Origin of the sequence: Kitasatospora sp. NPDC058032 (assembly GCF_042885845.1) — a bacterium.
Classification (GTDB): domain Bacteria; phylum Actinomycetota; class Actinomycetes; order Streptomycetales; family Streptomycetaceae; genus Kitasatospora.
In genome coordinates this window covers 1-56,713 of record NZ_JBHVRK010000038.1, presented here as the reverse complement: position 1 = coordinate 56,713, position 56,713 = coordinate 1, and the positions used below count along the sequence as shown (strand labels likewise).

General features: G+C 74.1%; 49 protein-coding genes, 1 tRNA gene, 1 other RNA gene, 1 pseudogene and 1 riboswitch (1 of these 53 cut by a window edge). Of the genes and pseudogenes, 41 read left to right on the top strand and 11 right to left on the bottom strand.

Going from position 1 to position 56,713, the window contains the following annotated elements; translation table 11 throughout:
- From ACFVUH_RS34785 to prfB, 4 genes are all read left to right on the top strand, one after another.
- Positions 1-933, top strand: the end of a protein-coding gene (locus ACFVUH_RS34785) for a protein kinase (RefSeq protein ID WP_387917513.1). 1,008 nt of this gene lie to the left of the window's left edge; only the last 933 of its 1,941 coding nucleotides appear in the window; the start codon falls outside the window, past its left edge; it ends in the stop codon at positions 931-933.
- Positions 934-1,011: 78 nt separating this feature from the next.
- Positions 1,012-2,160, top strand: a complete 1,149-nt coding sequence (locus ACFVUH_RS34780; RefSeq protein ID WP_355372895.1) for a ricin-type beta-trefoil lectin domain protein — start codon at positions 1,012-1,014, stop codon at positions 2,158-2,160.
- A gap of 195 nt (positions 2,161-2,355) precedes the next feature.
- Positions 2,356-3,615, top strand: a complete 1,260-nt coding sequence (locus ACFVUH_RS34775; protein WP_387917511.1) for a serine/threonine-protein kinase — start codon at positions 2,356-2,358, stop codon at positions 3,613-3,615.
- A gap of 138 nt (positions 3,616-3,753) precedes the next feature.
- The gene (prfB, locus tag ACFVUH_RS34770) at positions 3,754-4,866 is read left to right on the top strand and encodes a peptide chain release factor 2 (protein ID WP_355372900.1); all 1,113 of its coding nucleotides are present in this window, start codon (positions 3,754-3,756) and stop codon (positions 4,864-4,866) included.
- A gap of 94 nt (positions 4,867-4,960) precedes the next feature.
- Here prfB and ACFVUH_RS34765 read toward each other — a convergent pair whose 3' ends face one another.
- Positions 4,961-5,155, bottom strand: coding sequence for a hypothetical protein (locus ACFVUH_RS34765; RefSeq protein WP_355372902.1), 195 nt, complete (start codon positions 5,153-5,155; stop codon positions 4,961-4,963).
- A gap of 350 nt (positions 5,156-5,505) precedes the next feature.
- Between ACFVUH_RS34765 and ftsE the strand changes: the two genes are divergently transcribed.
- The 8 genes from ftsE to ACFVUH_RS34725 all read left to right on the top strand — a co-directional run bounded on the left by ftsE (position 5,506) and on the right by ACFVUH_RS34725 (position 14,589).
- The gene (gene ftsE / locus ACFVUH_RS34760) at positions 5,506-6,195 is read left to right on the top strand and encodes a cell division ATP-binding protein FtsE (protein ID WP_344325128.1); all 690 of its coding nucleotides are present in this window, start codon (positions 5,506-5,508) and stop codon (positions 6,193-6,195) included.
- Between the two features lie 76 nt (positions 6,196-6,271).
- A complete protein-coding gene (gene ftsX, locus ACFVUH_RS34755) occupies positions 6,272-7,183 on the top strand; it encodes a permease-like cell division protein FtsX (protein ID WP_355372904.1) in 912 nt (303 codons plus the stop codon).
- 133 nt (positions 7,184-7,316) lie between these two features.
- The gene (locus tag ACFVUH_RS34750) at positions 7,317-8,465 is read left to right on the top strand and encodes a S41 family peptidase (protein WP_355372907.1); all 1,149 of its coding nucleotides are present in this window, start codon (positions 7,317-7,319) and stop codon (positions 8,463-8,465) included.
- Between the two features lie 44 nt (positions 8,466-8,509).
- A complete protein-coding gene (gene smpB / locus ACFVUH_RS34745; protein ID WP_350544683.1) occupies positions 8,510-8,986 on the top strand; it encodes an SsrA-binding protein SmpB in 477 nt (158 codons plus the stop codon).
- Between the two features lie 88 nt (positions 8,987-9,074).
- Positions 9,075-9,456, top strand: a transfer-messenger RNA (tmRNA) gene (gene ssrA, locus ACFVUH_RS34740).
- Between the two features lie 128 nt (positions 9,457-9,584).
- Entirely contained in the window at positions 9,585-11,900 is a 2,316-nt protein-coding gene (locus tag ACFVUH_RS34735; RefSeq protein ID WP_355372910.1) for a UvrD-helicase domain-containing protein, read from the top strand.
- A 375-nt stretch (positions 11,901-12,275) separates the two neighbouring features.
- Positions 12,276-13,748 (top strand): NAD-dependent malic enzyme, encoded by a 1,473-nt coding sequence (locus ACFVUH_RS34730; RefSeq protein ID WP_387917509.1) that lies wholly within the window; start codon positions 12,276-12,278, stop codon positions 13,746-13,748.
- Between the two features lie 559 nt (positions 13,749-14,307).
- Complete coding sequence (locus tag ACFVUH_RS34725; protein WP_030308200.1) at positions 14,308-14,589, top strand: HU family DNA-binding protein; 282 nt, start codon at positions 14,308-14,310, stop codon at positions 14,587-14,589.
- A gap of 75 nt (positions 14,590-14,664) precedes the next feature.
- Here the strand turns inward: ACFVUH_RS34725 and murA are convergent, their stop codons facing one another.
- The gene (gene murA, locus ACFVUH_RS34720) at positions 14,665-16,017 is read right to left on the bottom strand and encodes a UDP-N-acetylglucosamine 1-carboxyvinyltransferase (protein WP_355372915.1); all 1,353 of its coding nucleotides are present in this window, start codon (positions 16,015-16,017) and stop codon (positions 14,665-14,667) included.
- A 299-nt stretch (positions 16,018-16,316) separates the two neighbouring features.
- Between murA and ACFVUH_RS34715 the strand changes: the two genes are divergently transcribed.
- From ACFVUH_RS34715 to ACFVUH_RS34690, 6 genes are all read left to right on the top strand, one after another.
- Complete coding sequence (locus tag ACFVUH_RS34715) at positions 16,317-16,901, top strand: YqgE/AlgH family protein (protein ID WP_387917507.1); 585 nt, start codon at positions 16,317-16,319, stop codon at positions 16,899-16,901.
- Between the two features lie 91 nt (positions 16,902-16,992).
- On the top strand, positions 16,993-17,274 hold the full coding sequence (locus ACFVUH_RS34710; RefSeq protein WP_355372920.1) for a DUF3039 domain-containing protein: 282 nt from the start codon (positions 16,993-16,995) through the stop codon (positions 17,272-17,274).
- A 94-nt stretch (positions 17,275-17,368) separates the two neighbouring features.
- The gene (locus ACFVUH_RS34705; protein ID WP_387917505.1) at positions 17,369-18,976 is read left to right on the top strand and encodes a beta-N-acetylhexosaminidase; all 1,608 of its coding nucleotides are present in this window, start codon (positions 17,369-17,371) and stop codon (positions 18,974-18,976) included.
- A gap of 323 nt (positions 18,977-19,299) precedes the next feature.
- Entirely contained in the window at positions 19,300-20,166 is an 867-nt protein-coding gene (locus ACFVUH_RS34700) for an FAD binding domain-containing protein (RefSeq protein ID WP_350545037.1), read from the top strand.
- Complete coding sequence (locus tag ACFVUH_RS34695; protein WP_387917503.1) at positions 20,163-21,443, top strand: 2Fe-2S iron-sulfur cluster-binding protein; 1,281 nt, start codon at positions 20,163-20,165, stop codon at positions 21,441-21,443. The genes ACFVUH_RS34700 and ACFVUH_RS34695 overlap by 4 nt, the downstream gene beginning before the upstream one ends.
- Positions 21,440-23,767, top strand: a complete 2,328-nt coding sequence (locus ACFVUH_RS34690; protein WP_355372926.1) for a xanthine dehydrogenase family protein molybdopterin-binding subunit — start codon at positions 21,440-21,442, stop codon at positions 23,765-23,767. Before ACFVUH_RS34695 ends, ACFVUH_RS34690 begins: the two co-directional genes overlap by 4 nt.
- Before the next feature lie 103 nt (positions 23,768-23,870).
- Here the strand turns inward: ACFVUH_RS34690 and ACFVUH_RS34685 are convergent.
- Positions 23,871-23,942: transfer RNA gene (locus tag ACFVUH_RS34685), tRNA-Cys, on the bottom strand.
- A gap of 244 nt (positions 23,943-24,186) precedes the next feature.
- A riboswitch (guanidine-III (ykkC-III) riboswitch) is annotated at positions 24,187-24,252 on the top strand.
- Between the two features lie 45 nt (positions 24,253-24,297).
- On the opposite strand from ACFVUH_RS34685, the gene ACFVUH_RS34680 reads away from it, so the two are divergent.
- Together ACFVUH_RS34680 and ACFVUH_RS34675 are read left to right on the top strand one after the other, a co-directional pair.
- Positions 24,298-24,612, top strand: coding sequence for an SMR family transporter (locus ACFVUH_RS34680; protein ID WP_355372929.1), 315 nt, complete (start codon positions 24,298-24,300; stop codon positions 24,610-24,612).
- Positions 24,613-24,694: 82 nt separating this feature from the next.
- Complete coding sequence (locus ACFVUH_RS34675; RefSeq protein WP_387917501.1) at positions 24,695-26,134, top strand: MFS transporter; 1,440 nt, start codon at positions 24,695-24,697, stop codon at positions 26,132-26,134.
- A 4-nt stretch (positions 26,135-26,138) separates the two neighbouring features.
- On the opposite strand, the gene ACFVUH_RS34670 is transcribed toward ACFVUH_RS34675, so the two are convergent.
- On the bottom strand, positions 26,139-27,416 hold the full coding sequence (locus ACFVUH_RS34670) for a hypothetical protein (protein ID WP_387917499.1): 1,278 nt from the start codon (positions 27,414-27,416) through the stop codon (positions 26,139-26,141).
- A 480-nt stretch (positions 27,417-27,896) separates the two neighbouring features.
- On the opposite strand from ACFVUH_RS34670, the gene ACFVUH_RS34665 reads away from it, so the two are divergent.
- The 3 genes from ACFVUH_RS34665 to ACFVUH_RS34655 are packed head-to-tail and all read left to right on the top strand — an operon-like array spanning position 27,897 to position 32,433.
- Positions 27,897-28,502, top strand: a complete 606-nt coding sequence (locus tag ACFVUH_RS34665; RefSeq protein ID WP_355370762.1) for a class F sortase — start codon at positions 27,897-27,899, stop codon at positions 28,500-28,502.
- Entirely contained in the window at positions 28,499-29,824 is a 1,326-nt protein-coding gene (locus ACFVUH_RS34660) for an alpha/beta hydrolase-fold protein (protein ID WP_355370737.1), read from the top strand. The genes ACFVUH_RS34665 and ACFVUH_RS34660 overlap by 4 nt, the downstream gene beginning before the upstream one ends.
- Entirely contained in the window at positions 29,821-32,433 is a 2,613-nt protein-coding gene (locus tag ACFVUH_RS34655) for a bifunctional lysylphosphatidylglycerol flippase/synthetase MprF (protein WP_387917497.1), read from the top strand. Before ACFVUH_RS34660 ends, ACFVUH_RS34655 begins: the two co-directional genes overlap by 4 nt.
- An 80-nt stretch (positions 32,434-32,513) precedes the next feature.
- On the opposite strand, the gene ACFVUH_RS34650 is transcribed toward ACFVUH_RS34655, so the two are convergent.
- Entirely contained in the window at positions 32,514-32,945 is a 432-nt protein-coding gene (locus ACFVUH_RS34650; protein WP_387917496.1) for an SsgA family sporulation/cell division regulator, read from the bottom strand.
- Positions 32,946-33,273: 328 nt separating this feature from the next.
- On the opposite strand from ACFVUH_RS34650, the gene ACFVUH_RS34645 reads away from it, so the two are divergent.
- The 5 genes from ACFVUH_RS34645 to ACFVUH_RS34625 all read left to right on the top strand — a co-directional run bounded on the left by ACFVUH_RS34645 (position 33,274) and on the right by ACFVUH_RS34625 (position 37,956).
- Entirely contained in the window at positions 33,274-35,106 is a 1,833-nt protein-coding gene (locus tag ACFVUH_RS34645) for a DEAD/DEAH box helicase (RefSeq protein WP_387917517.1), read from the top strand.
- 266 nt (positions 35,107-35,372) lie between these two features.
- Entirely contained in the window at positions 35,373-35,618 is a 246-nt protein-coding gene (locus ACFVUH_RS34640; RefSeq protein WP_355370729.1) for a TM2 domain-containing protein, read from the top strand.
- 3 nt (positions 35,619-35,621) lie between these two features.
- Complete coding sequence (locus ACFVUH_RS34635; protein ID WP_387917494.1) at positions 35,622-36,065, top strand: DUF2752 domain-containing protein; 444 nt, start codon at positions 35,622-35,624, stop codon at positions 36,063-36,065.
- Positions 36,066-36,419: 354 nt separating this feature from the next.
- Positions 36,420-37,070, top strand: a complete 651-nt coding sequence (locus tag ACFVUH_RS34630) for an IclR family transcriptional regulator (protein WP_270146684.1) — start codon at positions 36,420-36,422, stop codon at positions 37,068-37,070.
- A gap of 79 nt (positions 37,071-37,149) precedes the next feature.
- Positions 37,150-37,956 (top strand): S16 family serine protease, encoded by an 807-nt coding sequence (locus ACFVUH_RS34625; protein WP_387917493.1) that lies wholly within the window; start codon positions 37,150-37,152, stop codon positions 37,954-37,956.
- A 22-nt stretch (positions 37,957-37,978) separates the two neighbouring features.
- Here ACFVUH_RS34625 and ACFVUH_RS34620 read toward each other — a convergent pair whose 3' ends face one another.
- Complete coding sequence (locus tag ACFVUH_RS34620) at positions 37,979-38,554, bottom strand: Lrp/AsnC family transcriptional regulator (RefSeq protein WP_387917491.1); 576 nt, start codon at positions 38,552-38,554, stop codon at positions 37,979-37,981.
- Positions 38,555-38,855: 301 nt separating this feature from the next.
- On the opposite strand from ACFVUH_RS34620, the pseudogene ACFVUH_RS34615 reads away from it, so the two are divergent.
- Positions 38,856-39,302 (top strand): annotated as a pseudogene (locus ACFVUH_RS34615) (VOC family protein); the annotation flags it as partial.
- Positions 39,303-39,329: 27 nt separating this feature from the next.
- Here ACFVUH_RS34615 and ACFVUH_RS34610 read toward each other — a convergent pair.
- Entirely contained in the window at positions 39,330-39,887 is a 558-nt protein-coding gene (locus ACFVUH_RS34610; RefSeq protein WP_387917489.1) for a hypothetical protein, read from the bottom strand.
- A 154-nt stretch (positions 39,888-40,041) separates the two neighbouring features.
- Here ACFVUH_RS34610 and ACFVUH_RS34605 point away from each other — a divergent pair, with 154 nt between their 5' ends.
- From ACFVUH_RS34605 to ACFVUH_RS34590, 4 genes are all read left to right on the top strand, one after another.
- Complete coding sequence (locus ACFVUH_RS34605) at positions 40,042-40,767, top strand: response regulator transcription factor (protein ID WP_387917488.1); 726 nt, start codon at positions 40,042-40,044, stop codon at positions 40,765-40,767.
- Positions 40,764-42,335, top strand: coding sequence for a sensor histidine kinase (locus ACFVUH_RS34600; RefSeq protein WP_387917487.1), 1,572 nt, complete (start codon positions 40,764-40,766; stop codon positions 42,333-42,335). Before ACFVUH_RS34605 ends, ACFVUH_RS34600 begins: the two co-directional genes overlap by 4 nt.
- A 216-nt stretch (positions 42,336-42,551) precedes the next feature.
- Positions 42,552-44,231, top strand: a complete 1,680-nt coding sequence (locus tag ACFVUH_RS34595; protein WP_387917485.1) for a cellulose binding domain-containing protein — start codon at positions 42,552-42,554, stop codon at positions 44,229-44,231.
- Between the two features lie 161 nt (positions 44,232-44,392).
- Complete coding sequence (locus ACFVUH_RS34590) at positions 44,393-45,793, top strand: glycosyltransferase 87 family protein (RefSeq protein ID WP_387917484.1); 1,401 nt, start codon at positions 44,393-44,395, stop codon at positions 45,791-45,793.
- An 83-nt stretch (positions 45,794-45,876) separates the two neighbouring features.
- On the opposite strand, the gene ACFVUH_RS34585 is transcribed toward ACFVUH_RS34590, so the two are convergent.
- Positions 45,877-46,293 (bottom strand): SsgA family sporulation/cell division regulator, encoded by a 417-nt coding sequence (locus tag ACFVUH_RS34585; protein ID WP_380292894.1) that lies wholly within the window; start codon positions 46,291-46,293, stop codon positions 45,877-45,879.
- Positions 46,294-46,696: 403 nt separating this feature from the next.
- Here ACFVUH_RS34585 and ACFVUH_RS34580 point away from each other — a divergent pair, with 403 nt between their 5' ends.
- The 6 genes from ACFVUH_RS34580 (at position 46,697) to mycP (ending at position 53,315) form a co-directional block, all read left to right on the top strand.
- Positions 46,697-48,097, top strand: coding sequence for an RDD family protein (locus ACFVUH_RS34580; RefSeq protein WP_387917483.1), 1,401 nt, complete (start codon positions 46,697-46,699; stop codon positions 48,095-48,097).
- 91 nt (positions 48,098-48,188) lie between these two features.
- The gene (locus ACFVUH_RS34575; RefSeq protein ID WP_387917481.1) at positions 48,189-48,950 is read left to right on the top strand and encodes an RDD family protein; all 762 of its coding nucleotides are present in this window, start codon (positions 48,189-48,191) and stop codon (positions 48,948-48,950) included.
- Positions 48,951-49,160: 210 nt separating this feature from the next.
- On the top strand, positions 49,161-49,871 hold the full coding sequence (locus tag ACFVUH_RS34570) for an endonuclease V (RefSeq protein WP_387917479.1): 711 nt from the start codon (positions 49,161-49,163) through the stop codon (positions 49,869-49,871).
- 93 nt (positions 49,872-49,964) lie between these two features.
- Positions 49,965-50,417 (top strand): hypothetical protein, encoded by a 453-nt coding sequence (locus tag ACFVUH_RS34565; RefSeq protein WP_355370695.1) that lies wholly within the window; start codon positions 49,965-49,967, stop codon positions 50,415-50,417.
- The gene (locus ACFVUH_RS34560; RefSeq protein WP_387917477.1) at positions 50,414-51,949 is read left to right on the top strand and encodes a hypothetical protein; all 1,536 of its coding nucleotides are present in this window, start codon (positions 50,414-50,416) and stop codon (positions 51,947-51,949) included. Before ACFVUH_RS34565 ends, ACFVUH_RS34560 begins: the two co-directional genes overlap by 4 nt.
- 91 nt (positions 51,950-52,040) lie before the next feature.
- A complete protein-coding gene (gene mycP / locus ACFVUH_RS34555; RefSeq protein WP_387917476.1) occupies positions 52,041-53,315 on the top strand; it encodes a type VII secretion-associated serine protease mycosin in 1,275 nt (424 codons plus the stop codon).
- Here mycP and ACFVUH_RS34550 read toward each other — a convergent pair.
- A complete protein-coding gene (locus tag ACFVUH_RS34550; RefSeq protein ID WP_387917474.1) occupies positions 53,306-53,875 on the bottom strand; it encodes a GNAT family N-acetyltransferase in 570 nt (189 codons plus the stop codon). The genes mycP and ACFVUH_RS34550 overlap by 10 nt on opposite strands.
- A gap of 72 nt (positions 53,876-53,947) precedes the next feature.
- Positions 53,948-54,595 carry an NAD(P)-dependent oxidoreductase gene (locus tag ACFVUH_RS34545; protein ID WP_387917473.1) on the bottom strand — a complete coding sequence of 216 codons (648 nt, stop codon included), beginning with the start codon at positions 54,593-54,595 and terminating at the stop codon, positions 53,948-53,950.
- Positions 54,596-54,719: 124 nt separating this feature from the next.
- Here ACFVUH_RS34545 and ACFVUH_RS34540 point away from each other — a divergent pair, with 124 nt between their 5' ends.
- Together ACFVUH_RS34540 and ACFVUH_RS34535 are read left to right on the top strand one after the other, a co-directional pair.
- Positions 54,720-55,193 (top strand): winged helix-turn-helix transcriptional regulator, encoded by a 474-nt coding sequence (locus ACFVUH_RS34540; RefSeq protein ID WP_387917472.1) that lies wholly within the window; start codon positions 54,720-54,722, stop codon positions 55,191-55,193.
- Positions 55,190-55,762, top strand: coding sequence for a DinB family protein (locus ACFVUH_RS34535; protein ID WP_355370679.1), 573 nt, complete (start codon positions 55,190-55,192; stop codon positions 55,760-55,762). The genes ACFVUH_RS34540 and ACFVUH_RS34535 overlap by 4 nt, the downstream gene beginning before the upstream one ends.
- 204 nt (positions 55,763-55,966) lie before the next feature.
- On the opposite strand, the gene ACFVUH_RS34530 is transcribed toward ACFVUH_RS34535, so the two are convergent.
- On the bottom strand, positions 55,967-56,464 hold the full coding sequence (locus ACFVUH_RS34530; protein ID WP_355370677.1) for a hypothetical protein: 498 nt from the start codon (positions 56,462-56,464) through the stop codon (positions 55,967-55,969).
- Between the last annotated feature and the right edge of the window lie 249 nt (positions 56,465-56,713).

Below are 56,713 nucleotides of genomic sequence, written 5' to 3'. Positions count from 1 at the left end.
GCCGGCCAGCAGCCCGGTCAGCCGGGCCAGTACGACCCGGCGGCGGCGACCCGGGTGATGGGCGCCCAGCCGCCCCCGTACGACCCGGCGGCCGCGACCCGGGCGATGCCGCCCGCCGCCGCGCCGCCGCCCCCGCCCGGCCCGCCGCAGGCCGAGGCCCCGCACCCGTGGCAGACCCAGCTGCGGGCGGCCCGGGACCGCAACCAGCAGACCGAGATCGCCTACTACGGGCCCGAGGACTTCGAGGAGCCGCCGGTCGCCCCGCCGCCCTACCAGGCGGGCGGCCGCCCGCCCCAGGGCGCTCCGCAGGGCTACCAGCAGCCGGGGCAGCAGCCCCCGGGCGGCTACCGGCAGGCCCCGCCGCCCGGCTACGCCCAGCGTCCGCCGGTCGCCCCGCCGCCCTACCAGGGCGGCCACGGTGGCCAGGGCGGTCACGGCGGCGGACCCGGCCAGGCCGGTGGACGCCCGCAGCCGCCCGGCGGCTACAACCAGCCCCCGCAGCCGGCCCCGCCGTACGGCCGCCCGCAGCGGGCGCAGCAGCCCCCGGCCGCCCCGCCCGGCGGCCACCGCTCCGCGCCCGCCCCGGCCCCGCAGCACCCGGCCCCCCGGCAGGCGGCCCCGGCCGCCCCGCCGCGCCGGGCCGAGCCGCCCGCGCCGCAGCACCGCGAGCCCCCGCAGCGCCGCGCCGAGCCGCCGCGCGAGGCACCCCGGGAGGCTCCGCGCCGCGAGCCGCGTCCGCGCAGCCGCAACCGGATGTACATCCCGGGCCTGGGCTGCCTCAAGGGCTGCCTGATGGTGCTGCTGGTGCTGGCGGTGGCCGTGCTGGCGCTGTGGAACTTCACCCCGCTGCCGGACTACTGGGCCAACGTCCAGGACTGGTTCTCCAGCGCGAAGGACTGGGTGACGGAGCTGTTCGGCAGTACGAAGAACTGACGGACGCGCAGGACCGGCGGATCGCGGAGGGGGCTTTCGATGAGGGTGCGACACAGGTCCGGACGGCCGGGAGCGGCGTTGCCCGGCCTGCTGCTCGCCGTGCTGGGGGCGCTGCTGCCGGCCGGTCCGGCGGTGGCGGCGCAGACGGCGCAGAGCGTGCACTGCGGCCGGTACGAGACGGTGCCGGTGGCCGGCGGGCGGTACGTGGTGGACAACAACGCCTACGGCCCGGGGACGAACACCTGCCTGGCCACCGACGGCGGCGCCGGGTTCACCGTGCACTCCTCGGACGCCGCCGCGAGCCCGCCGGCCGGCCCGGTCGCCTACCCGGAGATCTTCGACGGCTGCCACTGGAACACCTGCTCCACCGGCAGCGCGCTGCCGCTGCGGGTCTCCGAGCTGGGGCGGGCGACCAGCAGCTGGTCCACCACGCTGCCCGCCTCGGGCGACTTCAACGTGGCCTACGACCTGTGGTTCCACACCTCCCCGGCCACCCCCGAGGCCAACGGCCAGCCGGACGGGGCCGAGCTGATGATCTGGCTGGACCGCCGTCCGGCCGGGTCCGGTCCCACCGGGTCCACCGCGTACGTCGGCGGGACCGGCTGGACCAGCTGGCAGCTCACCATCGCCGCCAACGACCGGCAGTGGCCGATGGTCGCCTACCAGGCGCAGACCCCGGTCGACTCGGTCACCGACCTCGACCTGCGGGCCTTCGTCCGGGACGCGGTGGCCCGCGGCGTGGTCAGGCCGGAGTGGTACCTGGTCTCGATCGAGGCCGGCTTCGAGCTCTGGAGCGGAGGTGCCGGCCTGCGGACCGACTCCTTCGCCACCGACGTCCGGCCGGGGCGTCCCACCGGCCCGGTCGGCGCGCCCGGCGGCCAGTGCCTGGCCGACCTGCCCGGCAGCGTCGCGGGCGGGCCGGAGCCGGTCGCACTGCTGGCCTGCGACGGCTCGCCCGAGCAGCAGTGGACCGTGGAGACCGACGGCACGCTGCGGCACGCGGGCAAGTGCCTGGGCACCGACGGCAACGCCGCGTCGCTCAACCCCTGCAACGGTTCGCCGTACCACGTCTGGCTGGTCGGCCTGGCGGGCGCGCTCTGGAACCAGGGCGCCGCGGGCTGCCTGCGCGACCCCGCGGCCGGGACCGCGCCGGGCGGCGGCGCCGACCTGGCCGGCTGCGACGGGTCGGCGGGCCAGCGCTGGACGCTGCCGGCCGTCGTGGTCTGACGGGGAGTCCGAGCCTCCCGTCGGCAGGATTGACGCTTTGTCGACAATTCGCGGGAATTCCTGCCGCCCGGTACCCGCCGAGCACCCCCGGACGACCCGCGGAGGGTGTTCGGGCGCGTAGGTTGGTCGCTGTTGTCCCGCCCCACCGAGCGCTCCGGAGCTTCCCGGAGCGCTCCCGCCGCCCACGGAGCAGCATTGGCACGCAAGATCGGCAGCCGCTACACCGTCCACCAGGTGATCGGCCGCGGCTCGGCCGGGACGGTCTGGCTCGGCGAGGGTCCGGACGGCCCGGTCGCGGTCAAGCTGCTGCGCGAGGACCTGGCCGCCGACCAGGTGCTGGTCGGGCGCTTCGTCCAGGAGCGCGCCGCGCTGACCGGCCTCGACCACCCCCGGGTGGTCGGCGTGCGCGACATGGTCGTGGACGGCAGCGACCTCGCGCTGGTGATGGAGCTGGTCCAGGGCACCGACCTGCGCTCCCGGCTGGAGCGCGACGGCGCGCTGCCCCCGCAGATCGCCGCCTCGGTGATCGCGGACGTCGCCGACGGCCTGGCCGCCGCGCACGCGGCCGGCATCGTGCACCGGGACGTCAAGCCGGAGAACGTGCTGCTCGACCTCACCGCCGCCCCCGGCCCGGGCGGCGCCCCGCGCGCCAAGCTGACCGACTTCGGCGTGGCCCGGCTGGTCGACGCCCCGCGCCGCACCCGCGCCACCCGGATCATCGGCACCCCCGACTACCTCGCCCCCGAGATCATCGAGGGCCTGGAGCCGCGCGCCGCCGTCGACATCTACGCCCTCGCCACCGTGCTGTACGAGCTGCTGGCCGGCTTCACCCCGTTCGGCGGCGGCCACACCGGTGCGGTGCTGCGCCGGCACGTCACCGAGCAGGTGCCGCCGATCCCCGGTCTGCCCGACGGCCTGTGGCGGATCATCGCCGAGTGCCTGGCCAAGGCCCCGGCCTCCCGGCTGCGCGCCGCCGAGCTGGCCGCCCGGCTGCGCGAGCAGCTGCCGGCCCTGGCGGGGCTGCCGGTGCTGGCCGTCCCGCAGCAGGGCCGGGCGCCCGTCGAGGAGCAGCTGACCCCGGGCGAGGCCGTGTACGCGGAGGTGGACGCCGCCCCCGGCACCCACAAGCGCCGCCGCGGCCCGGCCGTCCCGCTGGTGCCCGGCGTCGCCCCGGACTCCACCCGGGACACCCACACCAGCCTGCGCCGCCCCTCCGCGAACGAGCTGGCCTCCTACGCGGCCGAGTCGCGGGCCCAGCGGACCGCCCCGGGGGCGGCCCACCGCCGGGACCGCCAGGCGCTGCTGCGCCGCCGCCGGGTGCTGGCGGTGCTGGTGGCGGTGGTGCTGCTGCTGGCCGGCGCGGCCGCGGCCTGGACCGCCTTCGCCGCCACCGCCCCGGACCCCGGCCCCGGGCCGCGTCCGGCCACCGCCTCCGCGGCGCCGCGGGCCCCGTAGCCGGACCCCCGGCGGGCAGCCCGGGGCGCGCTCCGGGGCCCGGCCGAGCCGGTCGTGGACGGGTCGTCGGCCGGTCACGGGCGGGCCGGACGCACCCGCGGTCGTCAGAAGCCTCCCGGGAACCATTACCCTGGGGGCGTGGCAGCCGTCGATCCTTCCGAAGAGCTCAAGAACCTCGAAACGACCATGGGGTCGATCGAGGCCGTCCTCGACCTGGACAAGATCCGGGCCGACATCGCGCGTCTGGAGGAGGAGGCAGCCGCCCCCGACCTGTGGGACGACCTGGCGAACGCGCAGAAGGTGACCAGCAGGCTCTCCTTCCTCCAGGGCGAACTGCGCAGGGTCGAGGGCCTCCGCGGCCGCATCGACGACCTGGGCGTCCTGTTCGAGCTGGCCGAGGCCGAGGACGACGCGGACACCCGCGCCGAGGCCGAGACCGAGCTGGCGGCCGTCGCCAAGGCGGTCGAGGAGCTGGAGGTCCGCACCCTCCTGTCGGGCGAGTACGACGCCCGCGAGGCGCTGATCAACATCCGCGCCGAGGCCGGTGGCGTGGACGCCGCCGACTTCGCCGAGCAGCTGATGCGCATGTACCTGCGCTGGGCCGAGCGGCACGGGTACCCCACCGAGGTGTACGACACCTCGTACGCGGAGGAGGCCGGCATCAAGTCCGCGACCTTCACCGTCAAGGCCCCGTACGCCTACGGCACCCTCTCGGTCGAGCAGGGCACGCACCGCCTGGTCCGCATCTCCCCGTTCGACAACCAGGGCCGCCGGCAGACCTCGTTCGCCGGTGTCGAGGTGCTCCCGGTCGTCGAGCAGTCCGACCACGTCGACATCGACGAGTCGGAGCTGCGCATCGACGTCTACCGCGCCTCCGGCCCCGGCGGCCAGGGCGTCAACACCACCGACTCGGCGGTGCGCATCACGCACATCCCGACCGGCGTGGTGGTCTCCTGCCAGAACGAGCGCTCGCAGATCCAGAACAAGGCGTCCGCGATGAACGTCCTCCAGGCCAAGCTGCTGGAGCGGCGCCGCCAGGAGGAGCGCGCGGCGATGGACGCGCTCAAGGACAGCGGCAGCTCCTGGGGCAACCAGATGCGCTCCTACGTGCTGCACCCGTACCAGATGGTCAAGGACGTCCGCACCGAGTTCGAGGTCGGCAACCCGCAGGGCGTGCTGGACGGCGACATCGACGGCTTCATCGAGGCCGGCATCCGCTGGCGCAAGCAGCGCGAGACCGCCGCGCAGTAAGCGGTCACGGGGGACGGCCCCCCGCGCCCCCGTACGACGGAACGAGCGAAGGCCCCCGACCGGTGAACCGGTCGGGGGCCTTCGCTCTCGTCTCTCAGGCCAGCGCCTGCCGCGCGATCAGCGCCACCGCGAGCAGTCCGGCCAGTACGGCCAGCAGCATCGCGGGCGTGAGCGCGGCGAACGGACCCTGCTGCTCCTGCAGCCGGGCCCGGGTGGCACGGCACGCGGGGCAGCGGCCCTCGCTGACGCGGCCGTTGCAGTGGGCGCACACCAGATGGTCGCAGGTCATGCGATCTCCTCCTCGCTGCTACTGCAAACGCACCGGACCGGGCCTTGGTTCCTTCTCGTGCCCCGTGCGGCGGAGCGGTCGGGCCCGACCGCACCCTCCACTGTGCCAGGTTCCCGGCGTTCCGGCCCCCGGGCTGTGAGATGGCTCCCAATTTTCGGGGCATATCCGGTCATTCTCCCCCAGCTGCGCGGCGCTGTCGCGGTCGGAACCTGCGGGCCGGGCGCCCGTTCGCGTATGGTCCCAAGCCGGGAGCGGCCGTACCGCTCCCCTCGCCCGCCCCGGGCCGGGCATGCCGAGGGGCGGACCGACCCAGGACTGGCGCCGCCTAGGATGGCCTCCGTGATGCAGCCGTGATCAGATTCGACAACGTCTCCAAGACCTATCCCAAGCAGAACCGTCCCGCCCTGGACAACGTCTCGCTGGAGATCGAGAAGGGTGAGTTCGTCTTCCTGGTCGGCTCGTCCGGCTCGGGCAAGTCCACCTTCCTGCGCCTCTGCCTGCGCGAGGAGCGCCCCAGCAACGGCGAGGTGCACGTGCTGGGCAAGGACCTGGGCAAGCTGTCCAACTGGAAGGTGCCGCACATGCGCCGCCAGCTGGGCACCGTCTTCCAGGACTTCCGCCTGCTGCCCAACAAGACGGTCGCGCAGAACGTCGCGTTCGCACTGGAGGTCATCGGCAAGCCGAAGAGCGCCATCAACAAGGTGGTGCCCGAGGTGCTCGACCTGGTCGGCCTCGGCGGCAAGGAGGACCGCATGCCGGGCGAGCTGTCCGGTGGTGAGCAGCAGCGCGTGGCGATCGCCCGGGCGTTCGTCAACCGCCCGATGCTGCTGATCGCGGACGAGCCCACCGGCAACCTCGACCCGCAGAACTCGGTCGGGATCATGAAGCTGCTCGACCGGATCAACCGCACCGGCACCACCGTGCTGATGGCCACCCACGACCAGGCCATCGTCGACCAGATGCGCAAGCGCGTCATCGAACTCGACAAGGGGCTGCTGGTCCGCGACCAGGCCCGCGGCGTCTACGGGTACCAGCACTGACCTTTCGGCGCTGACCCCGTGGGCCGCCCGCCCGCCTCGCCCGACCAGCAGTACCGACCCTGGAGTTGTTGAACGCATGCGCGCCCAGTTCGTCCTGTCGGAGATCGGTGTGGGTCTCCGCCGCAACCTGACGATGACCATCGCGGTCGTCGTCAGCGTCGCGCTCTCCCTCGCCCTCGCCGGTGCCTCCCTCCTGGTCCGCGACCAGGTCAACTCGATGAAGGGGTACTGGTACGACAAGGTCGAGGTGAGCATCTACTTCTGCACCAAGGCCGACGCCCGGAACTCGCCCCAGTGCGACAAGGGCGCGGCCACCGACCAGCAGATCGCCGACATCAAGACCCAGCTGGACAAGATGGACTCGGTGGTCCAGACCTCGACCTTCGAGAACTCCGCCGAGGCGTACAAGCACTGGAAGGAGATGAACCCGGACAACCCGCTCATCTCCGTCCTCGGCCCGGAGGCCATTCCGCAGTCCTGGCGGGTCAAGCTCAAGGACCCGACCAAGTACGACGTCATCCAGAGCGCCTTCGCCGGCAAACCCGGCGTCAAGTCGGTCGAGGACCAGCGGAAGATCCTGGAGAACCTCTTCGGCCTGCTGAACGGCCTCCAGACGGCGGCCTTCGTCATCATGGTGCTGATGCTCTTCGTCGCCCTGCTGCTGATCGTCAACACCGTCCGGGTGTCGGCGTACAGCAGGCGGCGCGAGACCGGCATCATGCGCCTGGTCGGTGCCTCGAACTTCTACGTGCAGATGCCGTTCATCGCGGAGGCGGCGTTCTCCGCGCTGCTCGGCGCGGTGATGGCCTCCGGCCTGCTGCTCGGCGGTCACTTCTTCGTGCAGAACTGGCTCGCCGAGCGGGTGCAGTTCATCCACTTCATCGGCCTGTCCTCGGTGCTGGCGGTGATACCGCTGCTGGTCGTGGTGGGTATGGGCATGGCCGGCATCGCGGCCTTCTTCACCCTCCGCAAGTACCTCAAGGTCTAGGCCCCGACGGCCCGGACGGCCTCGAACGGTCCCGAACGGCCCCGGACGGCACTGCGCCGTCCGGGGCCGTCGGCGTTCCGTCGGCACCGCTTCGCGGGCCGGGGCGTTTCCGTGAGGTCCTAGACTCCGGACCATGCCAGTCACTCCCCGCGCGGCGCGTCAGGTGGCCACCCTCAGCGTGGTGTTCGGCGTGGTCCTGCTGGCCGGGGCCGCCACCGGCGCCTGGGGCGAACCGGGTACGACGGGGCGTCCGCCGTCCGCCGACACCGCGCAGGCCGCCGCCGCGACCGTCGGCGCCGGCCAGGACCCGGCCGGCGCCGACCTCTCCGAGCAGCAGGCCGAGCGCCTGATCGGGGCCGCCGGCGACCGCTGGGGCGCGTACTACAGCGCCCAGGAGTACGCCGAGTTCAGCCAGGGCCTGGGGGGCCGCTACCTGGGCGTGGGGCTGTCCGTGGGCCGCGGCGAGGACGGTGTCACCACCGTCTCCCAGGTGCGCGCCGCGGGGCCGGCGGCCGCCGCCGGGATCGCGGTCGGCGACCGGCTGCTGCGGATCGGCGAGGACGAGGCCGACCGGCTGCCGGTCACCGAGGTGGTCGCCCGGCTGCGCGGACGCGAGGGCGCCGAGCGGCAGCCCGGCTCGGAGGTCGTCCTGGCCGTGCGGCGCGACGACGGCGAGGAGCGCGAGGTCCGGCTGCGCCGGGCGCTGCTGGACAGCCAGCAGGTGACCGTCGAGCACCTGGCGGGCGGCGTGGCGCGGATCGCCGTGCGCGCCTTCACCTCCGGCGTGGCCGAGCAGGTGCGCGCCGCCGTGCGCGGCGCGCGGGCCGGCGTGGTGCTCGACCTGCGCGGCAACTCCGGCGGGCTGGTCGACGAGGCCGCCGACACCGCCGGGGTCTTCCTGGACGGCGGCCCGGTCGGCTCGTACCAGGACCGCGGCGGCACCCGGGAGCTGACCGCCCCGCCCGGCGGCGACCAGCACACCCCGCTGGTGGTGCTGGTCGACGGCGGCACGATGAGCGCCGCCGAACTGCTCACCGGCGCCCTGCAGGACCGCGGCCGGGCCGTGGTGGTGGGCGGGCGCACCTTCGGCAAGGGCACCGTCCAGCAGCCCAGCCGGCTCGCCGACGGCGCGGTGCTGGAACTGACCGTCGGCCGCTACTTCACCCCGGCCGGCCGCTCCCCGGAGGGCACCGGACTGGCCCCGGACGTCCCGGCGGGCGCCTCCGAGGACGCCGCCGCGCTCGCCCTGCGGGTGCTGGCCGGTCTCGGCAGCCGCGCGTAAAGGGGCTGCTCGGAACCGGGCCGAGGTGCGAGAATGACCGCGCTATGGCAAAGGAAACCGGACACAAGCTGATCGCGCAGAACAAGAAGGCGCGACACGAGTACACCATCCTCGACACCTATGAGTGCGGTCTCGTGCTCACCGGCACGGAGGTGAAGTCACTGCGCGAGGGGCGGGCCAACCTGGTCGACGGCTACGCCTACATCCAGAACCACGAGGCGTGGATCGACAACGTCTTCATCCCCGAGTACACCCAGGGGACGTGGACCAACCACGCGGCCCGGCGCAAGCGCAAGCTGCTGCTGCACAAGCTGGAGATCCGCAAGATCGAGACGAAGGTCAGGGACGCCGGCCACACCCTCGTCCCGCTGTCGCTGTACTTCAAGGACGGCCGGGTGAAGCTCGAACTGGCCCTCGCGGTCGGCAAGAAGCTGTACGACAAGCGGCAGACCCTGCGGGAGAAGCAGGACACCCGCGAGACCGCGCGCGCGGTGGCGGCGGCCCGGCGACGCCAGCGTTAATCGGCTGGACCCTCGCTGGTCGCCTCGCGTACCATGGGGCCCAGCACCACGGACGGGCTTCCGTCCGCGTTGTTTCTCAACAAAACATGGGGATGATCGGTTTCGACAGGGGATGTTGAAACAGGGGAAGCGAGCCGAGGAACGCGGCAATGATCTCGTTAACCACGTGTCGCAAAAAAATAATCGCCAACTCTAAGCGCGATTCCCAGCAGTTCGCTCTCGCTGCCTAATAAGCACCGATAGCGCTTGGGTGTCAGACCGGGGAGTTCCCGACCCGGACCCTGGCATAATCTAGGGAACTCAACCGTCCACCCGGGCTGCGGGGGTGGAGGGGAAATCAAACAGCAGCTGGGCCTGTTGGCGGCTTGTCCGTGTGACCGCCAGGGCCGAGAAAAGCACAGCGGACTGCGCTCGGAGAAGCCCTGAATTAACTCCACTGGACCCGGGTTCGATTCCCGGCATCTCCACCACCCCATGTTGACAGTGAAGGCCGTCCACCGCGTTGCGGAGGGCGGCCTTCACGTTTCCCCGGGCCGGGGCGTAGGATCGTCCGTCCGCTCGTTTCCCGGAGCCGGATTCCGCCGCAACCACCGAGGCCATGCAGAGCAACACGGACACCAGCACCACGGACACCACCGCCACCGACCACGAGACCGTGCGCGCGCGCGAGATCGCCGGTGAGCAGCGCCACCTCGACACGGTCTACCACCGGTTGGAGGAGAAGCTCGCCGAGGCCGAGTACATCCTGGAGGACGCCGCCAAGCGCGTGCACGTCGGTACCCCCGGCGCGCTCGCCGAGCGCGACGCCCAGGTGTACCGGGCCGGCGCCCACCTCCAGCGGCTCAACAACGAGTTCGAGGACTTCCTGTTCGGCCGCATCGACCTGCAGCGGCCCGACGCCCCGGAGGAGCACGGCATCCCCTCCAACACCCCGCTCGACCCGGCCGACCCGGCCGTCGCCGAGACCCTGCACATCGGCCGGCTCGGGGTGCTGGACGCGGAGTACGGCCCGCTGGTGATCGACTGGCGGGCCCCCGCCGCGGCGCCGTTCTACCGCTCCACCCCGCTGGAGCCCGGCCGGGTCATCCGGCGCCGGGTGATCCGCTCCAAGGGCCGCAAGGTGATCGGCGTCGAGGACGACCTGCTGCGTCCCGACCTCACCCCCACCCTGGACGGCGAGGAGCTGGCGGTGGTCGGCGACGGCGCGCTGATGGCCTCGCTGGGCCGCGCCCGCAGCCACTCGATGCGCGACATCGTCTCCTCCATCCAGAAGGAGCAGGACGAGGTGATCCGCGCCGCCGCGGCCGGTGCCACCCTGGTCACCGGCGGCCCCGGCACCGGCAAAACCGCCGTCGCGCTGCACCGGGCGGCCTTCCTGCTCTACCAGGACCGCCGCCGGTACGCCGGGGGCATCCTGGTGGTCTCGCCGACCCCGCTGCTGGTCTCCTACACCGAGGGCGTGCTGCCCTCGCTCGGCGAGGAGGGCCAGGTCGCCATCCGCGCGGTCGGCTCGCTGGTCGACGGCATCGAGGCCGGCACCTACGACACCCCGGAGACGGCCCGGATCAAGGGCTCGGCCCGGATGGTCCAGCTGCTGCGCCGGGCCGCCCGGGGCGTGCTGGAGCTGGGCGCGCCGCAGGAGCTGAAGGTGGTCGCCCGCGGCGAGGTGCTCAGGCTGGACGCGGGCCGGCTGAAGGCGGTGCGCGGCAACGTCATCGGCTCCGGCGGCACCCCACTCAACCTGCTGCGCCCGCGCGCCCGCCGGCTGCTGCTGGACGCGCTCTGGCAGCAGGCCGTCCGCCACCTGCCCAAGCCCGCCGACCACTACGCCCGCGAGCAGCGCCAGGAGGAGAAGGAGGCCTTCGACGACTACGTCTCGGACGAGGCGCCGTTCCTGGACTTCCTGGACGCCTGGTGGCCCGCGGTCACCCCGCGCCGGGTGCTCGGCACGCTGAAGCAGTCCCGGCACATCAACCGGATCGCCCGTCGCGCGGTCACCCCGGAGGAGGCGCGGCTGCTGGCGGCGTCCTGGCGGCACCTGTCGGAGCGCGGCGAGGGCGCCCTGTCGGCGCACGACGTGGCGCTGGTGGACGAGCTGCAGGTGCTGCTCGGCGAGCCGGCCCGGGTGAAGGTCCGCGAGGTGGACGCGGTGGACCTGCTGAGCGGCCTGGAGGAGGTCACCACCTTCGCCGACCGGTCCGCCCGGCAGCGTGAGCGCCTGCCCGTCGAGCGCGTCGAGTACGCGCACGTGATCGTCGACGAGGCGCAGGACCTCACCCCGATGCAGTGGCGGATGATCGGCCGCCGGGCCCGGATGGCCACCTGGACCATCGTCGGCGATCCCGCGCAGTCCTCCTGGCCGTTCCCCGAGGAGGCGCAGGCCGCGCTGGACGAGGTGCTGTCCGGCAAACCGCGCCGCCGCTTCACGCTGACCGTGAACTACCGCAACCCCGCCGAGATCGCCGAGGTGGCGGCCAAGGTGCTGGCGCTGGCGGCGCCGGGCACGCCGTCGCCGAGCGCGGTGCGGCACGTGGGCGTCGAGCCGCGCTTCGCGGCCGTCACCGACCCGTCGCCGGAGGCCTTCGGTGCGGGCGTCCGGGCCGAGCTGGAGCGGCTGCTGGGCGAGGTGGACGGCACGGTGGCCGTGGTGGTGCCGATGGACCGGCGGGCCGAGGCCGCGGGCTGGGCCGAGGGGCTGGGCGGGCGGGTGGTGGCGCTGGGCAGTCTGGAGGCCAAGGGCCTGGAGTACGACGCGACCGTGGTGGCCGACCCGACCGGGATCGCCGGCGAGTCGGAGGCGGGTCTGCGGGTGCTGTACGTGGCGCTGACCCGGGCGACCCAGCGGCTGACCGTGCTGTCCGGTCCGGACGACCTGCCGGACGCGGCCGGGGTGCCCGCGCTGCTGCGCGACTGACCCGCGCCACTGACGGTTCGTACGGCCGACCCGCCCCGGGCCGGCCGTACGCCGTGACGCACCGCGACCACGGCGAAGGCCCCCCACCCGGCGGGTGAGGGGCCTTCAGAAGCTACGACACCGACCCGCCATGCTCGCCTCGCGGCAAGTGGTCCCTCGAAGGGACGAAGGTTGGGCCCGGGGGCTTGGATCGAGCCGGTGTCCCGTCCAATGTAACGCATCGGGCGGTGGAGGCAAGAAGTTGTCGGGTCCGCACACTCAATGAACGTTATTTCTGACTACGCCCGAATTGGTGCGACCATCGACGTCTAGCAGACGCATGCGAGGGCTTCAACGGACTGTTGAACTCGCGGACGGACGGAAGAAGGAACGTCGATGGCGACGGTGCCCAGTGTCTCGAACTCGATCACGGTGCGGCTGGAGGTGCCCGCCAGCGGCAACGCCGTCAGCGCGATCACCACGGCGGTGGAGTCCTCCGGCGGCTCGGTGACCGGCCTCGACGTGACCTCCTCCGGCCTGGAGGCGCTGCGGATCGACGTCACCGTCGCCGCCGCCTCGGTGGCGCACGGTGAGGAGATCGTCGAGAAGCTCCGGGCGATCGACGGCGTCACCATCGGCAAGGTCTCGGACCGCACCTTCCTGATGCACCTCGGCGGCAAGATCGAGATGTCCTCGAAGCTGCCGATCCGCAACCGTGACGACCTCTCGATGATCTACACCCCGGGTGTCGCCCGGGTCTGCATGGCGATCGCCGAGAACCCCGAGGACGCCCGCCGCCTCACCATCAAGCGCAACAGCGTCGCCGTGGTCACCGACGGCTCCGCCGTGCTGGGCCTGGGCAACATCGGCCCGGCCGCCGCGCTGCCGGTCATGGAGGGCAAGGCGGCCCTGTTCAAGCGCTTCGCCGGGATCGACGCCTGGCCGATCTGCCTGGACACCCAGGACACCGACGAGATCGTGGCCATCGTCAAGGCGATCGCCCCGGGCTTCGCCGGCATCAACCTGGAGGACATCTCCGCGCCGCGCTGCTTCGAGATCGAGGCCCGGCTGCGCGAGGCCCTGGACATCCCGGTCTTCCACGACGACCAGCACGGCACCGCCATCGTGGTGCTGGCGGCGCTGATGAACGCGCTCAAGGTGGTCGGCAAGGAGATCGGCGACATCCGGGTGGTGATGTCGGGCGCCGGCGCCGCCGGTACCGCGATCCTCAAGCTGCTGATGGCGGCCGGTGTCGCGCACGCCACCGTGGCGGACGTGAAGGGCGTGGTCCACGAGGGCCGCGACGACCTCAACGACAGCCTGCGCTGGATCGCCGAGCACACCAACCGCTCGGGCCGCACCGGCAGCCTCAAGGAGGCCGTGGCCGGCGCCGACGTCTTCATCGGCGTCTCCGCCCCGAACGTGCTGGACGGCGACGACCTGGCCACCATGGCGGAGGACGCGATCGTCTTCGCGCTGGCCAACCCGGACCCGGAGGTCGACCCGGCGGTGGCCCGGCAGACCGCCGCGGTGGTCGCCACCGGCCGCAGCGACTTCCCGAACCAGATCAACAACGTGCTGGTCTTCCCGGGTGTCTTCCGCGGCCTGCTGGACGCCCAGAGCCGCACGGTCAACACCGAGATGATGATCGCCGCCGCCCGGGCCCTGGCCGCCACCGTCGGCGACGACGAGCGCAACCCGAACTACATCATCCCCAGCGTGTTCCACAAGGACGTCGCCAAGACCGTCGCCGCCGCCGTCCGCGAGGCGGCCCTGGCCGCCGCCTCGGAGGCGCCCGTGCCGTCCCGGCCGACCCCGGGCATCGTCGGCACGCTCGACACCGCCTCCTTCCCCGCCGTGAAGCTCTGACGCCGGACGGCACCGCCGGGCCCCTGCGCCGGGCCCGGCGTCGAGCTTCCACGACGGCCGGTGGCAATGTGTCGCGTATCGGTCAAATGGCCGATTGACGGTCGTACCCGCCCCTTCCCGCCCCGAACCCTTGCGACACAAGGGCGAGGGGCGTGTTTGGGCTTGTCGGACCTAGGGCGTACGGTAGCCCTGCACGGGGCAGGCGTGTCCGACAAGTACGGAACGTCCCCCTGGTCTTCCGGCGCGTCCTCCCGACCGCCGCCCGCGCCCGGTCCGCCGGAGCCGACGGAGCGTCACACCTCCGGCGGGCGGGCGCTGTTCGGGTTGTACCGCCGGGGCCCGATTGGCATTCTCGGGGCCGGTCGGGGCAGGATTCGTATCCGGGCAGGCAGGCGGGCCTTCGAAGGCACGGCGCGCGGCACTGGGTGCGGACCCGGCTCGCGACCACGCATTGCCTGCATGAGCACAGTGTGCGGACCTGCGGCCCATCCGGGTGCCCCCCGGTGGGAGCACCGATGGGCCCCCGCACACCGCAAGCGAACAGACCACAGGAGTACACATGAACCGCAGTGAGCTGGTGGCCGCGCTGTCCGAGCGCGCCGAGGTGACCCGCAAGGACGCCGACGCCGTTCTGGCCGCCTTCGCCGAGATCGTCGGCGAGGTCGTCGCCAAGGGCGACGAGAAGGTCACCATCCCCGGTTTCCTGACCTTCGAGCGCACCCACCGTGCCGCTCGCACCGCCCGCAACCCGCAGACCGGCGAGCCGATCCAGATCCCCGAGGGCTACAGCGCCAAGGTCAGCGCCGGCTCCAAGCTGAAGGAAGCCGCCAAGGGCGCCTGAACCACCCCTTGAACGCCCGAGAGGCCGGGTCCCCGTCGCGGGGGCCCGGCCTCTCGCCGTCGGCGGGGGCGCCGGTCAGGCGCCGACCAGCTCCTCGCCGACCCGCTCGCTCGGCAGCTCGACGTGGGCGCCGAGGTCGCGCAGCTTGTCCATGAAGTTCTCGTAGCCGCGGTTGATCAGGTCGATGCCGTGCACGGTCGAGGTGCCCTCGGCCGCCAGCGCCGCGATCAGGTACGAGAAGCCGCCGCGCAGGTCCGGGATGACCAGCTCGGAGCCCATCAGCTTGGACGGGCCGGAGACCACCGCGGAGTGCAGGAAGTTGCGGGCGCCGAAGCGGCACGGCGTGGCGCCCAGGCACTCGCGGTAGAGCTGGATGTGCGCGCCCATCTGGTTGAGCGCGCCGGTGAAGCCCAGCCGGGACTCGTACACCGTCTCGTGCACGATCGACAGACCGGTCGCCTGGGTCAGCGCGACCACCAGCGGCTGCTGCCAGTCGGTCTGGAAACCGGGGTGCACGTCCGTCTCCAGGGCGATCGCGGTGAGCTCGCCGCCCGGGTGCCAGAACCGGATGCCCTCGTCGTCCACCTCGAAGGCGCCGCCGACCTTCCGGAAGGTGTTGAGGAAGGTCATCATCTCCAGCTGGCGGGCGCCGCGGACGTAGATGTCGCCCTTGGTGGCCAGCGCCGCGCAGGCCCAGGAGGCCGACTCCAGGCGGTCCGGCAGCGCCCGGTGGTTGTAGCCGTCCAGCTCGTCGACACCGGTGATCAGGATGGTGCGGTCGGTGCCCAGGGTGATGATCGCGCCCATCTTCTGCAGCACGCAGATGAGGTCGACGATCTCCGGCTCGATGGCGGCGTTGCGCAGCTCGGTGACGCCCTCGGCGAGCACCGCGGTGAGCAGCACCTGCTCGGTCGCGCCGACCGAGGGGTAGGGCAGCTCGATCCTGGTGCCGCGCAGGCGCTGCTGGGCGACCAGGTAGGTGCCCTGCGGGTGCTTCTCGATGGTGGCGCCGAACTGGCGCAGCACCTCGAAGTGGAAGTCGACCGGACGGCCGCCGATGTCGCAGCCGCCCAGGCCGGGGATGAAGGCGTGGCCGAGGCGGTGCAGCAGGGGGCCGCAGAACAGGATCGGGATGCGCGAGGAGCCGGCGTGCGCGTCGATGTCGGCGACGTTGGCGCTCTCCACGTGCGAGGGGTCGAGGATGAGCTCGCCGTCCTCGTCGCCGGTGCGCACGGTCACGCCGTGCAGCTGGAGCAGGCCGCGGACCACCTTGACGTCGCGGATGTCCGGGACGTTGCGCAGTCGGCTGGGGCCCTGCCCGAGCAGGGCGGCGACCATGGCCTTGGGCACCAGGTTCTTCGCACCGCGGACGCGGATCTCGCCTTCGAGCGGGTTTCCGCCGTGGACCAGCAGGACGTCGTCGGTCATCGTTCTCGCAATCCGGGGTGCCAGAGGAGTGGGTGCGGCTCGGCGACGAGCCATGCGGTGGAACGGTTGCACGGGCGCGTCGGGCCCCCGGCGTGACCGAATCGGCACCGTGGACGGGCGTCCACCATCAGTAGATGGTAGTGGTCGTGCCGACGGTTCCCGTGAGCCTCTCCCGTGATGGTGCTCTCCCCGGGCCCCGCGGCGCGCGTCGGCGCGTCCGTACGGGTGTTCGTGGCGCGTTCCCCGGCCCGCCGGTCCTCGGGTGTCCGTCGCGGGGCGTTCTGCGGGATCATGTGGGCATGACGGCGGCCTATTCGCACGCAGGCCGGTCCCACACCGGCCGTCTGCTCGTCGCGACGCCCGTGCTCACCGACCCGAACTTCGCCCGGGCGGTGGTGCTCCTCCTCGACCACGACGCCGAGGGGGCGCTCGGCGTGGTGCTGAACCGGCCGACCCCGGTCGAGGTCGGCAGCGTGCTGGACGGCTGGGGCGTGCTGGTCGGCCGTCCGGCGGTGGTGTTCCAGGGCGGCCCGGTGGCCCTGGACTCGGCGCTCGGCCTGGCGGTGGCGCCGGGGGAGCCCGGCACCGGGGAGCCGCTCGGCTGGCGGCGGGTGCACGGCGCGATCGGACTGGTGGACCTGGAGGCGCCGCCCGAGGTGCTGGCCGGCGAGCTCGGCGCGCTGCGGATCTTCGCCGGGTACGCGGGCTGGGCGCCGGGGCAACTGGAGACGGAGGTCTCCAGCGGGGCCTGGTACCTGGTGGACTGCGAGCCGGGGGACATCTCCAGCCCCGAGCCGGAGCGGCTCTGGCGCGCGGTGCTGCGCCGCCAGCGCGGCCCGCTGGCCCTGCTGGCGAGCTATCCGGACGATCCGACGCTCAACTGAGGGGCGGCGGGGCCGGCCGGCGCGACCGTGACATGTGCAGGGCGCCGCGACACTGGCCCGGTTTCGCGGGGCGCCCATAGACTTGGCACCCATGAGCACTCTTGAGCCCGAGCGCGGCCTCGGCACCGGCACCCTGGTCGAGCCCGTCCCGCAGGTGTCCCACGGGGACGGCGACCACGAGCGCTTCGCGCACTACGTCCAGAAGGACAAGATCATGGAGAGCGCGCTCTCCGGATCCCCCGTGGTGGCGCTCTGCGGCAAGGTGTGGGTGCCCGGGCGCGACCCGAAGAAGTACCCGGTCTGCCCGATGTGCAAGGAGATCTACGACGGCATCGGCAAGCCGCAGGGCGGCGACGACGGCGGCAAGCAGTAGGCGGTCCGTTCCGCGCTCCGCGGCGCCGTTTTGCATTGCACGGCGATTCCGGGGTGGTCTATGCCAGTCCTCCGGGCCGGGGGAGGATGTCGCAATGGACCTCATTCCCGCCCCCGTGAGTTCCGTCCGCCTCCCGGACCAGGACTTCCCGCTCGACCGGACGACCACCCTCACCGCGCCGCCCGAGCTGGCCGGGGCCGAACGGTGGCTGCGCTCCTCGCTGACCGCCGCCACCGGCCTGCCGCTCGCCCCCGGACGGCCCGGCGAGGGCGTCGAACTGGTCCACGACGACACGCTGGCCGCCGAGGCGTACCGGCTCTCGGTGCGCCCCGGCCACGCCGTGATCACCGCCGGCGGACCGGCCGGCGCGCTCTGGGGTACCCAGACGCTGCGCCGGCTGCTCGGCCCGGACGCCTACCGGCGCGCCCCGCTGCGCTCCGAGTGGGTGCTGCCCGGCGTGGACATCGAGGACGCGCCCCGGTTCGGCTGGCGCGGCGCGCTGCTGGACGTCGCCCGGCACTTCCTGCCCAAGGCCGACGTGCTGCGCTTCGTCGACCAGCTGTCCGCGCACAAGCTCAACGTGCTGCACCTGCACCTGACCGACGACCAGGGCTGGCGGGTGGAGATCAAGCGCTACCCGGCGCTCACCGGGAAGGCGTCCTGGCGCGAGCGCTCGATGGTCGGCTACCGGGCCGGCCAGCGCCGCGACGACCGCCCGCACGGCGGCTTCTACACCCAGGCCGACCTGCGCGAGATCGTCGCCTACGCGGCCGAGCGCGGCATCACGGTGGTGCCCGAGATCGACCTGCCGGGCCACACCCAGGCCGTCGTGTCCGCCTACCCCGAGCTGGGCAACACCGACGTGGTGGACACCTCGGAGCTCGGCGTGTGGACCGACTGGGGCGTCAGCCCCAATGTGCTCAACGCCTCCGAGGCCACCCTGCGGTTCCTCGAGGGGGTGCTGGAGGAGGTCCTGGAGCTCTTCCCGTCCGAGTTCATCCACCTCGGCGGCGACGAGTGCCCCAAGGAGCAGTGGAAGGAGAGCGCCGCCGCGCAGGAGCGGATCCGCGAGCTGGGCCTGGCCAACGAGGACGAGCTGCAGAGCCACATCATCCGGCACTTCGACCGCTGGCTGGCCGAGCGCGGCCGCCGGCTGATCGGCTGGGACGAGATCCTGGAGGGCGGCCTGGCCCCCGGCGCCGCCGTGTCGTCCTGGCGCGGCTACGGCGGCGGGATCGCCGCCGCGCAGGCCGGGCACGACGTGGTGATGTGCCCGGAGCAGCAGGTCTACCTCGACCACCGGCAGGCGCCCGGCGAGGACGAGCCGATCCCGGTCGGCTTCGTGCGCACCCTGGAGGACGTCTACCGGTTCGAGCCGGTGCCGGCCCAGCTCGACGAGGTGGCGGCGCGCCGGGTGATCGGCACCCAGGCCAACCTGTGGAGCGAGTTCATGCACAGCGCCCGGGACATCGACTACCGGGCCTTCCCCCGGCTCGCGGCCTTCGCCGAGGTCGCCTGGTCGGCGCTGCCCGCCGACCCGGCCGCGCGCGACTTCGCCGGCTTCGAGCGGCGGATGGCGGGCCACCTGGAGGTGCTGGACGCGCTCGGCGTCGAGTACCGCCCGGCCGCCGGTCCGCACCCCTGGCAGACCTGGCCCGGCGTGCAGGGCCGGCCGATCGAGGGGCCGCCGCCGGTGGTCTGACGGCGCGCCGGGCGGACGGACGCGGACGACCCGCGGGAACTTCCGAACGGTCGCCGGACGTCAAGAACAGATGAACATCCGACCCGGTCCGCCTCGGACCGGGTCGGATACCGCCCGGTATCGGTCCCAATCGGGCAGCGCCGTTCGCCCGTCCCGAAATGATCATCGAGCATTGTGTGCCAGAGTTGCCCAACCCGGCCCGATCGCCCGTACCCTACGGGCCAGGCCGGGCTGCCGGACGCGGACACCCGGTCCAGGGCCGCGGGCGGCAGGCGATCGATGAGCAAGTGGAGCACGGTGGGACCCAGGTGAACCGGACGATCATGCTGCCGGCCTCCCTCGACGAGGCCGTTGAAGCGCTGGCCGCTCACCCGGCCGCGGTACCGGTGGCCGGCGCCACCGACCTGATGGAGGCGGTCAACGCCGGACGCCTGCGCCCGGCCGCCCTGGTGGGCCTCGGCCGGATCACCGAACTGCGCGGCTGGCGCTACGAGGACGGCGGCACCGCCGTCCTGGGCGCCGGGCTCACCCACGCCCGGATGGACCGCCCCGACTTCGCCGCGCTCATCCCCGCGCTGGCCGACGCCGCCCGCACCGCCGGCCCCCCGCAGGTGCGCAACGTCGGCACCCTCGGCGGCAACATCGCCACCGCCGCGCCGGCCGGCGACACCCTCCCGGTGCTCGCCGCCCTGGAGGCCAGCGTCACCCTCGCCCGGGCCGGCGCCACCCGCGAGGTCCCGGTCAGCCACCTGCTCACCGGCCTCGACCCGCTGCGCCCCGGCGAACTGCTCACCTGGGTGCGGGTGCCGCTGCTGCACGCCCCGCAGGTCTTCCTCAAGGCCACCGGCCGCAGCGGCCCGGCCCGCGCCACCGCCTCCGTCGCCCTCGTCCTCGACCCCGCGCGGCGGGCCGTGCGCTGCGCCGTCGGCGCCGTCGCCCCGGTGCCGCTGCGGCCCCTGGAGGCCGAGGCCTGGGTGGCCGGCTGCATCGACTGGGACGGCTCGCGGGAGATCGACCCGGCCGCGACCGCCGCGTTCGGCGAGTACGTGGCCGCCGCCTGCGTCCCCGACGGCTACGGCGCGGAGGGCGCCTGGGAGGCCGTCACCGAGGGGCCGAGCGCCGCCGCCGTCCGCCTGCGGCGTACCGTAGCCGTGCTGGCCCGCCGGGCACTGGGAAGGGCGCTCAAGTGACCACAGACCACCCCATCGAGGCCCTGGACGCGGGGCTGCTCGACCACGCGCACGACCACGCGCCGCAGGTCAGCCGGGAGTTGCGGCCGACCACCTCGTACAGCCTGCGGGTCAACGGCTTCGAACGGCCCGTCACCGACGCCTGGATCGGCGAGAGCCTGCTCTACGTGCTGCGCGAGCGGCTCGGCCTGGCCGGCGCCAAGGACGGCTGCGAGCAGGGCGAGTGCGGGGCCTGCTCGGTGCAGGTCGACGGTCAGCTGGTGGCCGGCTGCCTGGTCCCCGCCGCGCTGGCGCAGGACAGCGAGATCAACACCGTCGAGGGCCTGTCGGCCGGCGGCGGCGCCAGCGACGTCCAGCAGGCGCTGGCCGAGTCCGGCGCGGTGCAGTGCGGCTACTGCGTGCCCGGCCTGGCGATGGCCGTGCACGACCTGCTCCAGCGCAACCACCGGCCCACCGAGGTCGAGGCGCGGCAGGCGCTGTGCGGCAACCTCTGCCGGTGCACCGGCTACCGGGGCGCGCTGGCGGCCGTGCAGAGCGTCGCCGAGGCGCGCGCGGCGCAGACCGAGGCGGCGGACGAGGCGGTCGCCGGGGAGGAGTCCGCCAAGGCCGCAAAGACCGCTGCGACCCCCGCCCCGGAAGCGGCCCACGCGGCGCCCGGACCCGTGTCCGCGCCCGCGCGCACGTCCGCCGCGGACCCCGCCGACGACCCCGCGGCCGCCGCCGACCTGCCGGTGTACACCGACGGCGACGCCTGGATCGAGCACGTCCCGCAGCCGCCCGCCGAGCAGCCCGCCCCCGTCACCGGCGGCTACGGAACCCCCGACGGCCCGGGCGGCTACGACAGCGGCGTGTACGACACCACCGTGCTGGCCCCGATCCGGGACGTCCCCGCGCAGCCGGCCGCCGACTCCACCGGCTTCCACCCGGTCCAGGGCTACCCCGGGCCGCAGCCCTACCCGGGCACCACCCCGGCGCACGGCACCTACCTGCCGGGGCCCGGCGGCCACCCCGATGCGAACGGCTACCCGCAGCAGCCCGGCTACGACGGGGCCCAGGCCTACGACGGCCCGGTCTACGACGGCCCCGTGTACGAGACCCCGGCCGACGGCTACCCGCAGCAGCCCGGCCAGGACGGCGGCACCCCCGCGCACGGCACGCCGTACATCCCCACGCCCCCGCACGGCGTCCCGGCCGAGGGCACCGCCCCCGCCGGCGTCCCGTACGGCGCCACCCCCGCCCACGGCATCCGGCTCCCCGAGGACGACCACGCATCATGACGTCGCCTACCGACATCGGCGCAGCACTCCAGCAGGACGGCGACGCGGGCGGCACGACGGAGCCGTTCGGGCTGGGCAGCTCCCCGCTGCGCAGCGACGCCCTGCCCAAGGCGCTCGGCATCTACCCCTACGCCGCCGACCTGTGGGCCGAGGGCCTGCTCTGGGGCGCGGTGCTGCGCTCGCCGCACCCGCACGCCCGGATCCGCGGCATCGACACCTCCGCCGCGCTGGCCCTGCCCGGCGTGCACGCCGTGGTCACCGCCGCCGACCTGCCGGCCGGCCCGGACGGTGGGCCGGACGGCGCGCCGTCCGGACCGATCGTCGCCGACCGGCCGGTGCTCGCCGCCGGGGTGGTCCGCCACCACGGCGAGCCGGTGGCCGCGGTCGCCGCCGACCACCCCGACACCGCCCGGCTCGCGGTCGGCCTGATCGCCGTCGACTACGAGCCGCTGGACGCCGTCACCGACCCCGAGCAGTCCTTCACCGCTCCCTCGCTGCACCCGGACGGCAACCTCTTCCGCCACCTGCCGCTGCGCACCGGCGACCCGGAGGCGGTCGGTGAGGTCGTCGTCGAGGGCCTGTACCAGGTGGGCCGGCAGGACCCGGCGCCGCTCGGCGCCGAGGCGGGCCTGGCCGTGCCGCGCCCGGACGGCGGGGTCGAGCTGCACCTGTCCTCCACCGACCCGCACGGCGACCGCGACCGCACCGCCGCCTGCCTGGGCCTGGAGCCGGACCGGGTCCGGCTGGTGGTCACCGGCGTGCCCGGCGCCACCGCCGACCGCGAGGACCTCTCCTTCCAGGTCACCCTGGCGCTGCTGGCGCTGCGCACCGGCCGCCCGGTGAAGATGACCCTCACCCGCGAGGAGTCCTTCCACACCCACCCCTCGCGGCACCCGGCGCTGCTGCGCTACCGCCACCACGCGGACGCCGAGGGCCGGCTGGTGAAGGTCGAGGCGCAGATCCTGCTGGACGGCGGCGCCTACGCGGACGTCTCGGCCGAGGCGCTGGCCGCCGCCACCGCCTTCTCGGTCGGCCCGTACAACTGCCCCAACGTCTTCGTGGACGCCTGGGCGGTGCGCACCAACAACCCGCCGGCCGGCCGGATGCGCGGCGAGGGCGCGCTGCAGGCGTGCTTCGCCTACGAGTCGCAGCTGGACCAGCTGGCCGCCCGGGTCGGCATCGACCCGGTGGAGATCCGCCGCCGCAACGTGATGGCGACCGGTGACCCGCTGCCCACCGGACAGGCCGTCACCTGCCCGGCACCGGTGAGCGCGCTGCTGGAGGCGGTCGCCGCCGAGCCGCTGCCGGCCCTGCCGGTGGACGATCCGGACGCCGAGTGGCTGCTGCCGGGCGGGCCCGGCGGCGCCGGCGACCCGGCCGCGGTGCGCCGCGGCATCGGCTACGCGCTGGGCATGGTGCACATGCTGGGCGCCGAGGGCGAGGACGAGGTCGCCACCGCGACGGTGCGGGTCAGCGGCGACCACGCCACGGTGATCTGCGCCGCGGTCGACGCCGGCCAGGGCTTCGCCACGCTGGCCCGGCAGATCGTGCAGAGCGTGCTGGGCGTCAGCGAGGTGTACATCGCGCCTGCCGACAGCGACCAGTCGGTGGCCGGGCCGTCCGCCCGGGGCCGGCACACCTGGGTCTCCGGCGGCGCGATCGAGCGGGCCGCGCTGATGGTCCGCCACCAGCTGCTCCAGCCGATCGCCGCCAACTTCGGGATGTCGGCGGAGTTGCTGCAGATCTCCGACGGCAAGATCACCTCGTACGACGGGGTGCTCGGCATGCCGGTGGCCGAGGCGCTGGAGGGCAAGGAGCTCTGGGCGACCGCGCAGTGCCGGCCGCACCCGACCGAGCCGCTGGACGAGGCGGGGCAGGGCGACGCCTTCGTCTCCATCGCGTTCTGCGCGATGCGCGCGGTGGTGGACGTGGACATCGAGCTGGGCGCCGTCCGGGTGGTCGAGGTGACGGTGGCCCAGGAGGTCGGCCGGGCGCTGAACCCGCGGCAGATCGAGGACCGGATCGAGGCGGGGGTGGCCCAGGGCGTCGGCCTGGCGCTGCTGGAGGAGCTGCGCACCGAGGGCGGCCTGCTGGCCAACCCCTCGCTCACCGGCTACCGGCTGCCGACCGCGCTGGACACCCCGGAGATCCGGGTGGCCGCCCTGCTGGAGGAGCGCGACGTGGTGGCCCCGTTCGGGGCCAAGGCGGTCAGCGCGGTGCCGGCGGTGACGGCCCCGGCGGCGGTGGCCGCGGCGGTGCGGGCCGCCACCGGCCTGCCGGTGGGCCGGCTGCCGATCCGCCCGGAGGACGCCGTCACCGGCTGAGCATTTTCCGGGGAATTCGGCGGGAGGGCCCGCCGAATTCCCCGGAAAATGCATGACGAATTGCCGGGCGGCGCTTTTTGCGCCGACCGGCAATTCGCTTCTGAGGCCATGACGGGAATCGAACCCGTGTACACCGCTTTGCAGGCGGTTCCCTAAACCACTCGGGCACACGGCCGTGGGGTGGAACTGGTGGAAGGCTGGACTGCGAGGGCGCGCTCAGGCGCAGTGGCAGCAGCGACAGGCGCGACAACACAGGGGAGCGGGGGCGCAGGTGCGGGGCGCGCGGGCCGCCGTCTTCCTGTCCATGTCCGACTCCTGTCGTCGTTCGCCGTGTTGGTGAATTCAGTTTGGCGGAATGCCGGGCGGAACGTCAATATCCTTTTGTAAATTCTGTGTGGCGGGGTGTGCTACGGTCGGAGGAAGGTGGCCCCCGGTGGCCACCCCGGACGAGTGCGTCGTACCCGGTGATGACAAGACGGCGCAGTGACAGCGGCAACCCGGCCGCTGCCGACTGCGGAGGTACGACCGTCATGGCTTGGCTCGTTCTGATCGTTTCCGGTGTCCTGGAGACCGTGTGGGCGGTGGCCCTGGAGTCCTCCAAGGGCTTCTCCCGCCTCGTCCCGACCGTGGTGTTCGGAGTCGCGCTGGCGTTCTCGATGGGCGGCCTGGCGTACGCGATGCGCTCGATCCCGATCGGCACCGGCTACGCCGTGTGGGTGGGCATCGGCGCGGTGGGCACCGCGCTGTACGGCATGGCGGTGCTGGGCGACGCGGTGACCCTGGCCCGGATCGGCTGCCTGCTGCTGATCGTCTCCGGCGTGGTGGGCCTCAAGGTGCTGCACTGACCCGGTCCTAGGACCGGAGTCGGAGGGACGGAGCGACCGGGGTCAGGGGCCACCGGGCCAGATGCGCCTTACGATCATACGTATGACCACTGCCTCCCCCACCTCGGCCGACACCGCCTCCGTTCCGATACCGACCGACCCCGGGGGAGGGGTGCTGGGCGACCGTTTCCGGGCCCTGACCCTGGGGATCGTCTCGGTGGTCCTGGTCATCGCCTTCGAGGCGACGGCCGTCAACACCGCGATGCCGGTGGCCGCCCGTGAGCTGGACGGGCTCGGGCTGTACGCCTTCGCCTTCTCCGGCTACTTCACCACCACCCTGTTCGCGCTGGTCGTCTCCGGCCAGTGGTGCGACCGCAGCGGTCCGCTGCAACCGCTGTTCACCGGGATCGCGGTGTTCGGCGCCGGCCTGCTGGTGGCCGGCGCGGCGCCCGGGATGTGGATCTTCGTGGGCGGCCGGGCGATCCAGGGCCTCGGGGGCGGTCTGGTGATCGTCGCGCTCTACGTGGTGGTCGGCCGGGCCTATCCCGAGCGGCTGCGGCCCGCGGTCTTCGCCGCCTTCTCCTCGGCCTGGGTGCTGCCCTCGATCATCGGCCCGGTGGTCTCCGGAGCGGTCACCCAGCACCTCGGCTGGCGCTGGGTCTTCCTCGCCGTGCCGGTGCTGATCCTGCTGCCGCTGGCGGTGATGGGCCCGGCGCTGCGCCGCTCGGAGAAGGAGCAGCCGGTGCTCCGGGGCGCCGCGTTCGACCGCCGCCGCACCGGGCTGGCCGCGATGGCCGCGCTCGGCGCGGGTCTGCTGCAGTACGCGGGCCAGCGGCTGGACCTGATCGGCCTGCTGCCGGCCGTCGCCGGGGCGGCGCTGCTGCTCCCGGCGGTGCTCGGGCTGCTGCCGACCGGGACGCTGCGGGCCGGGCGGGGGCTGCCGACGGTGATCCTGCTGCGCGGGGTCGCGGCGGGGGCGTTCTTCGCGGCCGAGGCGTTCATCCCGCTGATGATGGTGACCGAGCGCGGGCTCTCGCCGACGCTGGCCGGTCTGACCCTGACCAGCGGCGGCCTGTCCTGGGCGCTCGGCTCCTGGCTGCAGGGCCGGCCGGGGGCCGAGCGGTACCGCACGCTGATGATCCGCGGCGGCTTCGTGCTGACCGCGGTGGCCATCGCGGGGGCGGCGCTGGTGCTCGTCCCGGCGGCGCCGGTCTGGGTGGCGGCGGTGGCCTGGGGCGTCGGCGGGTTCGGCATGGGCCTGACGGTCGCGAGCGTCAGCGTGCTGATGATGAAGCTGTCGACGCCGGAGGACGCCGGGGCCAACTCGGCCTCGCTCCAGGTGAGCGACGCGCTGGGCAACGTGCTGCTGGTGGGCCTGTCCGGGGTGCTGTTCGCGGCACTGGGCGGCGGCTCGGTGGCCGCCGCCCACGACGGCGCCGCGGGCACCGGGTCGACCGGTGCCTTCGCGGTGATCTTCCTGACCATGACCGGGGTCGCGCTGCTCGGCGCGCTGGTCTCCGGCCGGGTCCGCAAGGCCGCCTGAGGACTCAGCCGGCGGCCACGGCGGGGGCGGGGGATCCCAGGAAGGTCTCCCAGCCCCCGGCCGGGGCCTGGCCGGGGCCGAGGGTCTGCAGCTTGCGCAGCACCGCCGGGTCCTGGGCGTCCAGCCAGTCGACCAGCTGCCGGAAGGACACCAGCCGGACCTCGGGTCGCCCGGCGATCGACTTGAGCACGTCCTCGACGGCGTTCATGTAGATGCCGCCGTTCCACTCCTCGAAGTGGTTGCCGATGACGAACGGCGCGCGGTTGGTGGTGTAGGCGCGCTCGAAGCCCATCAGATAGGCGTCCCGGGCCTGGGTCTGGAAGCCGGGGTGCAGCGCCGGGTCGGCCTTGGTGTTGCTGCCGCACTGGTTGAACATGATGTTGTAGTCCATCGACAGCACCTGGAAGGTGTGCCCGGGGAACGGGATGGACTGCAGCGGGAGGTCCCAGAGCGCACCGCCCTGGATCTTCTGCGGCCAGATCTGCGTGCCGTTGCCGCTGCTGTCGTAGCGCCAGCCGCGCCTGACGGCGGTGGGCAGCAGGTTGCGTTGCCCTTCCAGGCAGGGCGTGCGGCTGCCGATCAGCTCCTTGCGGTAGTCGAAGGGCAGCGCCGGCAGGTCCGTGAAGCCGGTGTTGGTGCGCCAGTTCATGACGAAGTCCATCGCCTGCTGGATCTCGCTGTCCCACTCCTCCGGGGACCACTGGCCGACGCCGGTGGCGCCGCAGAAGTGGCCGTTGAAGTGGGTGCCGATCTCGTGGCCCTCCAGCCAGGCGGCGTGCACGTTCTCCAGCGTGTCGTGGATGTGCTGGTCGTTCAGGTAGCCGATGTCGGAGGCGCCGACCTTGTGCTGCGGCGGACGGTAGAGGTCCTTGCGGGACTCCGGCAGCAGGTAGAGGCCGCTGAGGAAGAAGGTCATCGAGGCGTCGTGCTCGCGGGCGAGCCGGCGGAAGCGGCCGAACAGCCCGTTGTCGAGTTCGCCGGCGCCGTCCCAGGAGAAGACCACGAACTGCGGCGGGCGCTGTCCGGGCCGCAGCGCCTCGGCGACCGGCTGGCCCGGCTGCGGGCCGGTGTCCGAGGTGGAGCCGTCGCCGATCAGGGTGACCGGGGGCCTGGCCGCCTCGGTCGGGGCCGTCGCGTTGTCCGGGGCCTGGGTGGTCGGTACCGGGGCCGGAGTGGACGCCTGCCCGACGCCCGGGTCCGTCCGGGCCGCGCAGCCGGCGGCGAGGGCGGCGGCACCGGCCGCGCCCGCGGCCAGCAGGGTGCGGCGGGAGAGAGCGTCCATGGTCACTCCGTTCGTGGGGCGTGCGCGGGGGCGGGCACGGCGGGCCGCGGCGCACGGCCGTCCGGGCAGGCAACGGGTGCCCGGTCGGACAAGTGCGGTGATAGGCCTGTGAACGGGGTCAGCATGGCATGCGATCAAGATCGGTCAGTGCTTCACCACGGACGGTCGGAACTCATCGCCCGAAGGATGCAACCAGGATGCCGTTCCTGAGTGTCCGATGAATCGATCGTCGTCATTCCTGGCAGCCGCCGGGTAACCGGAGGGTGACGCGGTGGTGACGTCTCACCCCTTCGGGCCAGGCCTTGCCCCTGAGGCCCGCCGATCGGGGGGAGCGGGTACGACCAGCGTATGAATGTGGCATAGGGTCCGATCCGGTTGCATGGTTCTCAGGAACTTCCCAGGAACCGTCAACCGGTTCGACGTCAGCAGAGGGGAGCGCCCGTGGGCGCCCAGCAGAGCAGGAGCCCGTGGCCGGGCACCATGGCGGTCGGTGCCGCGCTCGTGCTCGGCGCGTGGCTGCTGCACGACGGCTCGGCCGCCGTGCTGCCGCCGGCCCCCGGTGGCGGGCAGGCCCTCAGCGGCTTCGCCCCGGTCTCCGTGGTACCGCCGCTCGGCCCCTCCCGACCGACCCGGATCCGCATCCCCGCGGTCCGGCTCGACGCCCCGGTCACCGGCCTCGGCCTCGACCGGGACGGCCACCTGCAGGCCCCGCCGGACGAGGACCGCAACCTCGCCGGCTGGTACCGGGACGGCGCCACCCCCGGCCAGCGCGGTACGGCGATCATCGCCGGACACGTCGACAACGACCGCGGGCCCGCCGTCTTCTACCACCTGGGCGCCCTGCACCGCGGCGACCGGATCGAGATCCTCCGCGAGGACGGCCGGACCGCCGTCTACCAGCTCTACGCCATCGAAGTGCACGACCGAAAGGACTTCCCGGACGACCGGGTGTACCGCCAGGCCGCCGACGCCCAACTCCGGGTGATCACCTGCGGCGGCGGGTACAGCGAGGAGCACGGCTACGACGGCAACGTCGTCGCCTACGGCTTCCTCGCCGACACCACGCGCCCGGGGAAACCCGTATGACCTCCCTCACCACCACCGAACTCGCCGTCCGCTGGAACCCGCTCGACTGGCCGCTCACCCACGGCCCGATCCCGTACGCCGTGCTCGCGGCCGGCTGGGTCGCGCTGGGGCTGCTCGTCCTCTCCCGCGACCGGCGCTGGTTCGGCCTGCGCCCGCTCGGCGCCCTGCTGCTCGCCGCCGCCCTCACCGGCGCGGTCAAGGTCGTCGTGGACGGGTGGTGGCACCCCTTCCCCGAGGGCACCCCCGACTACGTGGTCGGCTGGGTCGCGCTCGCCGTGCTCGCGCTGACCCTGGCCGGCTTCCGCGCCCCGCTGCTGCCCGGCCGGCAGCGCTTCCTGGCGGCCGGCGGCGCGGCACTGGTGGTGCTGATGGCGGCCTCGCAGGTCAACCGCGGCTTCGACCAGTACCCGACGGCCCGCGTCATGCTGGCGCCCAGGACCCAGGCGCTGACCACCGGCAAGGCCCCCGAGGTGGTGACCGCGCCGACCGGCAGGGTGCTGGAGGAGGTCTGGCACGCCCCGGCCGACCTGCCCGAGAAGGGCACCGTCTCGACCACCCCGATCCCCGGGACCAAGTCCGGCTTCGACGCCCGCGACGCCTACGTCTACCTGCCCCCCGCCTACCAAGCCAGCCCCCGGCCGATGCTGCCGGTGCTGGTGCTGATGGCCGGCCAGCCCGGCAACCCGTCCGACTGGGTGAACTCCGGCGGCATGCAGGAGCGGCTGGACGCCTTCGCCGCCGACCACCAGGGCCTCGCCCCGATCGTGGTGATGGTGGACCAGATCGCCACCATGTGGGGCAACAGCCTCTGCATGGACTCCAACGTCGCCCGGGCCCAGACCTACCTCGCCGAGGACGTTCCCGACTGGATCCACGGCCACCTCCAGACCGCCACCGGCCGCGGCGCCTTCGCCATCGGCGGCGCCTCGCTCGGCGGCACCTGCGCCCTCCAGCTGGCCGTCAACGCGCCGCAGGTCTACGGCTCGTTCATCGACGTCTCGGGCCAGGACGAGCCGACCCTGGGCAGCCACGACGAGACCGTCGAGAAGGCCTTCGACGGCGACGAGAAGGCCTTCGAGGCCGTCGACCCGGCGCACCTGATGGCCGCCCGCCGGTACCCGGACACCGCCGGCGTCTTCGCGGTCGGAGCCGGCGACGGTGACTTCCGCCCGCAGCAGGAGACGATGTACGCCGCCGCACAGAAAGCCGGGATGAAGGTGGAGTTCCAAGCGATCCCCGGCGGCCACAGCTGGACGGTGTTCCGGGAGGCGCTCGACCGGAACCTGCCCTGGCTCGCCCGGCAGACCGGGATGATCCGGTGATCCGGCTCGGCGCCGCGCCCGCCCGGGCCCTGGTCGGCGAGCGGCAACCGCTGCGGGACGGCGGACAGTCCGGCCCGCGGGTCCCCGAACAGTCCCGCGGCGAGTCCGCCCCCGGCTCCGGCGCACCCGCGCCGCGGCCCCCGCAGCGCCTGGCCCGCGCCGTGGCCCGGACCGCCGCCCTCGCCACCCGGCTGGCCGCCCGGCTCGGCGAGGCCCCGCTCACCCTGGTGCTGCTGGCCGGCCTCTGGGCCGTCGGCGCCGCCACCGGCAGCCTCGCCCGCGGGCCGTCCGCCGCCCTGCTGGAGAAGGTCGGCGCCGGCTCCCCGACCCTCGGCGAGGGCCGCTGGTGGACGCCGCTCACCTCGCTGTTCTGGTGCTCCGGCATCGGCGCCTACGTCTTCACCAGCCTGCTGCTGCTCCTGGTCGCCCCGGCCGCCGAGCGCCGGCTCGGCGCGCTGCGGACCCTTGGGGTGCTGGTCGCCGGACAGCTGGCCGGCGCCCTGGCCGGCACCGGGGTGGTCGCGGCCGGCGCCGCCTCCGGCGAGCAGTGGACCACCTCGGTCGTCGACCAGAGCGCGGTCGGCCCCGCCGTCGGCCTGTTCGCGCTGGCCGGCGTGCTCGGCTACCGGCTCACCGTGCTCTGGCGCCGCCGGCTGCACCTGCTGGTGGTGCTGGTGCCGCTGGTGATGGCGCTGTACGTGGGGCACCTGCAGAGCGTGCAGTGCTTCTCCGGCGCCCTGGCCGGCCTGGCCGCCGGAGCACTGCTCTCGCGCGGCCGTCCGCACCTGCGCTCGCACCGCTCCTCGCACACCGAGACCCGGGTGCTGGTGGCGCTCTGCCTGGTCGCCGCCGCGCTCGGCCCGCTGATCGCCTCGCTGTACGACAACGCCGCCGGCCCGTTCAACACCTTCTCGGAGATCTACCTCTCGCACCGGCTCAGCCCGGACGAGGTCGCCGACTTCTGCGCGGTCTCGGCCCACGACTGCGCCCGCGCGCACGCCGTCGAGCGGATCTTCGACACCCCGGCCCGGCTGATGGCCGCGCTCTTCCCGGCACTGCTGCTGGTGCTGGCCGAGGGACTGCGCCGCGGCCTGCGGCTCGCCTGGCGGATCACCGTGGCCACCGAACTGCTCTGGACCGCCATGCTGGTCTGGCTGTTCACCGAGACCGGCACCGGCTCGGGCGGCGTCGTCCAGTACTTCGTCGAGGCGCTGCTGCTGCCGCTGATCACCACCGGACTGCTGCTGGCCACCCGCAAGCGGTTCCCGCTGCGGCTGCCCGTCGCGGTGCTCGGCCGGCTGGCCGCGGTGCTCGGCGGTGCGCTGCTGGTCGCCAGCGCCGCGTACACCGGGCTGGGTGTGCTGGTGGCCGGGCAGTTCGAGCCGGTCGCGAGCTTCCGCGGGCTGGTCGCCGGGCTGCCCGCGCAGTACCTGCCGCCCGCCTACAACGACCTGCTGCCCGACTACCCGGTCGCGGTCGGACCGTTCGCCCGCGTCCTGGAGACGTACTGCGGACTGGCCTTCTGGGCGGTCGCGCTGGGCGCGCTGCTGGTGGTCTTCCGCCGGCCGGTGGTGCACGTCGACGCCGAGGACGCCGCGCGGGCCCGCACCCTGCTCACCGAGCACGGCGGCGGGACGCTCTCCTTCCTCACCACCTGGGACGGCAACCACTACTGGTTCGACGAGGACGGCCGGGCGGCCGTCGCCTACCGGGTGCTGAACACCGTGGCGCTGACCACCGGAGACCCGTTCGGCGACCCGGAGGCACGCGCCCGCGCGGTGGCCGGCTTCGCCCGGTACTGCGACGCGCGCGGCTGGACGCCCTGCTTCTACAGCGTCACCCCGGAGACCCGGGCCGCCGCCGGACAGCTCGGCTGGCGCTCGCTGCAGGTCGCCGAGGACACCGTGGTCGCGCTGCCGGACCTGGCCTTCACCGGCCGCAAGTGGCAGGACATCCGCACCGCGCTCAACAAGGCCGGCAAGCAGGGCATCACCGCCGAGTGGTGGTCGTACCACGAGGCGCCGCTCGCACTGAAGGAGCAGATCCGCGCCATCTCCGAGGAGTGGGTCTCGGAGAAGGGGCTGCCCGAGATGGGCTTCACCCTCGGCGGCCTGGAGGAACTGGACGACCCGGCGGTGCGGCTGCTGATCGCCGTCGACCAGGACCGCGCCGTGCACGGGCTGACCAGCTGGATGCCGGTCTACGAGAACGGCGAGCCGGTCGGCTGGACGCTGGACTTCATGCGCCGGCGCTCGGACGGCTTCCGCGGCGTCACCGAGTTCCTGATCGCCTCCGCGGCGCTCGGCTTCAAGCAGGAGGGCGCGCGCTTCGTCTCGCTCTCCGGCGCCCCGCTGGCCCGCTCGGAGAAGGAGCCGCCGACCGGGCTGCAGAAGACCCTGGACTGGCTGGGCCGGGCGCTGGAGCCGGTGTACGGCTTCCGCTCCCTGCTCGCGTTCAAGGCGAAGTTCCAGCCGGAGTACCGGCCGATGTACATGGCCTACCCGGACCCGGCCGCGCTGCCCAGCATCACCAGGGCGATCGGCAAGGCGTACCTGCCGCACCTCACCCCGGCGCAGGGCGTACGGCTGATGCGCAAGCTCTCGGCCTAGCGGGCCTGTCGGAAGGTCGCCACCAGCAGCTGCCCGGGCCCGGCCCCGGGCGGCCGCCGACGCGCGCCCCGCCGGGCCGCTCAGCCGAGCAGCTGGGCGAGGGCGCGGTCGGCGTCCAGGTGCAGGTGCTCCTCGCCCTCGGGGACGAGCAGGCGGCTGCGCCACAGGAAGCGCCGCAGGTCGGCGGTGTCGAACTGGACCATCGCGGTGCCCTCGGGCGCGCGCAGCTCGACCAGGGTGCGCCGGCCGAGGCCGGGCCGGACGTGCACGTCGCCGATGCCGGAGGGCACCTCCAGGCCGGTGGAGAGCAGCCGGCGGGCGAAGACCCAGACGATGTCGCCGGCCGGCCCGGTGCCGTCGGCCTCGTCGTCCAGCGAGAACTCGGCGGGGAAGGCCATCCGGACGGCGAGCGGGTCGTCCGGGAGGTAGGTCAGGGTGACCCGGAGCCGGACGGAGCGGTGGGCGGAGAGGACCAGACGGGCCTGGACGGTCTCTTCGGCGGTGGCGTGCACGGTGATTCCCTTCTGTGGGGGCGAGGCCGGTGACGGCGTGGAGGGTTGGGGCGGCCTCACCCGGAAGAGAGGCGGTCGAGGGGGTTCCGCTTACCGCGTTTTCGCGACTTTTCCCTGTGATCCACGTCACATCGATTTCCGGCCGAACCGGCGGCCCGCGGGCCGGGCGCGCACCCCGCCCGGCCCCGCCACGGCCGCCCGAATGCCCCCGGGCCCGGTACGCTGGGCGGGTTGTCCGAACGCCGCCCGACCGCGGGACGAGGCCGCAAAACCGCCTCTGACCTGCGATGATCCCCCCTCGGAGACCGTGAGTACTGCCGCCGCCTCGATGCCGCTCTTCTCCGACGCGCAGGAGCCGCACGCGCCCGTCCGGGCCGCCGGCCAAGCCGCGCCGACCTCCTCCCACCACCTGTCCCCGGCCTTCCCCGGCCGTGCCCCCTGGGGCACCGCGGGCAAGCTCCGGGCCTGGCAGCAGGGGGCGCTGGACAAGTACATCGAGAACCAGCCGCGCGACTTCCTCGCCGTCGCGACCCCGGGCGCCGGTAAGACCACCTTCGCGCTGACCCTGGCCTCCTACCTGCTCCACAACCACCTGGTGCAGCAGGTCACCGTGGTCGCGCCGACCGAGCACCTGAAGAAGCAGTGGGCCGAGGCCGCGGCCCGGATAGGCATCCGGCTCGACCCGGCGTACTCCTCCGGGCCGCTCTCCCGGGACTACCACGGCATCGTGGTCACCTACGCGGGCGTCGGCGTGAACCCGATGCTGCACCGCAACCGGACCGAGGCCCGCAAGACGCTGGTCATCATGGACGAGATCCACCACGCCGGTGACTCGAAGTCCTGGGGCGAGGCCTGCTTCGAGGCCTTCGAGCCGGCCACCCGGCGGCTGGCGCTGACCGGTACGCCGTTCCGCTCGGACACCAACCCGATCCCGTTCGTCCAGTACGAGGCGGGGAGCGACGGCATCCGCAAGTCGATCGCCGACTACACCTACGGCTACGGGCACGCGCTCGCCGACCACGTCGTCCGTCCGGTGATCTTCCTCTCGTACAGCGGCAACATGCGCTGGCGCACCAAGTCCGGCGACGAGCTGGAGGCCAGGCTCGGCGAGCCGATGACCAAGGACCTGATCGCCCAGGCCTGGCGCACCGCGCTCTCCCCGCAGGGCGAGTGGATCCCGTCCGTGCTGCAGGCCGCCGACCGCCGGCTCAGCGAGGTCCGCAAGGCGATCCCGGACGCCGGCGGCCTGGTGATCGCGACCGACCAGACGGTGGCCCGCGCCTACGCCAAGATGCTGCGCGAGATCAGCGGCGAGAAGGTCACCCTGGTCCTCTCCGACGAGACCGAGGCCTCCAAGCGGATCTCCGACTACGCGGCCGGGGACTCGCGCTGGATGGTCGCGGTCCGCATGGTGTCCGAGGGCGTCGACGTGCCCCGGCTCTGCGTCGGCGTGTACGCCACCTCGATCTCCACCCCGCTGTTCTTCGCCCAGGCCGTCGGCCGCTTCGTGCGCGCCCGCAAGCGCGGCGAGACCGCCTCCGTCTTCCTGCCGACCATCCCGATGCTGCTGGGCTTCGCCAACGAGATGGAGCTCCAGCGCGACCACGTGCTGGACCGGCCGAAGAAGGAGGGCGAGGGCCTCTTCGACGAGGAGGACCGGCTGCTCGCCGAGGCCGAGCGGGCCAACGACGGCCCGGACGGCGCGGGCGGCGAGGAGTTCTCCTACGAGGCGCTGGGCTCCGAGGCGGTCTTCGACCGGGTGCTGTACAACGCCATGGAGTTCGGCATGCAGGCGCACCCGGGCAGCGAGGAGGAGGAGGACTACCTCGGCATCCCGGGCCTGCTGGAACCGGACCAGGTGCAGATGCTGCTGCAGAAGCGCCAGCACCGGCAGATCCAGCGGAGCAAGGGCAAGCCGGCCGAGGAGGCCGACCTGCTGGAGCTGCCCGCCGAGCAGCGGCCGGTCGTGACGCACCAGGAACTGCGCGAGCTGCGCAAGGAGTTGAACGCGCTGGTGGCCGCCTGGCACCACCGCACCAGCCAGCCGCACGGGACCATCCACAACGAGCTGCGCCGTCAGTGCGGCGGTCCGCTCACCGCGCAGGCCACCGCCAACCAGCTGAAGGCGCGGATCGCCCGGATCCGTGAGTGGGCGAAGTAACGGTCCGTCGGCGGCGTGGACGGCAGGACCGTAAAGGTCATGTGACGTTCAGATATACGCGAAGGTTTTGTGGAGACAGCCGGTCGAATGATCGGCTAGTCTTCGGCGTGCTGCGCCGCCTCCGGGCCGCCGACGCCATCCGCCCCCCGTCCGGGGTCGGTCGTCGCAGTTCCCGGTGAATCCGGCCGGCACCTCACCGACCCGGGAGGACGCGACGCTCCGTCGTGCGCCCGGGCCTGTCTGTCTTTCCAAGGAGCACACCCAACGTGTCGTACCAGCAGCCCTACGCCCAGCAGCCCGAGCTCTCCGACAAGTCGAAGGTCGTCGCCGGCGTTCTGCAGATCCTGCTCGGCAGCCTGGGCGTCGGTCGCTTCTACACCGGCCACATCGGCATGGGCATCGCCCAGCTGCTGACCTGCGGCGGCCTCGGTGTCTGGTCGCTGATCGACGGCATCCTGTTCCTCACCAGCAACGACCGCACCGACTCCCAGGGCCGTCTGCTGCGCGGCTGACCCTTGGTCGCATCCGCGAAGGCGCGTCGCCGCCCCGGCCGTCCCGGCCGGGGCGGCTTCGCCGTTCCCGAACGGCTGCGCACGGCCTGGGCGCCGGTCGGGGTGCTGGTCGGCGGCGTGGCGGGCTCCGCCTACCTGTGGTCGCGCAACCCCCATCTGTCCGGGCAGATGCTGCCGTTCTGCCCCTGGCGCAAGGTCACCGGGCTGCAGTGCCCCGGCTGCGGCGGCACCCGGATGGCCTACGACCTGCTGCACGGCGACCTCGCCGCCGCCTGGCACGACAACGCGGCGCTGCTGCTCGCGCTGCCGCTGGTGGCCGTGACCTACCTGGTCTGGCTGCGGCACGGTCTGGCGGGGCGGCGCTGGCAGCCGCCGCTCGGCCGGCGGGGGACGGCCGTGCTGCTCGGCGTGGCGACCGCCTGGACCGTCCTGCGCAACGTGCTCTGACGCCACATCGCTCCGGTGCGGCGCGTTCCGGCCCGATCCGTCCGGAACTCGGACTGTGGTCGAACTTACGAACGCCTGGTCGCGGTGTTCTGGGTCGTTTTGACACGGTTTGACGGGGCGTGCGAAATTGATCTTGCCCGAATTTTGGACAAACACTTCCGCCGCCGCATTTCCTTCACTACCTTTCCCACACGCTCTCCCGCCGGGCGACCCCCGCGAGACGGGCGTCGCAGGGCCCCAGGACGTCAAGGACGACTCTCCGCGGCCCGAGCGCGGCCACCCACCTGCGCGCGACCCCCGAGTCCCGGACCGGCCCGCCGATCCGCGACCCGCCGCGGAAAGGAATTGCGCGTCGTGACTGCAGAGACCTCCCAGACCCTGGACCGCGGTGTCCGGGTCCTCAAACTGCTCGCCGACTCGGAGCGCGGGCTCACCGTGACCGAGCTGGCGGCCCGCCTCGCCGTCAACCGGACGGTCGTCTACCGGCTGCTGGCCACCCTGGAACAGCACGGACTGGTCCGCCGGGACATCGGCGGCCGCGCCCGGGTCGGCCTGGGCGTCCTCCGGCTCGCCCACCGGGTCCACCCGCTGCTGCGCGAGGCGGCGCTGCCCGCGCTGCGCAGCCTCGCCGAGGACCTCGGCGCCACCGCCCACCTCACCCTGGTGGACGGCAACGAGGCGCTCGCGGTGGCCGTGGTCGAACCCAGCTGGACCGACTTCCACGTCGCCTACCGGACCGGGCTGCGCCACCCGCTGGGGGAGAGCGCGGCCGGCCGGGCGATCCTCGAGGCCCGGGCCTTCCCGAGCCAGCGCCGGCCGGAGCAGGGCTTCGTCATCACCCGGGCGGAGGAGCAGTCGGGGGCGTCCGGCGCGGCCGCGGCGCTGCTCGGACTGAGCGGCATCGAGGGCAGCGTCGGCGTGGTGATGCTCAACGGCCTCGTCCCGGAGCGGGTCGGCCCCCGGGTGGTCGAGGCCGCCACCGAGGTCGCCGACGCGCTGCGCTGAGCGCCCCGCCGCGGCGGGCGGGCCGTCCGGGTGGCCGTGCGCGTGCCCGCCGGACGTCCCGGTGTGTTTGGATGCCTCTGTGTCCGACACCAAGCTGCCCCCGGCCCTCACCGCTCCCCGGACCCGGGCCCTCGCGCTCTGCGGCGCCCTGGTCACCGCGCTGTTCGGCGTGGCCGCCTTCGTCCCGCTGCCGTACACCCTGACCTTCCCCGGCGTGACCGCGGACACCCTCGGCAGCTACCAGGACCGGCCGGTGCTCACCATCACCGGCGCGCCGGTCCGCAGCACCCAGGGACAGCTGCGGATGGTGACCATCTCGGCGACCAACCCCGGGGAGCGGACCAGCCTCTGGCGCTCGCTGGAGGCCTGGTTCGACGAGGACGAGGCCATCCGGCCCACCGACACCGTCTACCCGCAGGGCAATCCGGCCAAGGCCGAGGAGGTCAACGCCCAGCAGATGGTGGAGTCCCAGGACGCCGCCACCACGGCCGCGCTCTCCTACCTCCAGCTGTCGCCCGCCCAGGTGAAGGTGAAGGTCGACCTCGGCGACATCGGCGGCCCGAGCGCCGGCCAGATGCTCGCGCTCGGCATCATCGACAAGCTCGCCGGGGACGGCAAGGGCGGCGACCTCACCGGCGGGCTGACCATCGCCGGCACCGGGACCATCGACGACCAGGGCGTGGTCGGCGCGGTCGGCGGCGTGCCGCTCAAGACCCAGGCGGCGGCCCGGGACGGCGCGACCGTCTTCCTGCTGCCCAAGGACGAGTGCACGGACGCCAAGGTGAACACGCCCGCCGGGCTGCGGCTGGTGCCGGTCGGCACGCTGGCGGAGTCGGTCTCCGCGCTGGAGGCGCTGCGCACCGGCGGGGCCGTCCCCACCTGCTGAGCCACCCCGGCCGTCGGGCCGACTACTCGGCGGCGGCCTGGTCGACCAGCGGCAGGATCCGGTACGGCACCGGGTTCTCCAGCGCGATGGCCGTCGAGGAGCGGACGATCCCGTCGAAGCCGACCACCCGGTCGATCACCCGCTGCAGGTCGGCGTTGGAGCGGGCCACGATCCGCACCATCATGTCGCCGTGCCCGGTGATGGTGTGCAGTTCCAGCACCTCCGGCACCGCCGCCAGGTGCTCGCGCACGTCCGTGCCCTGGCCCTGGGAGATCTCCAGGGTCGCGAAGGCCGTCACCGGGTAGCCCAGCGCCGCCGGGTCCACCTCCGGGCCGAAACCGCCGATCACCCCGCGCGCCTGGAGCCGGTCCAGCCGGGCCTGCACCGTGCCGCGGGCCACCTGGAGCCGGCGCGAGCACTCCAGCACGCCGATCCGCGGCTCCTCGGCGAGCAGCCGGATCAGCCGGCCGTCCAGGGCGTCGATGGCGTCGTTGGTGCTCCCGGCGAGTCCGCCCGGGGCGACCGAAGGCCCTTGTCCGGTGGGCGAGTTGGACGGTCCGGGGGCGACCGGTGGGTTGGCGGCGTGGGCGGGGGGCATCGCGGGGGCTCCGTCCTCCGATGGGCATTCTGTACAGCGGCGCGTCCGATTCTCCCGTCCCGGAGCACAGCTTGACCAGGAGGAAACGGAACAGTTGCGCGGAAGTCGGCTCGGCGCCACCCTCCAGCCACAGCCCCGTGCGCCCGTCACCACCCCGGCGTTCCGGGGGCGACCCGTGGTCCCGCACCCCACCGGGAGGGCTGACATGACCGACACCACCGCCGAACGCGTGCTGCCGACGGCCGGCCCGGGCCCCGGGGGCCTGCGCGCCGTCGCCCCGGAGGAACCCGGACTGCTCCCGATGGGCCGCGCCGACGCGGTGGTCTTCGCGGTCGGCGACGCCGAGCGGGCGGCCCACCGGTACGCGGTCGCCCTCGGGCTGCGCTGCACCGCGTACGCCGGGCCCGAGACCGGCGAGCCGGAGACCGTCTCCTACGTGCTGCGGGCGCCCGGGACGCGGTTCGTGCTGACCTCGCTCGTCCAGGCGATCGGCCCGCGCGGCCGGGAGCTGGCCGAGCACCTGGCCCGGCACGGCGACGGGGTGATCGACCTCGCGGTCGCGGTGCCGGACGTCTGTTACGCGTACGACTACGCCGTCGACCGGGGCGCGGCCTCGCTCGCCGAGCCCTACGAGGTGCGGGACGCGTACGGCACCGTGGTGCTCGCCGCGATCGGGGTGCCCGGCGGGACCAGACACACCCTGGTCGACCGCTCCCGGTACCGCGGGCCCTACCTGCCGGGCTACGTGCCCTTCGAGCGCTGGTGACGGCGGCGGTCAGCGGACGGCGAGGTCGACCCTCGGCGGGTAGCCGTTCCAGGAGACGATCACCGAGTTGGCCTGGGCGTCCTTGGTGAAGTCCACCCGGAGCCATCCGGGGCCGTCCCAGACCAGCATCTGCCACCCCGGGTCCGGGGCGGCCGAGACCAGCGAGGCCCGGTCCGACTGGATGTCCAGGGCGACCTTCCCGCCCGGGACGAGGTAGCTGTGCACGGAGGACGTGGTGCTGCCGACCGGGGACGGGCGGTGCGAGGTCGGCGCGGCGGCCGACGGGGTGGCGGAGGCCGTCGGCGTCGGCCTGGGCGGGGCCGCCGACGCCCGGACGGTGGACGGCGGCGCGGTCGGCTCGGTGCGGCCGGTCGACTGCGGCGGCGTCGCCGAGGGCGTCGGCACGGGTCTCGCACCCTCGGCCGAGGCCGGCGAGGGCAGCGGCAGCGCGGAGGGCTGCTCGAAGGCGGCGCCGGTCAGCACGGCGTGCACACCGAACCAGGACAGCGCCACCGCCGCCCCGGTGGCCGCCGCCCAGGCGCCGAGCTGTACCAGTCCGTTCCGCATCGTGCGCACATCCTGCCGTATCCCCCGGTCGCGCAGGTGGGCGCCCCGGTACTTCCACAGGGAACTTGCACAACTGCGGCCGACGTGCCGCAGACCTGCGCGAACCACCCCGAGGTACAGACCAATCGGGGCCAATGGCGTACCGTGCAGCCCCATGGCAACAGTGCTCGTGGTCGAGGACGACCCCTTCGTGCGATCCGCCCTCATCCGCCACCTGACCGACACCGGCCACGCGGTTCGCAGCGTGGGCACGGCACTTGAGGCGCTGCGCGAGGTCGCCCAGGTCGGCTGCGACCTGGTGATCCTGGACCTCGGCCTGCCGGATCTGGACGGCAGCGAGGCGCTCAAGATGATCCGTGGCCTGACCAACGTCCCGGTCATCATCTCCACCGCCCGGGACGACGAGGCCGAGATCGTCCGGCTGCTCAACGACGGGGCCGACGACTACCTGGTGAAACCGTTCTCCGGGGAGCATCTGAGTGCCCGGATGGCCGCCGTGCTGCGCCGGCTCGGCGGCGGGGCGGCCCCGGTCAGCCAGGTGCTGCGGGTCGGCGGGCTGGCGATCGACCTCCAGCGCCGGGAGGCCTCACTGGACGGCCGGGCGCTGGACCTGACCCGCCGTGAGTTCGACCTGCTGGCCTTCCTCGCCGCCCGGCCGGGCGTGGTGGTGCCGCGCAAGGAGATCCTGGCCGAGGTGTGGCGGCAGACCTACGGCGGGGACCAGACCATCGACGTGCACCTGTCCTGGCTGCGCCGCAAGCTCGGCGAGACCGCGTCGAGCCCGCGCTACCTGCACACCGTGCGCGGGGTCGGGGTCCGGCTGGAGGCGTCCGGGCAAGCCGCCGGGCCCGGTCCCGTCCCCATGGAGCGCCGGACATGAGAAGGCTGCGGCACTCGCTGCGCTGGGCCCTGATCAAGGCCGCCGTGGCCGGGACCACCATGGTCGCGCTGGCGTTCCTCATCCCGCTCGGCCTGATGGTCCAGCAGACCGCCCGGGACCGGGCGTTCACGGCCGCCGAGCGGCAGGCCGCGGCGCTCGGCCCGGCACTGGCCATCACCACCGACGAGGACGCCATCGCCCGGGCGGTGGCCTCGACGGACGCGGGTGCGCAGGGGCGGATGGCGGTGCACCTGCCGCCGGCGGAGGCCGCCGTGGCGGCCGGTTCCGGCTCCGGTGCGGCCGGCGGTGCGGGCGGGGTGGCCGCAGCGCCGGGCGGGGCGGGGACGGTGCCGGGCGCGGCCGGTCCGCAGGGGGCAGTGGCCGCGGCCGTACCGGGTGCCGCGAGGGCCGCCGCGGGTGCCGCCTCCGCCGACGGGGCGACCATCGGCGAAGTCCGGGCGCTGGACGCCGACGTGGCCACCGCGGGCGGCCAGGGGCGCTCGTTCACCGTGCAGGTGCCGGGCGGCTACGCGCTGCTCCAGCCGGTCGCCGTGGACACCGTGCGGACCGCCGTGGTCGAGGTCTTCGTGGCCGACGGCGACCTCACCCGGGGCGTGGCCACCGCGTGGCAGGTGCTCTCCGGGGTCGCGCTCGGGCTGGTCGCCATCTCGGTGCTGGTCGCCGACCGGATGGGCGCCCGGATCGTCGGCTCGGCCCGCCGGCTCGCCGCCGCCGCCCGTTCGCTCGGCGCGGGCAATCTGACGGTCCGGGTGCCGGTGGACGGCAAGCAGGCCGCCGGCAGTCCCGCGGAGTTGCACGAGGCCGCCCACGCGTTCAACGCGATGGCCGACCGGGTCGTCCAACTGCTCGCCGCCGAGCGGGAGTTGGCCGCCGACCTGTCGCACCGGCTGCGCACCCCGCTGACCGTGCTGCGGCTGAACGCCGCCTCGCTCGGCGAGGGCGACGCGGCCGATGCCACCCGGCACGCGGTGTCGCAGCTGGAGCGCGAGGTCGACCAGATCATCCGCTCGGCCCGCCGGGCGCCCGAGGACGCGCCCGCCGTCACCGTCGGCTGCGACGCCGCCGAGGTGATCCGCGAGCGGGTCGGCTTCTGGTCCGCGCTCGCCGAGGACGAAGGCCGTCCCTGGCAGCTGGCCGGCGCCGAGCGCGAGACGCCCGTCCCGGTCCAGCGCGGCGACCTGGCCGCGGCGGTGGACGCGCTGCTCGGCAACGTCTTCCGGCACACCGCGGTCGGCACCGCCTTCTCGGTGGACGTGCTGCCCACCGAGAGCTCGGTGATCGTGCTGGTCGGGGACGCCGGTCCGGGCTTCACCGATCCGCAGGCCGCGCTGAAGCGCGGCGAGGGCCACGGCGGGGAGGGCTCCACCGGCCTCGGGCTGGACATCGTCCGCAAGCTCGCCGAGGCCACCGGCGGCGACCTCGCGCTCGGTGCCTCGGCCGTGCTCGGCGGCGCCGAGATCCGGCTGCGGCTGCGCACCCGGCAGGACGGCACCGAGCCCCCGCGGGCCGGCAGACGGCGCGGCCGCGGGCCGCTGTTCCCTCGCTGACCGGGGCCGCCGGGCACGGGTGATGAAAGGTTTCGGCGCTTCGTCAGGCTCCGGGAGGGCCGGGGGAGGAACGGGCTCCCCTTCTTTCTTAAGCGCGCCGTAAGGGAGTTCTACCCCTGGCTCAGCAGGCGGTTTCCGGCCATGGCGCGCCGTTAGCGTCGTCCGCGTCGGTCATCCCCCTCGACCGCGCACCTGCCAGCCCCGGAGGTAAGCCCCATGACGACCCAGCAGCCCCACCGCCGCCCCGGCGGTCGCCGTCGGCACAGCCGCAAGGGCGTGCTGATCGGCGCCTCGGCGGTCGCTGCCGCGCTGGTCGCCGGGGGCGTGGTCGTCCTCGCCTCCTCGGCCAGCGCTGCCTCGCTCGGCGCCGTCTACACCCGCACCAGCAGCTGGGACTCCGGCTACACCGGCCAGTACCTGGTCACCAACCCGGACGGCAGCGCCATCGAGGACTGGACGCTCACCTTCGACCTGCCGGCGGGCGCGAAGATCGACTCGCTCTGGAACGCCACCTTCACGGCGGACGGCCAGCACGTCACGGTCCGGCCGGAGGCGTGGAGCAAGCGGCTGGAGCCGGGCAGGAGCGTCGTGGTCGGCTTTGTCGCCCAGGGCGCCGGCGCCGCGCAGACCGAGCCGGGCAACTGCCTGATCAACCAGAGCGCCTGCAAGCCGGGGGACGGCAGCGCGGCCACCCCGTCCGGCCGGCCGACCACCACCGCGACGGCCTCCCCGTCCGCCTCCGCCTCGGTCACGGCGTCCGCCACGGCCACCGCGACCGCGACCGCCACGGCGAGTGCCACCGCCACCGGCGCTCCGACCACCGGGACACCCGGCCCGAGCGCCACGGCGACCACCCGGCCCACCACCCCGGCCCCGACGGCCACCGCGACCGCCACCACCACGGCCGTGCCCACCACCCCGGCCCCCACCACCCCGGCGCCCACCGCGACCGCGACCGGCACCCCCGCCCCGGCCGGCGGCGCCGGCTTCAGCCCGTTCGTCGACACCTCGCTCTACCCGCCCTACGACCTGGTCGCCACCGCCAAGGCCGGCGGCGTCAAGGACTTCAACCTGGCCTTCGTCGTCTCCGGCGGCGGCTGCACCCCGAAGTGGGGCGGCGTGAGCGACCTCGCCGCCGACGCGGTGGCCGCCCAGATCGGCGCCCTGCGCGCGATCGGCGGCGACGTCCGGGTCTCCTTCGGCGGCGCCAACGGCAGCGAGCCGGCCCTCGCCTGCTCCTCGGTCGCCGACCTCACCGCCCTCTACCAGAAGACCGTGGACGCCTACGGCCTCACCAGGATCGACTTCGACGTCGAGGGCGGCGCGATCGCCAACGCGGCCGCCAACACCCGCCGCGCCCAGGCCATCGTCCAGCTCCAGAAGAACGCCGCCGCCAAGGGCAGGGCCCTGGAGGTCTCCTTCACCCTCCCCGTGCTCCCCTCCGGCCTGACCCAGGAGGGCGTCAACCTGATCGCCGACGCCAAGAACAACGGTGTGGCGATCAGCGCGGTCAACGTCATGGCGATGGACTTCGGTGACGGCGTCGCCCCCAACCCGCAGGGCCAGATGGGCAAGTACGCCATCGCCGCGGCCACCGCCACCCAGGCCCAGGTGAAGAGCGTGCTCGGCCTCGACGACGCGACCGCCTGGCGCAAGGTCGCGGTCACCCCGATGATCGGCGTCAACGACGTCGCCAGCGAGGTCTTCACCGTCGCCGACGCCAAGCAGCTCGCCGACTTCGCCAAGAGCAAGCACCTGGCCTGGCTGTCGATGTGGTCCGGCACCCGCGACAAGGCCTGCGAGGGCGGCGCCAAGGCGTACGCCGACGCCAGCTGCAGCTCGATCGTCCAGCAGCCGCTGGAGTTCACCCGGGCCCTCGGCGCCTACACCGGCTGACCCGCCTCCCCCGACTCCGGCCGTCCGTGCCCCGACCGCAGCGGGGCACGGCCGGCCGGCACCATCTCCCGGCCCATCACTCTCCGTGATCGACGCGATCCGGACCGGCCGCAGGGCATCGGGTATCGTCGCTGGTTGGCCGACGGCGGACGGAGCGAAGAGTGACAGCGGTGCAAGACGAGCGCGGCGCGGTGCCCACCGCACCGGACCGGGCGCCCGCCCCTCCGTCGGACCGGCTGCGCACCGCCCTCGGCGCCCCCCTGCGCGCCCTGCGCGAGGCCCCGCGCCGGCCACTGCTGGCCGCCTCCGCGGTCGCGTTGTTCTCCCTGCTCGGCTACGCGGTGGTCCGGCACTTCGCGCACACCTCGATGGTGGACATGATCGTCTACCGGGCCGAGGGCGCCGCCGTCGCCAACGGCGAGGACCTCTACGGACTGCGCGTCACGCAGTGGGACCTGCCCGCCACCTACCCGCCGTTCGCCGCGATGCTGTTCGTGCCGACGACCTGGTTCCCGATCCCGTTCCTGCGGGTCGCGGTCACGCTCTGCAACCTCGGATTGCTCGCGCTGCTCACCCACCTGTCGTTCAAGCTGGTCGGCTGGCCGCGCCGGGACCTGCGGGCGATCGGCGTGATCCTGGTCACCGGCCTCGGCGTCTGGCTCGAACCCGTCTACACCACGCTGCGCTACGGCCAGATCAACCTCGCCCTGGCCTGCCTCATCCTCTGGGACCTCACCCGCCCCGACGGGCGCCGCAGCAAGGGCGTCGCGATCGGCATCGCCGCCGGCATCAAGCTCACCCCCGGCCTGTTCGCGGTCTACCTGCTGCTCACCGGCCGCGTCCGGGCCGCCTTCGTGGCCGGCGCGACCTTCCTCGGCACCTTCCTGCTCGGCGCGCTCGTCCTGCCGGACGCCACCTGGGGCTTCTGGACCAAGTACCTCTACGACTCCTCCCGGGTCGGCAAGACCGAGATCGTCGACAACCAGGCACTCAGCGGCGCCGTCGCCCGGCTGCTGCACACCGCCGACCCCGGCACCGCCGCCACCCTGGCCGCCGTCGTCGTCGCGGTGGCCGGCCTCGGCGTCGCCGTCTGGGCCGCCCGCAGCTCGCGCTGGCTGTCGCGCTCCGAGGCCTGGGGCGTCTGCTGCGCCGCCGTCACCGCCGTGCTGATCTCGCCGATCAGCTGGACCCACCACTGGGTCTGGTGCGTGCCGCTGCTCGTGCTGCTCGCCTGCGAGGCGGCGGTCGAACGGGCCCGTCCGGCCGCCGTCCGGAAGATCCGCTGGCGGGCCGCCTTCGGGGCCACGCTGGTCGCCTTCCTGTCCTTCGCGATGTGGCTCGCCAAGCCGCAGGGCGCGAAGGTGCTGGAGCTGTCGCCGCTCCGCCAGATCCCGACCTCGGTCTATCCGCTCGTCGGGATCGCCTTCCTGCTGGCCGCCGCGCTACGCGTGCGCGCCCGGCGCCTGGCGGCCGGTGCGCCGGCGGCGGCGCTGCCCGGGCAGCGCGACGGCGAACGGCCGGACTCCGCGCGCGAGCGTCAGCAGGCCCCCGCGGCCCGCTGAGTCGGCCGGTCCGCCGTGGCCGGGGCGGCTCGCGTGCCCCGCTCGCGCCGCTTGCCCCGCTCGCCCGGTGCCGCTCGCGGGCCTCACGCGAGCAGCGCGGCCAGCGAGCCGTCCATGTCCAGCGCGGCCATCTCGCTGCCCGGGGGCACCAGCCGGTGCGCCCGCTCCAGCCAGGCGGCCACCGCCGGCAGCGGCGCCTCCAGCAGCGCGTCCCCGGCCGGCGAGCTCAGCGCCAGGCAGAGCACGCTGCGCCGGCCCGAGCGGGTCGGCCAGATCCGCACGTCACCCTGGCCGCAGGGCCGGAAGGTGCCCTCCACCAGCAGCTCGCGGGCGAACACCCAGGTCACCGGCGAGCCGGTGTCCAGGTGGAAGGTGATGTGCACGGCGTAGGGGTCGTGGCTGCCGTAGGACAGCCGGGCCGGGACGGGGACGCTGTGCTCGGGGGAGAGCACCAGGTTGAGCTCCAGCTCGTGCTCGACCACGCTCGTCGGGCGCTCCATGATCGGGTTCCTCTCTGCCTGCGGTTGGCGCCCGTTTCCGGGCCCTGTGACCTTGGAGAGCGCGGCCCGGGAGCGCTCTTACACGGGTTTCCGGGTTTTCTCGGGATTTTTTCGCGGAGATCCGTCGGCGGTGGTGTGGGGAGTGGTGAACGCTGGACGGTGGGCGCGCGGTCGGGCGTGCGCGCCGTCTTCCTTACCGTGGGCGGCCCCGGCCTGTCCGCTGAATGGCCAACTTCGCTCCGCCCGCCCGCCGAGGCACTACCCTTTGTGACTGCCCGGCAACTGTCCGCCTCCTCGGCGGCACCCCTCGCGCCGACGGCGGAGCCACCCGGGTCGCCCGTGCCACCGTCGCGCACCCCCTCGCCGGGCGAGCCGCATCGGCCTGCCAGGAAAGCGAGCCCCCATGACGGACCGGCCCCTCGCCGGCGGCAGCACGGACACGGCCGCCGGCCCCGCGCCGGGCTACTACCCCGACCCCTCCATCCCCGGCTTCGTCCGCTACTGGGGCGGCTCCGCCTGGGTGCCCGGCACCAGCCGGCCCGCCCCGGCCGAGGGCGAGGTGCTCGAACCGCCCCGGTACGCGACCCGTCCGCCGGGGCCGGCGGCGGCCGGCCGGGGCGGGACGGGGCGGTACGTGCCGCCGCCGGTGGCCGCCGAACCGGCGGGGGAGTCCGAGAGGGGTGTCGCGGGGGAGGTGCGGCGGCTGTCGTCCGGCGGGGACAGCGGGCCGGTGTACCTGGACCAGACGGGGGGCGGGGCGTCGTTCACCTTCGTGGTGCCGGAGAACGGGCCGGTGTTCCGTCGCGGCGGGGAGCGGGCGCCCGTCGCGGAGCCGGAGCCGGAGCCGGAGGTGGGGGCCGGGGCGGGGTCGGAGCCGGCCGGGTGGCAGCCGGATCACCGGGCGCAGCACGGGCCGATGGAGGCGGGCGGCGCGTCGCGCTGGGTGTCCTGGGGGGTGTTGCCGGAGGCGGTGGAGGAGCCGTTCGTCGAAGCGCCGCCTGTGGAGGTGTCCCCTGTTGAGGTGCCGCCCGTCCCGGAGCGGGCGGGCGTTGCCGAGCAGGCCGAGCCGTTGCCCGTTCCCGCCCCGGCCCCGGCGCCGGTGCCGGTGCCGGGGCCGAGCCCGGTGGCGGCCCCGCCGCCCGCTCCGGATCCGCCGCTCGTGGTGGCGGAGGCCGTGCAGGAGGCCGTGGAGAAGGCCGGACCCGCCCCGTCCGCGCCCTCGGCCGTCCGTCCCGCCGCCCCCGTCCGGTCGTCCCCGTCTCCGTCCCCCGCCCCGCGCCGCCGTGCCGGGGCGGCGGCGCCACGTCCCGCCGGGCTCGGCCGCCGCCTGGTCGCCCGGCTGGTCGACACCGCCGTGCTGGCCGTGGTCGCCGTCGCCGCGGGCGTCCCGCTCGGCCGCTCGGTCGAGGCCCACCTCCAGCGCAAGCTGGACCGGGCCCGGATGGCCAGCCGGCTCGCGCACCGCCAGGTCGACGTCTGGCTGGTCGACGGCACGGTGCTCGGCAAGGCCGCCGTCCTGCTCGGCATCCTGCTCTTCGTCGGCCTGCTCTACGAGGTCCTGCCGACCGCCGGCACCGGCCAGACCTTCGGCAAGCGGCTCGCCCGGATCCGGGTGATCGCGGTGGCCCGCACGCCGGGGGCCGCCGCCCCGGCCCGTCCCGGGCTCGGCCGCTCCCTGGTCCGCTGGCTGGTCCGGCAGGTCTCGATGCTGCTGGTGGCCGGCCTGTTCTGGCCGCTGTTCGACCGGCCGGCCCGGCGCGGCTGGCACGACCGGGCGGCCCGTACCCGGGTCGTCCGGCGCTGAGGCTCCACCGGCCTCCCACCTGCGTGGTCTTGTCGGACAAAACGGTGTCAATATCCCAAATTCATACAATGCGTGATGTTCTACTCGGGGCATGAGTACCTACGACCCCTCAGGCCCCGAGCCGGAGGGGGGCGGCAAGCCCTCCTTCGGCAAGCAGCCCCCGCAGTCGGGCGGCGGCACGCCGGAAGGTACGCCGTCGGACCCGTACGGCACCCCGCCCCCGGACGGCCCGCCCCCGGACGGCCCGCCCCCGGACGGCCCGCCGCCGAGCGGCGGCCCCGGTGCGTACGGCGGCACCTACGGCGGCGCTCCCGCAGGCCCGCCCTACGGGCAGAACCCCTACGGGCAGTCGCCGTACGACCAGCCCCCGCCCGGCTACGGTCCCGCCGGGTACGGGGCGCCCGGACCCGGTCCCGGCCCCGTCCCCGGGATGCCCCCGCTCGGCAGCTGGCCCAACCGGATCCTCGCCCGGCTGATCGACTACGTCCTGGTGCAGGCCGTCGCCCTCCTCCTGGTCCTGCCGTTCGCCGGCCACGCCGACCGCTCCGCCTCGGCCGGCGCCTTCTGGGTCGCCTGCGCGATCTACTTCGTCTACGAGGGCCTGATGCTCAGCCGGGACGGGCAGACCCTCGGCAAGAAGGCCATGAAGGTCCGGGTCGCCATGCTCGTCGACGGCAACTCCCCGACCCAGTCGGCCGCCTGGACCAGGGCGGCGGTCTTCATCCTGCCCGCCGTGCTCTGCTGCGCCGCGCTCTGGTGGCTTGTCGACGGCCTGTTCGGCGTCTTCGACAAGCCCTACCGTCAGTGCATCCACGACAAGGCCGCGAAGACCGTGGTGGTCTCCACCGCCTGAGCTGTCGGCGCGGCCGGGGCCGCCCTCGCCTTCGCCGACCGGCGTGCGGTGCCTCCGCGCGCCGGTCGGCCGCGTACGGGGCGCGCGGAGGGCGTGCGGGCTCACGGACTCGCCCCCGGGGCCGTCGGCCCCGCTCGGTACGGTGGGCCCGACCGAGCCACCGCTCCGCGCACCGCCGCACCGCACCGCACCGCACCAGGGGGAACCGCCGTGCCCATACCTGCCGACTGGCCCACCACCGAGGCCGAGGCGCTCGCCGAACAGGAACGCCTGCGCCCGCTCGTCCTCCCGGCCGGGGCGGACGGCCTGGACGGCTCCGGTGACGACCGGCTGATCGCCGGTGTCGACGTCGCCTACGACGACGCCCGCGACCTCGTCGTCGCGGCGGCCGTGGTCCTCGACCGCGCCACCCTCGCCGTCGTCGAGGAGGCCACCGCCACCGGACGCATCGCCTTCCCCTACATCCCCGGCCTGCTCGCCTTCCGTGAGCTCCCCGCCGTCCTCGACGCCCTCGCCGCCCTCACCCACCGCCCCGGCACCGTCGTCTGCGACGGCTACGGCCTCGCCCACCCGCGCCGCCTCGGCCTCGCCAGCCACCTCGGCGTCCTCACCGGCCTGCGCACCCTCGGCGTCGCCAAGACCCCGTTCACCTTCGACCACCGCGACCCCGGCCCCGCCCGCGGCGACTCGACCCCGCTCACCGACCCGGCCACCGGCGAGGAGGTCGGCCGCGCCCTGCGCACCAGGCCCGGCGTCAAACCCGTGTTCGTCTCCGTCGGCCACCGCATCGGCCTCGCCGAGGCCGTCGAGACCACCCTCGCGCTCACCCCCCGCTACCGCCTCCCCGAGACCACCCGGCACGCCGACTCGCTCTGCCGCCGCGCCCTCGCCGCGGCGAGCCGGACACCGGACGTGAACTGACGGTCCACCAGGGGCGGCCCGTGTGTTAGACATGACTCACTCACCAGAACCGTCAACGACACACCGGCCGGACGCACGGGGGAGGCGCCGCACGTGGCAACGGGGAACGGAACGGGATCGACCGGCGGGGCGGGACGCGGCTACCGCGTCGAGGTCGAGCAGCTGCGCGCCTTCGCGGCCCAAGTACGGCTGCTGCTCCACGAGTTCCAGCGCCATGCCGACGGCACGGCGACACACGGCCGCAGCGGCATCGGCTCCACCGCGCTCGGCACCTTCGCGGAGGCCACCGAGCTGCACGGCCGCTACCAGACCATGCGCGACGGCCTGCGCGACGTCCTCAACCAGCTCCAGGAAGCCGTCGACGAGGCCCAGAAGAAGGCCGAACTGACCGCCACCAACTACGAGGAGCAGGAGCACCGGACCAAGAAGAAGCTGAAACTCGGCGACGACGGCTGGTCCGTGGCCAACCCCTCCGCCACCAGTACCGCCGCCTACGCCTGGACCACCGCCCCGGCCCAGCACGACGACGGGAAGGGCGTCCGGTGAGCTACACCGACTTCAGCAAGTACAGCCACGCCGAACTCCGCCGGATGGTCCAGGCCCTCAACCCCGGCGAGGTGATGTCCGCCGCCGACCCCTGGCGCCGTGCCGCCGACACCCTCAAGGCCATCCGCGCGACCCTCACCCGCGCCAGCACCGAGGCCGCCACCTCCTGGGAAGGCAGCACCAGCGACGCCTTCCACGCCCGCATGCTCCAGCTCGCCACCACCATCAACACCACCGCGTCCTACGCCAACGACGCGGCGATCACGCTCAAGGCGATCTCCGAGGCCATCGACAAGGCCAAGCGCGAGATGCCCGAGGAACCCAGCGGCTGGGAGCAGTTCAAGGACGGCGTCGGCGACACCGTCTCCTCCCTCTTCGGCGCCGACGACGAGGACTCCCGCACCGCCGTCGCCAGCCAGAAGAAGGCCGAGGCCGCCACCGTCCTGCAGACGCTCGCCATGCACTACCGCACGGCCACCCCGATGCTGAAGCCCCCGCCGCCTCCTCCGCCTCCGCCGGGGCGCCCGGGGGCCATCCAGGCCGACGACAGGGACCTCTCGGAGGACGGCCCGGGCGCCGGCGGCTACGGAGCCGTGGGCGGCTTCCTCAGCGGCGCCAGTATCGGCAGCGCCGGAGCGGGTGCGGCGCCCGTGGCCCGCTCGCGCGAGGGAGCGGTAGCGGATCCTCGGACCGGCGGCGCCGTACGCTCGAACCCGCAGGGGACAAGCCCGTCGTTCTCGAAGTCGCCACCGGCTCCCGCCGACCCTGGCGTCAAGGGAGGGGTCGCTACGCCGCCGTCCAAAGCCACGCCGGCCAAGTTCGGCGCCGGGACCGTTGTGGACGGCACTGGCGCCCTGCCGGCGCCGGCGGTGTCCAGTGGGCAGCCGCCGTCTGCGGGGAGCGGCACGTCGATCCTCGGTTCGCCGGTGAACGGTGGAAGCCAGTCCCTGCCCCACAGCCCCGTTACACAGCCCGTCGCACCGCAGAGTAGCCACGGGGGGAGCGGGATCCCGCAGCCCTTCGGCCCCGCCATAAGGCAGGGGCAGGGGTCGGTTCCCGAGCAGAACCGACAGGCCGGTCCCGAGGCCGTGCGCGGTGGCCGTGAAGGGGCACCGGGTCGGACCGGAGCCGGACGCAGCAGTGCGATCTTCGGAGTCGAGGGCATGCCGGGCGTGAGCGGCGGCGGGAGCGCGGGTGGCGTGGGTTCGACCCGGGGCAGGGGAGCCGTCGAGGGCACGGCCGGTCGAGCCGGAGGCACGGTCGTCGGTGTGGGGGACCACTCCGGCAAGAGCGGCAGCGGCAAGCAGGCCTTCACCGAGGGCGGCTCAGGCGTGGGAGCGCGCGGGAGGATCCGGCCGGAGGCCGGAGCGGGTGCGGGCAGCTCGCTGACGCAGGCGCCCATGGTGCCGCTCGGCGGCGCCGAGCGGGGCAGGAAGGACGACGAGAAGCGGAAGCGTCGTCCTGACTACCTCGTCGAGGACGAGGAGACCTGGATGTCGGACGACCCGGTCAATCCGAACGTGGTGGAATGACGCCCGGCCTTCGGGCCCGGGCCGATCGATCGGTTGTCCTGCGGCCGCAGCGGCCGCAGGACAACCTCTGCGCTGAGTGGGGTGGCGGGAGTTGAGGAACTGGCGTCTGAGTCGCGGGGCGGCCGTGCTGGTGGCGGGCGGACTGCTGGCGACCGTGAGCGCTGGTCCGGCCTGCGCCGACAACGTGCGCGATGCGCAGTGGCCGCTTGCGACGTACCAAGCGGAGTCCGTGATCTGGCCGGTCTCGAAGGGGGAGGGTGTCACGGTCGCCGTCATTGACAGTGGCGTCTTGAAGGATCATCAGGACCTGACGGGGCAAGTGCTGGCCGGTGCGGACTTCACTGGGGAGAAGACGGACGGCACGGTGGACAATGACGGCCACGGCACCGGAATGGCGAGCCTCATCGCCGGCCACGGCCATGGCTCCGGGGCAGGCATCAAGGGCCTGGCGCCCCAGGCCAAGATCCTTCCCATCCGGATCACCTTGGACGGGGAATCACTCTCGGATCGGTCGGAGACCGCCAAGGCGATCCGCTATGCCGTTGATCACGGTGCGAAGGTCATCAACATGTCCATCGCTGGGCCTTCCGGGGCCGACCCGGACGAGCGTGCGGCGGTCAAGTACGCGAGGGACCAGGACGTGGTCCTGGTCGCGGGTGTCGGCAACAAGGGCGACAAGGGGGGTGCCGTGGAGTACCCGGCCGCCTTTCCCGGGGTCGTGGCGGTCGGCGCGGTGGACCAGAACGGGCTGATCTGGAGCAAGTCGAGCTTCGGTCCCGAGACCACTCTGGTCGCGCCTGGAGCGGAGGTCCCCCATGCGAGCGCCAAGGCCACGAACGGGTACGGCATCGCCAACGGCACCTCCGACGCCACCGCCTACGTCTCCGCCACAGCCGCGCTGATCCGGGCGAAGTACCCGGAGCTCTCCGCAGGGCAGGTCATCAACCGGATGATCAAGAGCGCCACCCCGCCCGCCGACGGCTCGGCGGTGCCGAACGCGCGGTACGGGTACGGGGTGCTGTCGCCGGCGAAGGCGTTGGAGGCGAACCCGGCGGTGGACGGGGGGCCGCGGGACAATCCGCTGGCCGGACGGGCGGAGGCACAGGCTGCTCCGACGGTGCCGCCGGCCGAGGAGGAGTGGCAGTCGCCGCCGCCGGTGACGGTGCCGGCGAACCAGGAGAACAGCGGCGTGAAGTGGGTGCTGCTGGGCACGGCCGGGCTCGCGGGAGTGGTGCTGCTGGGGGTCGTGGTGACGGTGCTGCTGGTGGTGCGCGGGCGTCGCCGGCGGGAGCGGGAGGCTGCCGCCGCTGCGGCGGCGTACCAGGGGTATCCGCCGCCGCAGCAGTGGCCGCCGTATCAGGGGTGAGCGGCGAGCCACTCGGGGCGTAGGGCGGCCATCCGCAGGACGTCGTGGTACTCGCCGGCCCAGTGGTGGGCCTGGCGGGCGCGGCCCTCGTGCTGGAAGCCGGCCTTCTCGTAGGCGCGGGCGGCGCGCGGGTTGTAGGCGAAGACCTCCAGGTGGACGCGGTGGAGGCGGACGGTCGCGAAGGCGTGGCGCAGGAGCAGCAGGGTGGCCTCGGTGCCGACGCCGTGGCCGGTGCTGTCGGGGGTGAGGGCGATCCGGTAGCCGGCCGAGGCGCTGTCGGGGTCGAGGTCGTTGAGTGCGAGTTCGCCGAGGAAGCGGCCGGTGGCGCGGTCCTCGACGGCGAGGTCGAGCCGGTCGGGCCGGTCGGGGCGGGTGGTGCACCACTCGCGGATCTCGTCGTGGGTGAAGGCCCGGCGGGTGCCGGTGAGGCGGTTGGTCTCCTCGTCGGCGGCGAACCGCCACATCGGGTCGGTGTGCCGGGCGCCCAGTGGGACGAGGGTGACGGTGGCTCCGGGCAGGGTCGGCTTGTGCGCGAGCGCGCCGGGGTCGAAGGTCGGCATGGTGGCCAGGGTGGACCGGAACGCTCCGCTCCGCCAGTGAATTCGCCTGCCCGGAGGTTCACCGCCGATGTGTCACTCGGCGACGGCGATCTGCTCGCGGTGGCGCAGGTCCGGGCCGGTGAGCTGGTCGGTGACGGCGGCGGCGAGGTCGGCCTGGGCGATCCGCTCGCCGAGGACCTGCGGGCCGCCGGTCCGGTAGCGGCCGGTGCCGGGGGCGGTGCGGTCGAGGTCCAGGGGCGGGGTGACGACGACCCAGTCGAGAGTGGTGGGGGAGTCCCGGAGCAGGTCGAGGGCGGCGGCGTGGCCGAGGGAGAAGGCGCGGTGGGCCGCGGGGAGGCCGGGGTCGTCGTGGAGGGCGACGCCGGGGGCGGTCTCCAGGGTGGTGGCGATGCCGACGTGGACGAGCCGGCGCACGCCCGCGGTGTCGAGGCCGGTGACCAGGGCGCGGGTGGCGGCGGGGTAGAAGTCGAGGGAGGGGACGTCGGGGGTGTAGACGGTGCTGACGGCGCCGGCGTGGCCACGGGCGGCGTCGGCGACGGCGTCGGGGTCGGTGACGTCGCAGGCGGTGAGGGTGACCCCGGGGCCGGCCAGATCGGCGTGCCGTCCGGGGGTGCGGACGGCGGCGGTGACGGTCAGTCCGCGCCGGCGGGCCTCGGCGACCACGGCGCGGCCGACCTGGCCGCCGGCGCCGAACACGATGACATCGGTGGTGGGGTTCACGGCGGTCTCCGTCCGTCCGGGCGGGGGCGCTGATCGCCGCCTGCCGACGCCGTGACGGTAGAACGGGGGGTGCCGGTTACTTCAACGGTACCGGCGGGCACACCCGTTCGGTTACCTTCGGGGCATGACTCGGACCGTGCCCGCACCGTTACCGCCGGACTTCTTCGACCCGAACTGCCCGGTGCAGCGGGTTCCCGTGCTGGGCAGCCGGAAGTGGGCGTGGAAGATCGTGCGCTGCCTGGAGGGTGGCCCGCGCCGGTTCTCGGAGCTGCGGGTGCCGCTGGTGGGGATCACGGCGAAGGTGCTGGCCGAGTCGCTGCGGTCAATGGAGTACGACGGCGTTGTCAGCCGGACGGAGTACGCGGAGAACCCGCCTCGGGTCGAGTACGCGTTGACGCCGCTCGGCCGGACGCTGCTGGGGCCGATGGACGCGGTCTGCGACTGGAGCCGCGCCAACCTGTCCGAACTGCTCGCCGCCCGGGAGGCCGCCGAGGCCGATGAGGCCGCGGAGGGCGGCGGGGCTGGCAGGATTTCGGCGACCGCTGGCGCTGACGCCGCTGGTGGGGGCGGTCAGGGCGCGGCCATCCTGGAGACATGACCACTTCCGAGGACAGCGGCGGCCTGACCGGCGACGACGCGATCGTGCCCGACACCAAGGACTGGACGTGGGTGCTGGAGCGCCCCTGCCCGGACTGCGGGCTGGACGCCGGCGCGGTCGGCCGGGGGCAGGTGGCCGGGATGATCCGCGCCAACGCGGCGGGCTGGGCGGGGGTGCTGGCCGGTGAGCCGGAGGCGCTGCGCCGCCGTCCGCGTCCGGAGACCTGGTCGGACCTCGAGTACGCGTGCCACGTCCGGGATGTCTTCCGGCTGTTCCACGTCCGGCTGAACCTGATGCTGGACCGGGACGACCCGCTGTTCGCCAACTGGGACCAGGACGAGACGGCCGTCGCCGAGCGGTACGGCGAGCAGCGGCCGGAGGCGGTGGCGGAGGAACTGGCGCGGGCCGCGGAGGTGCTGGCGGCGGCGTTCGAGGGGGTGACGGGCGCGCAGTGGGGGCGTACCGGCAACCGCAGCGACGGGGCGCGCTTCACGGTGGAGTCGTTCTCCCGCTACCTGATCCACGATCCGGTCCACCACCTGTACGACGTCACGGGCGAGCGGGTCTGAGCGGGCCTGACCGCGGGCCCGAGCGGGCCTGACCGCGGGCCCGAGCGGGCCTGACCGCGGGCCCGAGCGGGCCTGACCGCGGGCCCGAGCGGGCCTGACCGTGGGCCTCAGGCGGCCCCGGGCGGGCCCGGGAGGGGCGGGCCCGAGCGGCGGCGACGGAGCCGGCGAGGGTGGTTCCGGCTCACGGTCGTCCCGCTCCGGGTCTCACCAGCCGGAGGCCTCGCGGAGCATGGTGCGGCGGAGTCGGCCGGCCACGCTGGCGGTGTCGGTGCCGATGACGTCCGCGATCTCCGGCGCGGCGAGGCCGACGACGTAGTGCAGGATGGCGAGGTCGTCGTCGGCGGGCCGGCCGGGGCGGTCCGCCGGACGGTCCGCGGCGCGTTCCTGGACGGGCTCCTCGGCGTCGGGGCGGTCGGAGGGTCGGCCGCTCCGCCGGGTGTGGTCGCCGACGGTGTCGCGCAGGATCTGCCAGGCGTGCGCGGTGGGGTTGGAACTCCCCAGCAACTCGCGCCACTGGACGGCGATTTCGGCGAAGGCCTGTTGGACGGCGCCGGCCGCGCGGTCCGGGTCGGGCAGCCAGACCCGGGCATAGCTGAGGTACCGCGGCCGGTGCAGCTCGCAGAACGCCGCGAACTCCAGCGGTACGGCGGGTTCGCCGGGCCCCTGGGGCGGCTCGGCGGTGCTGTCATGACGTTGGGTCATCTCGGCTTCTCGGCAAGTGAGATGGGCTTCTGACGGTCGATCATCTGTGCTCACTCTACGGTAGGCGCTCGGTGCGCTCGGTTACCAATCGACTGGATTGCCCGGAAGGCGCCGCCGCGCGGCCGGTTCCGGCGGTGGCCGGGGGGGGGGGGGGGGGGGGGGCCGGGGGGGGGGGGGGGGGGGGCCGCGGCGGGGGGGGGGGGGGGCGGGCGGTCGCGGGGAGGGGTGGGGTACAGGAGGGCCCGGGGC

Excerpts from the sequence above, each read along its gene's own strand:
- ACFVUH_RS34575 (WP_387917481.1), top strand. The coding sequence starts at position 48,189 with ATGAGTACCTACGACCCCTCAGGCCCCGAGCCGGAGGGGGGCGGCAAG.
- ACFVUH_RS34660 (WP_355370737.1), top strand. The coding sequence starts at position 28,499 with ATGACCTCCCTCACCACCACCGAACTCGCCGTCCGCTGGAACCCGCTC.
- ACFVUH_RS34710 (WP_355372920.1), top strand. The coding sequence starts at position 16,993 with ATGAGCACTCTTGAGCCCGAGCGCGGCCTCGGCACCGGCACCCTGGTC.
- ACFVUH_RS34750 (WP_355372907.1), top strand. The coding sequence starts at position 7,317 with ATGCCAGTCACTCCCCGCGCGGCGCGTCAGGTGGCCACCCTCAGCGTG.
- ACFVUH_RS34530 (WP_355370677.1), bottom strand. The coding sequence starts at position 56,464 with ATGACCCAACGTCATGACAGCACCGCCGAGCCGCCCCAGGGGCCCGGC.
- murA (WP_355372915.1), bottom strand. The coding sequence starts at position 16,017 with ATGACCGACGACGTCCTGCTGGTCCACGGCGGAAACCCGCTCGAAGGC.
- ftsX (WP_355372904.1), top strand. The coding sequence starts at position 6,272 with ATGCGCGCCCAGTTCGTCCTGTCGGAGATCGGTGTGGGTCTCCGCCGC.
- ACFVUH_RS34600 (WP_387917487.1), top strand. The coding sequence starts at position 40,764 with ATGAGAAGGCTGCGGCACTCGCTGCGCTGGGCCCTGATCAAGGCCGCC.
- ACFVUH_RS34690 (WP_355372926.1), top strand. The coding sequence starts at position 21,440 with ATGACGTCGCCTACCGACATCGGCGCAGCACTCCAGCAGGACGGCGAC.
- ACFVUH_RS34550 (WP_387917474.1), bottom strand. The coding sequence starts at position 53,875 with ATGCCGACCTTCGACCCCGGCGCGCTCGCGCACAAGCCGACCCTGCCC.
- ACFVUH_RS34725 (WP_030308200.1), top strand. The coding sequence starts at position 14,308 with ATGAACCGCAGTGAGCTGGTGGCCGCGCTGTCCGAGCGCGCCGAGGTG.
- ACFVUH_RS34675 (WP_387917501.1), top strand. The coding sequence starts at position 24,695 with ATGACCACTGCCTCCCCCACCTCGGCCGACACCGCCTCCGTTCCGATA.
- ACFVUH_RS34580 (WP_387917483.1), top strand. The coding sequence starts at position 46,697 with ATGACGGACCGGCCCCTCGCCGGCGGCAGCACGGACACGGCCGCCGGC.
- ACFVUH_RS34540 (WP_387917472.1), top strand. The coding sequence starts at position 54,720 with ATGACTCGGACCGTGCCCGCACCGTTACCGCCGGACTTCTTCGACCCG.
- smpB (WP_350544683.1), top strand. The coding sequence starts at position 8,510 with ATGGCAAAGGAAACCGGACACAAGCTGATCGCGCAGAACAAGAAGGCG.
- ACFVUH_RS34705 (WP_387917505.1), top strand. The coding sequence starts at position 17,369 with ATGGACCTCATTCCCGCCCCCGTGAGTTCCGTCCGCCTCCCGGACCAG.
- ACFVUH_RS34620 (WP_387917491.1), bottom strand. The coding sequence starts at position 38,554 with ATGCCCCCCGCCCACGCCGCCAACCCACCGGTCGCCCCCGGACCGTCC.
- ACFVUH_RS34535 (WP_355370679.1), top strand. The coding sequence starts at position 55,190 with ATGACCACTTCCGAGGACAGCGGCGGCCTGACCGGCGACGACGCGATC.
- ACFVUH_RS34605 (WP_387917488.1), top strand. The coding sequence starts at position 40,042 with ATGGCAACAGTGCTCGTGGTCGAGGACGACCCCTTCGTGCGATCCGCC.
- ACFVUH_RS34680 (WP_355372929.1), top strand. The coding sequence starts at position 24,298 with ATGGCTTGGCTCGTTCTGATCGTTTCCGGTGTCCTGGAGACCGTGTGG.
- ACFVUH_RS34735 (WP_355372910.1), top strand. The coding sequence starts at position 9,585 with ATGCAGAGCAACACGGACACCAGCACCACGGACACCACCGCCACCGAC.
- ACFVUH_RS34665 (WP_355370762.1), top strand. The coding sequence starts at position 27,897 with ATGGCGGTCGGTGCCGCGCTCGTGCTCGGCGCGTGGCTGCTGCACGAC.
- ACFVUH_RS34715 (WP_387917507.1), top strand. The coding sequence starts at position 16,317 with ATGACGGCGGCCTATTCGCACGCAGGCCGGTCCCACACCGGCCGTCTG.
- ACFVUH_RS34585 (WP_380292894.1), bottom strand. The coding sequence starts at position 46,293 with ATGGAGCGCCCGACGAGCGTGGTCGAGCACGAGCTGGAGCTCAACCTG.
- ACFVUH_RS34700 (WP_350545037.1), top strand. The coding sequence starts at position 19,300 with ATGCTGCCGGCCTCCCTCGACGAGGCCGTTGAAGCGCTGGCCGCTCAC.
- ACFVUH_RS34730 (WP_387917509.1), top strand. The coding sequence starts at position 12,276 with ATGGCGACGGTGCCCAGTGTCTCGAACTCGATCACGGTGCGGCTGGAG.
- ACFVUH_RS34670 (WP_387917499.1), bottom strand. The coding sequence starts at position 27,416 with ATGGACGCTCTCTCCCGCCGCACCCTGCTGGCCGCGGGCGCGGCCGGT.
- ACFVUH_RS34595 (WP_387917485.1), top strand. The coding sequence starts at position 42,552 with ATGACGACCCAGCAGCCCCACCGCCGCCCCGGCGGTCGCCGTCGGCAC.
- ACFVUH_RS34645 (WP_387917517.1), top strand. The coding sequence starts at position 33,274 with ATGCCGCTCTTCTCCGACGCGCAGGAGCCGCACGCGCCCGTCCGGGCC.
- ACFVUH_RS34765 (WP_355372902.1), bottom strand. The coding sequence starts at position 5,155 with ATGACCTGCGACCATCTGGTGTGCGCCCACTGCAACGGCCGCGTCAGC.
- ACFVUH_RS34610 (WP_387917489.1), bottom strand. The coding sequence starts at position 39,887 with ATGCGGAACGGACTGGTACAGCTCGGCGCCTGGGCGGCGGCCACCGGG.